At 67.4% G+C, this 55,286-nt stretch carries 58 protein-coding genes (2 of these 58 cut by a window edge); 37 read left to right on the top strand and 21 right to left on the bottom strand.

The window, feature by feature from the left end; genetic code table 11:
- Window positions 1-1,698 carry the 3' portion of a single-stranded-DNA-specific exonuclease RecJ gene (recJ, locus tag AO398_RS22525; RefSeq protein ID WP_058194408.1) on the top strand. 135 nt of this gene lie to the left of the window's left edge, so the window shows 1,698 of its 1,833 coding nt (coding positions 136-1,833); the start codon falls outside the window, past its left edge; it ends in the stop codon at window positions 1,696-1,698.
- A gap of 6 nt (window positions 1,699-1,704) precedes the next feature.
- Here recJ and AO398_RS22530 read toward each other — a convergent pair whose 3' ends face one another.
- The 4 genes from AO398_RS22530 to AO398_RS22540 form a co-directional block, all read right to left on the bottom strand.
- Window positions 1,705-2,199: a CAP domain-containing protein gene (locus AO398_RS22530; protein ID WP_058194514.1), complete on the bottom strand. Its 495-nt coding sequence runs from the start codon at window positions 2,197-2,199 to the stop codon at window positions 1,705-1,707.
- 117 nt (window positions 2,200-2,316) lie between these two features.
- Window positions 2,317-3,231, bottom strand: coding sequence for an HD-GYP domain-containing protein (locus tag AO398_RS22535; RefSeq protein ID WP_244498861.1), 915 nt, complete (start codon window positions 3,229-3,231; stop codon window positions 2,317-2,319).
- A gap of 273 nt (window positions 3,232-3,504) precedes the next feature.
- A complete protein-coding gene (locus tag AO398_RS29130; protein ID WP_201025811.1) occupies window positions 3,505-3,657 on the bottom strand; it encodes a hypothetical protein in 153 nt (50 codons plus the stop codon).
- A gap of 361 nt (window positions 3,658-4,018) precedes the next feature.
- Window positions 4,019-4,711, bottom strand: coding sequence for a GntR family transcriptional regulator (locus AO398_RS22540; RefSeq protein ID WP_058194410.1), 693 nt, complete (start codon window positions 4,709-4,711; stop codon window positions 4,019-4,021).
- A gap of 486 nt (window positions 4,712-5,197) precedes the next feature.
- On the opposite strand from AO398_RS22540, the gene oxlT reads away from it, so the two are divergent.
- Together oxlT and AO398_RS22550 are read left to right on the top strand one after the other, a co-directional pair.
- The gene (gene oxlT / locus AO398_RS22545) at window positions 5,198-6,475 is read left to right on the top strand and encodes an oxalate/formate MFS antiporter (RefSeq protein ID WP_058194411.1); all 1,278 of its coding nucleotides are present in this window, start codon (window positions 5,198-5,200) and stop codon (window positions 6,473-6,475) included.
- A 92-nt stretch (window positions 6,476-6,567) separates the two neighbouring features.
- On the top strand, window positions 6,568-7,224 hold the full coding sequence (locus AO398_RS22550) for a class II aldolase/adducin family protein (RefSeq protein WP_058194412.1): 657 nt from the start codon (window positions 6,568-6,570) through the stop codon (window positions 7,222-7,224).
- A gap of 140 nt (window positions 7,225-7,364) precedes the next feature.
- On the opposite strand, the gene AO398_RS22555 is transcribed toward AO398_RS22550, so the two are convergent.
- Complete coding sequence (locus AO398_RS22555) at window positions 7,365-8,297, bottom strand: methionyl-tRNA formyltransferase (protein WP_058194413.1); 933 nt, start codon at window positions 8,295-8,297, stop codon at window positions 7,365-7,367.
- A 118-nt stretch (window positions 8,298-8,415) separates the two neighbouring features.
- Window positions 8,416-9,693: a formyl-CoA transferase gene (gene frc, locus AO398_RS22560; RefSeq protein ID WP_058194414.1), complete on the bottom strand. Its 1,278-nt coding sequence runs from the start codon at window positions 9,691-9,693 to the stop codon at window positions 8,416-8,418.
- A 449-nt stretch (window positions 9,694-10,142) separates the two neighbouring features.
- On the opposite strand from frc, the gene AO398_RS22565 reads away from it, so the two are divergent.
- Window positions 10,143-10,427 (top strand): hypothetical protein, encoded by a 285-nt coding sequence (locus tag AO398_RS22565; RefSeq protein ID WP_058194415.1) that lies wholly within the window; start codon window positions 10,143-10,145, stop codon window positions 10,425-10,427.
- Window positions 10,428-10,481: 54 nt separating this feature from the next.
- Here the strand turns inward: AO398_RS22565 and AO398_RS22570 are convergent, their stop codons facing one another.
- Together AO398_RS22570 and AO398_RS22575 are read right to left on the bottom strand one after the other, a co-directional pair.
- The gene (locus AO398_RS22570) at window positions 10,482-11,183 is read right to left on the bottom strand and encodes a hypothetical protein (protein ID WP_058194416.1); all 702 of its coding nucleotides are present in this window, start codon (window positions 11,181-11,183) and stop codon (window positions 10,482-10,484) included.
- A gap of 361 nt (window positions 11,184-11,544) precedes the next feature.
- On the bottom strand, window positions 11,545-12,108 hold the full coding sequence (locus tag AO398_RS22575; protein ID WP_058194417.1) for a TetR/AcrR family transcriptional regulator: 564 nt from the start codon (window positions 12,106-12,108) through the stop codon (window positions 11,545-11,547).
- Window positions 12,109-12,213: 105 nt separating this feature from the next.
- Here AO398_RS22575 and AO398_RS22580 point away from each other — a divergent pair, with 105 nt between their 5' ends.
- The 4 genes from AO398_RS22580 to AO398_RS22595 all read left to right on the top strand — a co-directional run bounded on the left by AO398_RS22580 (window position 12,214) and on the right by AO398_RS22595 (window position 17,887).
- Complete coding sequence (locus AO398_RS22580; RefSeq protein ID WP_152997622.1) at window positions 12,214-13,305, top strand: efflux RND transporter periplasmic adaptor subunit; 1,092 nt, start codon at window positions 12,214-12,216, stop codon at window positions 13,303-13,305.
- The gene (locus tag AO398_RS22585; protein WP_058194419.1) at window positions 13,302-14,399 is read left to right on the top strand and encodes an efflux RND transporter periplasmic adaptor subunit; all 1,098 of its coding nucleotides are present in this window, start codon (window positions 13,302-13,304) and stop codon (window positions 14,397-14,399) included. Before AO398_RS22580 ends, AO398_RS22585 begins: the two co-directional genes overlap by 4 nt.
- Before the next feature lie 22 nt (window positions 14,400-14,421).
- Window positions 14,422-17,487, top strand: coding sequence for an efflux RND transporter permease subunit (locus AO398_RS22590; RefSeq protein ID WP_058194420.1), 3,066 nt, complete (start codon window positions 14,422-14,424; stop codon window positions 17,485-17,487).
- Window positions 17,488-17,665: 178 nt separating this feature from the next.
- Window positions 17,666-17,887 (top strand): hypothetical protein, encoded by a 222-nt coding sequence (locus tag AO398_RS22595; protein WP_058194421.1) that lies wholly within the window; start codon window positions 17,666-17,668, stop codon window positions 17,885-17,887.
- Window positions 17,888-17,907: 20 nt separating this feature from the next.
- Here the strand turns inward: AO398_RS22595 and AO398_RS22600 are convergent, their stop codons facing one another.
- Entirely contained in the window at window positions 17,908-18,285 is a 378-nt protein-coding gene (locus tag AO398_RS22600; protein WP_058194422.1) for a 4a-hydroxytetrahydrobiopterin dehydratase, read from the bottom strand.
- A gap of 197 nt (window positions 18,286-18,482) precedes the next feature.
- On the opposite strand from AO398_RS22600, the gene AO398_RS22605 reads away from it, so the two are divergent.
- Genes AO398_RS22605 through AO398_RS22615 form a run of 3 tightly spaced genes read left to right on the top strand, consistent with a single transcriptional unit; the run spans window position 18,483 to window position 20,970 of the window.
- A complete protein-coding gene (locus AO398_RS22605; protein ID WP_058194423.1) occupies window positions 18,483-19,466 on the top strand; it encodes an ABC transporter substrate-binding protein in 984 nt (327 codons plus the stop codon).
- 51 nt (window positions 19,467-19,517) lie between these two features.
- Window positions 19,518-20,255: an ABC transporter permease subunit gene (locus tag AO398_RS22610; protein ID WP_058194424.1), complete on the top strand. Its 738-nt coding sequence runs from the start codon at window positions 19,518-19,520 to the stop codon at window positions 20,253-20,255.
- Window positions 20,236-20,970 (top strand): ATP-binding cassette domain-containing protein, encoded by a 735-nt coding sequence (locus tag AO398_RS22615; protein ID WP_058194425.1) that lies wholly within the window; start codon window positions 20,236-20,238, stop codon window positions 20,968-20,970. Before AO398_RS22610 ends, AO398_RS22615 begins: the two co-directional genes overlap by 20 nt.
- 42 nt (window positions 20,971-21,012) lie before the next feature.
- On the opposite strand, the gene AO398_RS22620 is transcribed toward AO398_RS22615, so the two are convergent.
- Complete coding sequence (locus AO398_RS22620) at window positions 21,013-22,935, bottom strand: hypothetical protein (protein WP_058194515.1); 1,923 nt, start codon at window positions 22,933-22,935, stop codon at window positions 21,013-21,015.
- Between the two features lie 150 nt (window positions 22,936-23,085).
- Window positions 23,086-23,412 (bottom strand): iron-sulfur cluster assembly accessory protein, encoded by a 327-nt coding sequence (locus tag AO398_RS22625; RefSeq protein ID WP_058194426.1) that lies wholly within the window; start codon window positions 23,410-23,412, stop codon window positions 23,086-23,088.
- A 154-nt stretch (window positions 23,413-23,566) separates the two neighbouring features.
- Here AO398_RS22625 and AO398_RS22630 point away from each other — a divergent pair, with 154 nt between their 5' ends.
- Entirely contained in the window at window positions 23,567-24,814 is a 1,248-nt protein-coding gene (locus AO398_RS22630) for a deoxyguanosinetriphosphate triphosphohydrolase (RefSeq protein WP_058194427.1), read from the top strand.
- Between the two features lie 23 nt (window positions 24,815-24,837).
- Here AO398_RS22630 and AO398_RS22635 read toward each other — a convergent pair whose 3' ends face one another.
- Entirely contained in the window at window positions 24,838-25,248 is a 411-nt protein-coding gene (locus AO398_RS22635) for a hypothetical protein (RefSeq protein WP_058194516.1), read from the bottom strand.
- Window positions 25,249-25,540: 292 nt separating this feature from the next.
- Between AO398_RS22635 and argS the strand changes: the two genes are divergently transcribed.
- From argS to tatC, 6 genes are all read left to right on the top strand, one after another.
- Window positions 25,541-27,292: an arginine--tRNA ligase gene (gene argS, locus AO398_RS22640; RefSeq protein ID WP_058194428.1), complete on the top strand. Its 1,752-nt coding sequence runs from the start codon at window positions 25,541-25,543 to the stop codon at window positions 27,290-27,292.
- A gap of 49 nt (window positions 27,293-27,341) precedes the next feature.
- Complete coding sequence (locus AO398_RS22645; RefSeq protein WP_058194429.1) at window positions 27,342-28,688, top strand: SPOR domain-containing protein; 1,347 nt, start codon at window positions 27,342-27,344, stop codon at window positions 28,686-28,688.
- A gap of 228 nt (window positions 28,689-28,916) precedes the next feature.
- A complete protein-coding gene (gene nagZ / locus AO398_RS22650; RefSeq protein ID WP_058194430.1) occupies window positions 28,917-29,924 on the top strand; it encodes a beta-N-acetylhexosaminidase in 1,008 nt (335 codons plus the stop codon).
- A gap of 192 nt (window positions 29,925-30,116) precedes the next feature.
- Complete coding sequence (locus tag AO398_RS22655; protein ID WP_058194431.1) at window positions 30,117-30,389, top strand: twin-arginine translocase TatA/TatE family subunit; 273 nt, start codon at window positions 30,117-30,119, stop codon at window positions 30,387-30,389.
- 88 nt (window positions 30,390-30,477) lie between these two features.
- Window positions 30,478-31,071 (top strand): Sec-independent protein translocase protein TatB, encoded by a 594-nt coding sequence (gene tatB, locus AO398_RS22660; RefSeq protein WP_058194432.1) that lies wholly within the window; start codon window positions 30,478-30,480, stop codon window positions 31,069-31,071.
- Window positions 31,068-31,868, top strand: a complete 801-nt coding sequence (tatC, locus tag AO398_RS22665) for a twin-arginine translocase subunit TatC (RefSeq protein WP_058194433.1) — start codon at window positions 31,068-31,070, stop codon at window positions 31,866-31,868. The genes tatB and tatC overlap by 4 nt, the downstream gene beginning before the upstream one ends.
- Before the next feature lie 150 nt (window positions 31,869-32,018).
- On the opposite strand, the gene tyrS is transcribed toward tatC, so the two are convergent.
- A complete protein-coding gene (tyrS, locus tag AO398_RS22670) occupies window positions 32,019-33,290 on the bottom strand; it encodes a tyrosine--tRNA ligase (RefSeq protein ID WP_058194434.1) in 1,272 nt (423 codons plus the stop codon).
- Window positions 33,291-33,414: 124 nt separating this feature from the next.
- Here tyrS and AO398_RS22675 point away from each other — a divergent pair, with 124 nt between their 5' ends.
- From AO398_RS22675 to ribB, 5 genes are all read left to right on the top strand, one after another.
- A complete protein-coding gene (locus AO398_RS22675; protein WP_082643407.1) occupies window positions 33,415-34,554 on the top strand; it encodes an anhydro-N-acetylmuramic acid kinase in 1,140 nt (379 codons plus the stop codon).
- Between the two features lie 70 nt (window positions 34,555-34,624).
- Complete coding sequence (locus tag AO398_RS22680) at window positions 34,625-35,716, top strand: catalase family protein (RefSeq protein WP_058194435.1); 1,092 nt, start codon at window positions 34,625-34,627, stop codon at window positions 35,714-35,716.
- 2 nt (window positions 35,717-35,718) lie between these two features.
- Window positions 35,719-36,312 carry a DUF3578 domain-containing protein gene (locus AO398_RS22685; protein ID WP_058194436.1) on the top strand — a complete coding sequence of 198 codons (594 nt, stop codon included), beginning with the start codon at window positions 35,719-35,721 and terminating at the stop codon, window positions 36,310-36,312.
- Window positions 36,313-36,417: 105 nt separating this feature from the next.
- Complete coding sequence (gene aroC / locus AO398_RS22690) at window positions 36,418-37,515, top strand: chorismate synthase (protein WP_058194437.1); 1,098 nt, start codon at window positions 36,418-36,420, stop codon at window positions 37,513-37,515.
- A gap of 160 nt (window positions 37,516-37,675) precedes the next feature.
- Window positions 37,676-38,752 carry a 3,4-dihydroxy-2-butanone-4-phosphate synthase gene (gene ribB, locus AO398_RS22695; RefSeq protein ID WP_058194438.1) on the top strand — a complete coding sequence of 359 codons (1,077 nt, stop codon included), beginning with the start codon at window positions 37,676-37,678 and terminating at the stop codon, window positions 38,750-38,752.
- An 18-nt stretch (window positions 38,753-38,770) separates the two neighbouring features.
- Here the strand turns inward: ribB and AO398_RS22700 are convergent, their stop codons facing one another.
- Both AO398_RS22700 and AO398_RS22705 read right to left on the bottom strand, forming a co-directional pair.
- Window positions 38,771-39,388 (bottom strand): LysE family translocator, encoded by a 618-nt coding sequence (locus tag AO398_RS22700; RefSeq protein WP_058194518.1) that lies wholly within the window; start codon window positions 39,386-39,388, stop codon window positions 38,771-38,773.
- 161 nt (window positions 39,389-39,549) lie between these two features.
- On the bottom strand, window positions 39,550-40,479 hold the full coding sequence (locus AO398_RS22705) for a histone deacetylase family protein (protein ID WP_058194439.1): 930 nt from the start codon (window positions 40,477-40,479) through the stop codon (window positions 39,550-39,552).
- Window positions 40,480-40,661: 182 nt separating this feature from the next.
- Here AO398_RS22705 and AO398_RS22710 point away from each other — a divergent pair, with 182 nt between their 5' ends.
- The 10 genes from AO398_RS22710 (at window position 40,662) to AO398_RS22750 (ending at window position 47,271) form a co-directional block, all read left to right on the top strand.
- Window positions 40,662-41,240, top strand: a complete 579-nt coding sequence (locus AO398_RS22710; protein ID WP_058194440.1) for a L,D-transpeptidase — start codon at window positions 40,662-40,664, stop codon at window positions 41,238-41,240.
- Between the two features lie 162 nt (window positions 41,241-41,402).
- Window positions 41,403-41,840, top strand: coding sequence for a hypothetical protein (locus AO398_RS22715; protein WP_058194441.1), 438 nt, complete (start codon window positions 41,403-41,405; stop codon window positions 41,838-41,840).
- A gap of 100 nt (window positions 41,841-41,940) precedes the next feature.
- The gene (locus tag AO398_RS22720; RefSeq protein WP_058194519.1) at window positions 41,941-43,944 is read left to right on the top strand and encodes an acetyl/propionyl/methylcrotonyl-CoA carboxylase subunit alpha; all 2,004 of its coding nucleotides are present in this window, start codon (window positions 41,941-41,943) and stop codon (window positions 43,942-43,944) included.
- A 57-nt stretch (window positions 43,945-44,001) separates the two neighbouring features.
- Window positions 44,002-44,199: a hypothetical protein gene (locus tag AO398_RS22725; protein WP_244498862.1), complete on the top strand. Its 198-nt coding sequence runs from the start codon at window positions 44,002-44,004 to the stop codon at window positions 44,197-44,199.
- Complete coding sequence (locus AO398_RS29745; RefSeq protein ID WP_279596718.1) at window positions 44,196-44,318, top strand: hypothetical protein; 123 nt, start codon at window positions 44,196-44,198, stop codon at window positions 44,316-44,318. The genes AO398_RS22725 and AO398_RS29745 overlap by 4 nt, the downstream gene beginning before the upstream one ends.
- Before the next feature lie 30 nt (window positions 44,319-44,348).
- A complete protein-coding gene (locus AO398_RS22730) occupies window positions 44,349-44,780 on the top strand; it encodes a gamma-glutamylcyclotransferase family protein (RefSeq protein WP_058194443.1) in 432 nt (143 codons plus the stop codon).
- Window positions 44,781-44,924: 144 nt separating this feature from the next.
- Complete coding sequence (locus tag AO398_RS22735) at window positions 44,925-45,773, top strand: formate/nitrite transporter family protein (RefSeq protein WP_058194444.1); 849 nt, start codon at window positions 44,925-44,927, stop codon at window positions 45,771-45,773.
- 52 nt (window positions 45,774-45,825) lie between these two features.
- Window positions 45,826-46,110 carry an acylphosphatase gene (locus tag AO398_RS22740; RefSeq protein WP_058194445.1) on the top strand — a complete coding sequence of 95 codons (285 nt, stop codon included), beginning with the start codon at window positions 45,826-45,828 and terminating at the stop codon, window positions 46,108-46,110.
- Window positions 46,111-46,204: 94 nt separating this feature from the next.
- A complete protein-coding gene (locus AO398_RS22745; protein WP_058194446.1) occupies window positions 46,205-46,966 on the top strand; it encodes a DUF599 family protein in 762 nt (253 codons plus the stop codon).
- Complete coding sequence (locus tag AO398_RS22750) at window positions 46,963-47,271, top strand: DUF3253 domain-containing protein (protein ID WP_058194447.1); 309 nt, start codon at window positions 46,963-46,965, stop codon at window positions 47,269-47,271. Before AO398_RS22745 ends, AO398_RS22750 begins: the two co-directional genes overlap by 4 nt.
- Here AO398_RS22750 and AO398_RS22755 read toward each other — a convergent pair.
- From AO398_RS22755 to epmA, 5 genes are all read right to left on the bottom strand, one after another.
- Window positions 47,208-48,035 carry a YdcF family protein gene (locus tag AO398_RS22755; RefSeq protein WP_058194448.1) on the bottom strand — a complete coding sequence of 276 codons (828 nt, stop codon included), beginning with the start codon at window positions 48,033-48,035 and terminating at the stop codon, window positions 47,208-47,210. The genes AO398_RS22750 and AO398_RS22755 overlap by 64 nt on opposite strands.
- Before the next feature lie 9 nt (window positions 48,036-48,044).
- Window positions 48,045-48,674, bottom strand: a complete 630-nt coding sequence (locus AO398_RS22760) for a dimethylmenaquinone methyltransferase (protein WP_244498863.1) — start codon at window positions 48,672-48,674, stop codon at window positions 48,045-48,047.
- Between the two features lie 153 nt (window positions 48,675-48,827).
- Window positions 48,828-49,439 (bottom strand): glutathione S-transferase family protein, encoded by a 612-nt coding sequence (locus AO398_RS22765; protein ID WP_058194450.1) that lies wholly within the window; start codon window positions 49,437-49,439, stop codon window positions 48,828-48,830.
- Window positions 49,440-49,457: 18 nt separating this feature from the next.
- Window positions 49,458-50,501, bottom strand: a complete 1,044-nt coding sequence (locus AO398_RS22770; RefSeq protein ID WP_058194451.1) for a lysine-2,3-aminomutase-like protein — start codon at window positions 50,499-50,501, stop codon at window positions 49,458-49,460.
- Window positions 50,498-51,553 (bottom strand): EF-P lysine aminoacylase EpmA, encoded by a 1,056-nt coding sequence (gene epmA / locus AO398_RS22775; protein ID WP_058194452.1) that lies wholly within the window; start codon window positions 51,551-51,553, stop codon window positions 50,498-50,500. Before epmA ends, AO398_RS22770 begins: the two co-directional genes overlap by 4 nt.
- A gap of 231 nt (window positions 51,554-51,784) precedes the next feature.
- On the opposite strand from epmA, the gene efp reads away from it, so the two are divergent.
- A complete protein-coding gene (gene efp / locus AO398_RS22780) occupies window positions 51,785-52,351 on the top strand; it encodes an elongation factor P (protein ID WP_058194453.1) in 567 nt (188 codons plus the stop codon).
- 230 nt (window positions 52,352-52,581) lie between these two features.
- Here the strand turns inward: efp and AO398_RS22785 are convergent, their stop codons facing one another.
- Entirely contained in the window at window positions 52,582-53,592 is a 1,011-nt protein-coding gene (locus AO398_RS22785) for a heparan-alpha-glucosaminide N-acetyltransferase (protein WP_058194454.1), read from the bottom strand.
- Between the two features lie 351 nt (window positions 53,593-53,943).
- Here AO398_RS22785 and AO398_RS22790 point away from each other — a divergent pair, with 351 nt between their 5' ends.
- The 3 genes from AO398_RS22790 to AO398_RS22800 form a co-directional block, all read left to right on the top strand.
- Window positions 53,944-54,543, top strand: coding sequence for a cold-shock protein (locus tag AO398_RS22790; RefSeq protein ID WP_058194455.1), 600 nt, complete (start codon window positions 53,944-53,946; stop codon window positions 54,541-54,543).
- A 64-nt stretch (window positions 54,544-54,607) separates the two neighbouring features.
- Entirely contained in the window at window positions 54,608-55,102 is a 495-nt protein-coding gene (locus tag AO398_RS29135) for a DUF192 domain-containing protein (protein ID WP_058194456.1), read from the top strand.
- Between the two features lie 119 nt (window positions 55,103-55,221).
- Window positions 55,222-55,286, top strand: the beginning of a protein-coding gene (locus AO398_RS22800; RefSeq protein WP_058194457.1) for a hypothetical protein. The gene runs 340 nt beyond the window's last position; only the first 65 of its 405 coding nucleotides appear in the window; its start codon is at window positions 55,222-55,224; its stop codon lies beyond the right edge, outside the window.

A 55,286-nucleotide genomic window follows, 5' to 3' on the forward strand; every position in this document is an offset into this window, starting at 1 on the left:
ATGGTCCAGGCCCATGGCCTGCCCGAGTTGCTGGCTCGTGTCCTGGCGGGTCGCCAAGTGTCGCCGGACGACGCCGCCCGTCATCTGGCGCCACGCTTGCGCGATCTGATGCCGGACCCGGACATCCTCCTCGACATGGATTTGGCCGTGCGCCGGCTCATGCAGGCGATCCGCGCTGGCGAGACCGTCGCCATCTTCGGTGATTACGACGTCGACGGCGCTGCAAGCGCCGCGATGCTTGCCGGCTACCTGCGCCAGTTCGGCGTGCGGGCGCCGATCCACATCCCGGACAGGATCACCGAGGGTTACGGCCCCAACGTCGCAGCAATCACGGCGCTGGCGGCCGAGGGCGCGACCCTGTTGGTCTGCGTGGATTGCGGCACCAGTGGCCACGGACCGCTCGAGGAGGCGGAGAAGCTTGGCCTTGATGTGATCGTGCTTGATCACCATGCCGCCGCCGAGCTGCTCCCCCCCGCCAGGGCTGTCGTGAATCCAAACCGTCTCGACGATCTGTCCGGGCTCAGTCATCTCTGTGCTGCCGGTGTCGTGTTCCTGACGCTGGCAGCGTTGAGTCGCGCCCTGCGCCGCGATGGGTTTTTCGGCCCGGATCGCCCGGAGCCAATCCTTACCGACGCCCTGGATCTCGTCGCCTTGGCGACAGTCGCCGATGTGGTACCGCTGATCGGCCTGAACCGTGCCTTCGTCACCCAGGGTCTGACGGTGATGCGCCATCGCGGCCGCACCGGTCTTGCGGCATTGCTCGATGCTGCTTCGCTCAACGAACCTCCGGAATCGTGGCATCTCGGTTTCGTGCTGGGTCCGCGGATCAACGCAGGCGGTCGCATCGGCGATTCGGCCCTTGGCGCACGCCTGCTCACGACAGCCGATCCCGCCGAGGCCGCCCGGATCGCCGCCGATCTCGATCGCCTCAACCGCGAGCGTCAGGCAATCGAGGCGCATGCAGTGTCCGAGGCAGAGGCCGAGATGGACCGTGCCTTGACCCTTGACCCGACCCGCGCCGTGCTGGTGACCGGCAACGCCGAGTGGCATCCCGGCATCGTCGGGCTGATCGCGGCACGCCTCAAGGAGCGGTTCAATCGACCCGCCTTCGCCTTTGCGATCCGGGCGGATGGCAGCGCCACCGGCTCCGGTCGCTCGATCCCCGGGGCCGATCTCGGCCGCGCGCTGGGCGCCTGCGTCGAGGCCGGGCTCGCCAGTAAGGGAGGCGGCCACGCCATGGCCGCGGGCGTCACCCTGCGGGCGGACGACATTCCCCGATTCGAGACGCACCTGGCTGCATTGCTCGGCGCCAGCGTCGCGGTCTCACGCGCGGCAGACGCGTTGATGATCGACGGCAGCCTGAGCGCCGGGGGGGCCACCGCCGAGACCGTCCGCCTTCTGCAGAGGGCCGGCCCGTTCGGGCAGGGTGCGCCAGAGCCGATCTTCGCACTCGGCCGTCATCGACTGGTCGATGCCGCGGTGGTCGGTTCGAGCCATGTCCGCGCACGGCTGCGCAGCCGTGACGGTCAGGCCGTGGGCGCAATCTGCTTCCGAGCGGCGGAACGTCCGCTTGGTCAGGCCCTGCTGCGGGGCATCGGCCAGGAGATGCATGTGGCCGGGACGCTGTCCTGCGACCGCTGGCGTGGGGCCGAGCGGGCCCAGTTGCGGATCATTGATCTGGCTCCCGCCGAGACCTGATCGCGCTCAGCCGCCGGCCATCACCAGCGCCCAGAACCGCTTGTAGCGGGTGTTCGGTGCATCGACCCGGGCGATACCGATCCGGCGGATCTGCGGGAGCAGCATATTTTTGTTGTGCTCGGGGCTGGCCTTCCAGCGGGCGAGCACCTGCTCGAAGGTCTCCGACCCCGCACTGAGATTCTCCGCTGCCCAGGCCTTCGCCAGACCGGCTGAAGCCATGCGGGACGTGAAGCTGCCGCCGACATCATGGCTCAGCTGACCGTGACGCGCATTGTTTCCGGCCTGGAACGCGGCGGCCTTCACCAGGCCGTTGTCAACGATGACCGGGCTCAGCCCGTGCTGGACCCGGTAGGTCGAGATCGCGGCCGCAGCGGCGACCTCATCCAGGATCGCGGTATGCGTCGCGTTTTCCACGCTGGGTTCGGGTGAGAAAGACAGGCCGCCGCAACCGACAAGCGACAGTGATAGACCGGCAGCGACGGCGAGGGAAAATTTCGACACGGGGGCCAGCGATTCTCGGAGGGGTACGCTTCCCTCAAGCGCGGTTGCGGCGAAAGCGCGGCGCACGACGAAGGTCCGGATCGTCCGCGCCAAACCGTGGCGCGAAGGCCACGGCGATCATGCGGCGAGCGCGTCGCCCCCGAGCATGACGGGTGCGAACACGCGCAGAAGATCGGGGTCGAGATGGCCGGACCCGTCGACCATGATCGCCAGGGCCTCAGCCGGGCTGGCGGGCTTCCGATAGGCTCGGCGCTCGGTCAGCGCGGAGAACACATCGCAGATCGCCACGATCCGGACCAGATCGGAGATCGCCGTGCCTCGGAGCCTGTTCGGATAGCCAGTACCGTCGAGGCGCTCGTGGTGGTGTAAGACGACTTCGATCACCTCGTCCTCGAACGTCCCCTGGGCTCGCAGAAGATCGGCGCCGATCACCGGATGGCGCTGCATCAGCCGCAATTCCTCCGGGTCAAGATGGCCGGGCTTGTTCAGAATCTCGCTCGGGATGCGCGACTTACCGATATCGTGGAGGAGGGCGGCGCGTACCAATCGCGCGAGATCGATGCGGCTCAGCCCAATCTGCGCACCGAAGCTCGCGGCATGACCGGCCACACCCAGCGTGTGCTGATAGACGCCGATATCGTGGCGCCAGACTTCAGCGAGCCAATCCATGATGCCGCTTTCCGAAACGGCTGTGAGCACCAGCTCGGTCCCGCGCTCGACATCGGCGCGCTGCAGCCCCGCTCCGAGCGCCGCGCTATCGAACAGTTCGGACACGATCGCAGTCGCATCTGAGACCCGTCCGACGAGTTTCCGCCGACGCGTCTCGACCGAGCGCGTCACTGCCTCGATCATGGCGAAGACATTCGCCAGAATAACCTGCCGCGGCGCGGCCGCAGGCAGCTGGCGCATATGAGGCAAGGGCTTGGCGGGCTCACCGCGGACCAGGACCAGGCGTGGTACCGGGCGCCCCCGAAAGGTCAAAGCCGGCTCCAGCGCTTCCACCTGAGATGGCGGCAGATCCAGAATGATCAAAAGTGGGCGTCCGGGCGGGACCGAGCTTCCGGCAGCGACCGCCCGGCAATCCATCACCAATGCGATGGCACGCTCGAGGGCGGTCCGTTCCGACGGGCGATCCGAGATCAGCAGGACGAACGGACCATCCGCCGTCCGCGAAGAGGTGCCGAGGGCCAACGCGGTTGCTCCCTCGCCCGCATGGTCAACGATCCGTTGACTCTAGCGGAAACCTTTGAGGAAATCGTTAACCCTACGCACTCTGCCAGCGTATAGACGCCGGATACTCAGTGTTCAGGCAAGGCTGACGGCACCGTGCTGACGGACCGTCTGGGTGGCGGTCTTGCCAGCATCGGATGCCTGGCTCAGGACGTCGGCCAGCTTGACAGCCAGCAGGGCCTGGCATGCGGCGAGGGCGACGAACACGACGACGAAGCTGGCGATCATCGGGGAACTCCGGAATGGCGCGGCAACACGCTTTATGGTGCGACGCAATAGATGCCATGCCGCATCGCAAACTGGCATGCCAAATACCGAATGCCATCCATGCTGGAAACGCATGCTTAAAAAGGGGATTAAAAACCTAGCTCTGATCCTGCCGCAGCATGCACCGGTCCGACAGCCTGATAAGGTGAACGGGACAAAGCGCGGCAATCATATTGCGCTGCAGTCAGATCGCCTTCAGCTGTTTGCTTGGAGGCAGGTAAACGACTGCCTAAACAGCCGCCGCATGCCACGCAGTGTGTGAAGGCCACCGACGTATCGACCGATGTCGATTGAATATCTCACATCGTTCTATGGACAGAACTCAGTCCAGATAATCGCCATAGGTGTCCACGTGCTGTGCCAAGCCGAGGCCATGTTCCCGTACGAGTCGCTCCGCCATGTCCGCGTCCCGGGCTTCGAGCGCGGCGATAATCGCGACGTGCTCGCGGATCGACCTCTCCGCCCGATCGCCCTGTCGAAGCGCAGTGCTGCGAATCCCGCGCACATGCATCAGCAGGTTACTGGTCAGCTCAGCGATCGGCTCGCAATGACCCAGCGCGATAATCCGCTGGTGGAAGCGAATATTGGCATCCGAGTATTCGTCGATATGCTCTGCCGGCTGTCCCTCGTAGAACTCCGGGAATGATTCGCGGAGGGACCGAAGCTGCGCATCGGTGGCGCTGGCGCAGGCCAAGCGGGCCGCCATACTCTCGAGCGCGGTCCACGCATGGATCATCCCGACAATTTCGCGCTTGTTCTTCTTAATGACGAAGACACCACGACGCGCCTCGGAGCGGACGAACCCTTCCTGCTCCAGAACGGTAAGTGCCTCGCGGACGGGCGTACGGCTGACGCCTAGATCCTGCGACAGCTTCCGCTCGTCGAGCCGCACCTCATCGGCCCGCCCGTAGATGTCCATGTTGGTGATAGCAGTCTTGAGCGCTTCATAAGCCAAGGTCCGTAGACTGGAGCTGGCGACGATCGGTTTAACGCTCAACGGTTCAGAGTTCGACATGCCTCGTCCAGTCGGCCCATGCTCGTCATTTTCTCGCACGTGTTCTGCGTCGTGCGCCCTTTCACCGAACTAGCGCAAACCTTTGACAGATCCTAGCTGATTGCAAGCCGACTCCACAGAGCGCTCACTCGCCGTGACACGCCGCAACCCCGACATCGCGGCCGAAACTGGAACGGTAATGCCATATTCGATGGCTACGTTTCATCCACGTCGGTAATCCTGCGGCAAAATCATGTATTTTTATGCCGGATCGATTGACAGATCCGCCCGACCTCCGCACCATTCTTCTGGCATATCGTAGACCAGAGATATGCCGAGGAGACCTTTCGGCAGTGGAAGCCGGCGCCGTCGAGACTTCATTTGTCCGTCAGACAAGAATTTTTCAAAGCACGCCCCTCGCTTTGTACTGCCACGGGCGGCTCCGTCGGGTCATAAACACAGCCGGCGATCGCGAGAAAATAATAAATCCAATCTGGAGGGAAGCGTATGTCCGAGATCAGCAAACCGGTCGGGCGGAGCCGATGGTTGCAGCTCGCGTTCGGCGTCGTCTGCATGTGCATGATCGCCAACATGCAGTACGGCTGGACGTTCTTCGTGAACCCGATGCAGGAGCGGCATGGTTGGGATCGCGCGGCGATCCAGATCGCCTTCACGCTGTTCGTCGTCACCGAAACCTGGCTCGTGCCGATCGAAGGCTGGTTCGTTGATAAGTACGGTCCCCGGATTGTCACCCTGTTCGGCGGCCTGCTCTGCGGCATCGCCTGGGTGATGAACTCCTACGCGGAGACGCTCACGATGCTGTACGTGGCCGCGGCCATCGGCGGCACGGGTGCTGGCGCGGTCTACGGGACTTGCGTCGGCAATTCCCTCAAGTGGTTCCCCGACCGCCGCGGCCTCGCCGCCGGCATCACCGCGATGGGTTTCGGCGCCGGCTCGGCCCTCACGGTCGTGCCGATCCAGGCGATGATCAAGTCCCAGGGCTACGAGGCCGCGTTCTTCTACTTCGGCATCGGCCAGGGCCTGATCGTGATGCTGATCGCCCTGTTCCTACGCTCGCCTGCCAAGGGCCAGGTCCCAGATGTGGCCCGGGTCAGCCAGTCCAAGCGCGACTTCAAGCCGGGCGAAATGGTGCGCACCCCGATCTTCTGGGTGATGTACGCGATGTTCGTCATGATGGCCGCCGGCGGCCTGATGGCGACCGCGCAGCTCGGGCCCATCGCCAAGGACTTCAAGATCGCCGACGTGCCGGTGTCGCTGCTCGGGATCACGCTGCCGGCGCTCACCTTCGCGGCGACGCTGGACCGGGTGCTCAACGGTGTCACACGGCCGTTCTTCGGCTGGGTCTCGGACCATATCGGCCGCGAGAACACGATGTTCATCTCCTTCGCGATCGAAGGCCTGGGCATCTACGCGCTGAGCCAGTTCGGCGAGAACCCGATCGCCTTCGTGCTGCTCACCGGTCTCGTGTTCTTCGCCTGGGGAGAAATCTACTCGCTGTTCCCGGCGACCTGCGGCGACACGTTCGGCTCCAAATACGCCGCGACCAATGCCGGCCTGCTCTACACGGCCAAGGGCACGGCGGCGCTGATCGTGCCCTATACCAGCGTGCTCACGACCATGACCGGCAGCTGGCACACGGTGTTCCTGGTTGCGGCCGGGCTCAACATCCTGGCGGCGTTCCTGGCCCTGTTCGTGCTCAAGCCGATGCGCGCGGCCTACACCAAGGCGCCGCAGGCGAACCTCGCACCGGTGCTCGCCCAGTAAGACAGCGGACCAAACGACAGGAGGCCCGGCGCCGGCTTTACGGCGCCGGGCCTTCGCGCGTACCCGGTACCGGGGTCATCCGAGGATCGGGCATGGATAGGGACGAGCGGATTGCACGCGAGAGCGTGGTGGTGGCGGCGCGGGACCTCGACGCGCAAGGGCTGAACCGCGGCACCTCAGGCAACGTCTCGGTACGCTTCCGCGACGGCATCCTGATCACGCCCTCGGGGCTGCCAACGGCGCGGATGAGCCCGGACGACATCGTGTCGTTGGCCTTCGACGGGACGCACCCGGACGGGCTCAAGCCGTCCTCGGAATGGCGGTTCCATCGGGACATCCTCGCGGCGCGGCCCGAGATCGCCGCCGTCGTGCACGCCCACCCGATCCATTGCACAGCCTTCGCCCTGTGCGGGCGGGAGATCCCGGCGGTGCATTACATGATCGCGGCTTTCGGCGGACCGAACGTGCGCTGCGCGCCCTACGCGTCCTACGGCACGGCCGAGCTCTCGGAGCTGGCCCTGGCGGCGCTTAAGGACCGGAACGTCTGCCTGCTCGCCAACCACGGCATGATCGCCGCCGGCGCGACGATCGAGAAGGCCTTGTGGCTGGCGGTCGAGTTGGAGACGCTATGCTGGCAATACGCCGTGGCGCTCCAGGTCGGCGCCCCGAACATCCTATCCGACCACGAGATCACCAGCACGGTCGAGCGCTTCCGCGGCTACGGGCTGAACGCCGCCGACAAAGGCTGAAGCACGGCCCAGGCCGACTTACGCCGTTCACACATCGTCTTTGGTCAGGCGTGACGCGCTCTCCTCCCCCTTGTTGGGAGGGGAAAACCCGCGGTGTTTTCAGCACTGACTACCGATAGGCGTGTGTGAATCCACTCGGCTCAGCGGCCGAGGACTTGCCCGAGCGCGATGCCGCCGGAAGCCGCGAACTCGGAAGCCGCGATCTTCTTGCCGTCCTCGGGCTTCACCTTGCGGATCTCGATCCGCCCGCCCTGCGCGCAGACGCTGAACCCGTCCTCGTCCACGGCGATCACCTCGCCAGGCTTGCCCTTCACCTCGCCAAGGCGGCGGACCGGATGGAGGCGCGCGTCGAAGATCTGAAGCTTCTTGCCGTCAAGGGTCGTCCAGGCGCCGGGGGCCGGGTTGGCGGCGCGGATCAGGTTGTAGATCTGATCGGCATGGCCGGACCAGCGGATCTCGGCTTCTGCGGTGCGGAACCAGCCCTCGTAGCTCGCCGCGTCCTCGTCCTGATCGACCTCGATATGCTCGCCGGCGACCACAAGGTCGGCCGCCTCCAGCATCGCATCGACGCCCATCGGGAACAGGTTGTTGAAGTAGATGTCGCCGAGCGTCGCGTCGCCGCCGATCTCGCAGGTCTTCTGCAGGATCACCGGCCCCTCATCAAGGCCGTCGGTGGGGCGGAAGATCGTGAGCCCGGTCTGCAGGTCGCCCTTGGCGATCGGCCAGTTGATCGAGGATGGGCCGCGATAGCGCGGCAACAGGCTCGGGTGGTACTGGATCGTGCCGTGCTTCGGGATGGTGACGAAGCTCTGCGGCGCGAATTGCAGCACGTAGGCCATGATGCCGATATCGGCGTCGAGGCCGCGCATCGCCGCCTCGGCCTCCGGGCTCTTCAGGCTCGGGAACTGGAAGACAGGCAGGTCCTTTTCCAGCGCCGCGGTCTTGAGCACGTCGGGCTTGGCCCCGGGCTTCTCAGGCGCGCAGAAGACGCCCGCGACGGTGTCCCCACGTTTCAAGAAAGCTTCCAGGACGGCCTTGCCGAAATCCTGCTGACCGATGACGGCGATGCGCATGGGAAATCCCTGGCGTCGTCCGGCCCCGACACGGGGCGGGAGTTTTTTCGAATGTGACGATGGTGGCGTGCCGCTGGGCGGCGAGCCCGGGCGAATGGCCCGGGATCGCCGGCCGTTCTCATTCCGCGGCGATCTTCTGCACGCCGCCGATGGCGCCGGACCCGGCGATCTCCTCGACCTCTTCGGGCGAGTATTTCAGCACGTCGCGGAGAATCTCGTCGTTGTGCTCGCCGAGTAGGGGCGAGCGCACCACCTCGGTCGGGCTGGCCGACAGCTTGATCGGGTTGCCCACCGACAGGTAGCGGCCGCGGGTCGGATGATCGACTTCGACAATGGTGCCGGTCGCGCGCAGAGCCTCGTCGGCGGCGATCTCCTTCATGGACAGGATCGGGCCGCACGGGATGTCGTGGCCGTTGAGGATGTCCATGGCCTCGAACTTGGACATCTTCATCGTCCAGGCTTCGATGCGCGTGAAGATCTCGTTGAGATGCGGCAGGCGCGCCTTCGGGGAGGCGTAGTTCGGGTCGGTCTTCCAGCCCGGCTCGCCGATGATGTCGCAGATCGGGTCCCAGACCGCAGCCTGCGTGATCACGTAGATGTAGGCGTTCGGGTCCTGCTCCCAGCCCTTGCAGCGCAGGATCCGGCCCGGCTGGCCGCCGCCGGAATCGTTGCCAGCCCGCGGGGTTGCGTCGCCGAACGGGATGCCCTCGCCGAACTGGCTGTATTCCTTGAGCGGACCGTGCTCCAGGCGCTGCTGATCGCGCAGCTTCACCCGGCACAGGTTGAGCACGCCGTCCTGCATGGCGCAGTCGACCTTCTGGCCGAGGCCAGTCTGGGTCCGGTGGTAGAGCGCCGTGACGATGCCGAGCGCGAGGTGCAGGCCGGTGCCGGAATCACCGATCTGGGCGCCGGTCACCATCGGGATGCCGTCCCGGAACCCGGTTGTGGAGGCCGAGCCGCCGGCGCATTGCGCGACGTTCTCGTAGACCTTGCACTCCTCGTAGCGGCCCGGCCCGAAGCCTTTCACCGAGGCGAGGATCATGCGCGGGTTCTTGGCGTGGATCTTCTCCCAGGTCAGACCCATCCGGGCCAGCGCCCCGGGCGCGAAGTTCTCGACGAGGACGTCGCATTCCTCGATCAGACGCCAGAGCACTTCCTTGCCCTTCGGGTTTTTCGAATCGAGCGTGAGCGAGCGCTTGTTGTGGTTCAGCATCGTGAAATACAGGCTGTCCACATCCGGGAGATCCTGCAGCTGCTGGCGGGTGGCGTCGCCGACCCCCGGCCGCTCGACCTTGATCACGTCGGCCCCGAACCAGGCGAGGAGCTGGGTACAGGTCGGGCCGGATTGAACGTGGGTGAAGTCCAGGATGCGGACGCCTTCGAGGGCCTTGCTCATGATCGGTCTCGGATCTCGGGTCGGGTTTCGGGATGCGGCGGCGGGACGGGGTTCAGACCCGTCTCACGACCGCCGTGTCGTCGCGGAGGCTGCGCGGCGATTCTGGAAACACGCGCCTGGTGTCTTCGGACGGACCATGCCGACACTCCCTCCCGATGCGCGGTCCCGTCGAATCGCGGTTCCGTCACGCTAGCCCGGTCTGGCGGGCCTTCCTGCTTGTATACCACATGCCATCTGCGCGAGGCGAGTAGAAAGAAGCACACGCGAAAGTAGGGTAGAACGTCTGTGCTTAGACCCAAGAGTTTCAAGTCTCAACGCGATCGCGCAAGTGCAACGTGGGAACCGGACGTCGCCCCCTTGGCATACGTCTCAAGGCGGTTCATCATTCCGCCAAAATCGATCGGCCGCGCCGTGGTCGATTGCGTAACAACGCTGAACGAGGAACGCCCATGCTCGCCAGCACCAGCCTGATCAAGTCGTCCTGGATTGCCGTCGATGTCGATCGCGACCGGGCGGAGCGTGTGCTCGTGGTCGAGACGTACATCGCCGTTAGCCCGCTCGAGCCGAATTTCGACGCCGCGCAGTACGATCGCGTCCTGTGTTGCGTGCAGAAGGTACTGAAGGCACATCCGGAAATCGATCGGGCTTCGATCCTGAGCATGCACCGCGGCTCCGGCTGTACGGCCCTGTTCCGCGAGCCGCCGGCCGAGGTGGCGCGGCCGGCCGCGGCCTGACGGTTGGTTCGACTCAATTTTCGTGCGGCTGAGATAGGCCGCACAGCGACGAGCTTAAGGGTTCTCCGGCTCGGGTCCGATCTGCGGGTCGTGTGATTCCAGCGCGACCCGGGCGGCGTGAAACCACCAGAGCGGGATGTCGCGATTGGCCTTGGTCAGTTCCGACGCCCAACCCTCCTTGGGCATCACCTCGGCCCTGTCGGCGAAGAGGCGCAAGGCGCTCTCGGCCCGTTCCCGCCGGCAGCGCTCGCGGATCGCGGTGCGTTCGGCTTCCGCCCGGGCATCGGTCTGCTCGATCAGGCGGCGGGTCGCCAATTCATCGGCATCAAACGCGAAACGCTGCCAGAACGCCTCCGCCTCCCGGGAGACGTCTCGCTCCCGCTGCGCCACGGACAGGGCAGCCTCGGCAGCCTCCTGGGCCGCTTCCGCGGCATGAACCCGCGCGAGCACGCGGTTGTTCGCCTCTAAGAGCTCGCGCTCACGCTCGGGCGCCATGCGCTGCCGACGCAGCACGCGCAACTCCTCGTCGCGCGCATTCCGGTCGTTCAGATCCATGATCAGGCCGGCGAGGGGACCGGCGGCAAGGGCGTCAGCGCGTTGCAGATAGCGCTCGCGCAAGCCCGGATGGTGCGTATCCAGCGCATCCCCATCCCAGGCCGGATGATCGGCGTTCTCGGTTCCATCGTATTCGTAGAGCGTGCGGGCGAGGGCGCTGCGTAGGTCGTCGGCAGACGGGATCGCGGCGTGTTCATTCATGACGCTACGCTGGCGGTGAGTAACGGGACGGCCATCAACGCGTTCGTGCAACCCAACGACTCATGGACACCTGACGATCCGGTGTTGTCGTTCCGAGATTCGTCTTCGGTATGCAACGGCCTAACCGCTCAGCGACGCAACAGGGTGAGGACGCTCGTCTCGCATGGTCGTTCCGGCGGACCGATAAAGACAGCATCGCGGTTTTTACCGGGCGGCGGAATCTTCAGGTTCGCCTACATCGTCGCGAGCGAACCCGCCATTGCGGAGGATTGCGGTTCGAGCTTGGCACCGCACGCGAATTTTTGTGTGTCCGTCGGCAAAGACCGCCAGCTCCACGCATTCCGTGGCCCGTCCAGCGGGGTCAAGCTTCGGATTTCCGGGCCATGCGCTCCAGTGCCTCGAACATCGGCTCCAGCGCGTCCACGTCGAGCTGGTGGAAGCCCAGGGTCCGGCCCATGATAACCCCCAGGATCGCGAAGAACAGGACGGAGCCCTCACCGGGGTATGCGCTGTTCATCGCCGCGAGCCGGTCAAGCTGGTCGGCGACGAAGGCCCGGTAATCGTTCAGGGCCTCGGGCGACTCGACCGAGGCCAGGAGCAGCGCTCGGGAGGATTCTTCGTCGTCGCAATAATGCGACCGGACATGCGCCACCATGGCCATCGGCAGCTGCGCCGGTCCGGGCGGGATCTCGGCCTCGCAGGCGGCGATCTCCATGCGCAGCTCCGAGAGCTTTCGCGCCACGAGGGCCAGGATCAGCGCGTCCTTGGAGGCGTAGTGATGCAGCACGCCACCCTTGCTCAAGCCTGCCTCGGTCGCAACGGCGTCGATGGTCAGCGCCCGTGCCCCCCCCTTGCGCAGCACCGCGTCGGCCGCCTCCAGAATGATCTCCGGCCGTTCCGCCAGCCGCTGCCGTTTCACGCGCATGGGTCACCGTTCTAGAAACCGACTGGACGGTATGTAAGCGATCAAGTAGGAACGCGTCACGTGGCCGGATCCCGCTCCGCCGCGATGGTCGCCCGCAAGATCCGTATGACCTGTCATCGATACACAGCCGTGGTGGTGGCGACGATCGCCCTCACATCGGCGGCCCGGGGCGCCGAACCCGCGGTGGCGCCGGACACGGCTCTGGCACGCGTCCGCGTGGTCGAGGCCCGGCGCACGCCGGCCGGCGCCGAGGTCGTGCTCACCGGCGACATCCAGGCTCAGGCGCAGGTCAACGTCTCGTTCCGCACGAACGGCAAGGTCGCCGAGCGCCGGGTCGAGGTCGGCGATCACATCGCGGCCGATCAGGTCCTGGCCGTATTGGAGCCGCTGACCCAGCGGGCCAATCTCGACACCGCCAAGGCCGCCCTGGCCTCCGCTGAAGCGCTGCTGACCCAGGCAAAGATGGCCTTCGAGCGCCAGAAGCAGCTGCTGGCAGGTGGCTACACGACGCGGCCAAGCTACGACAATGCCGAGCAGGAGCTGCGCACCACCCAGGCCGCGGTCGATTCGGCCAAGGCGGCAATCGGAACAGCTCAGGAGCAGTTCTCCTATACGGAGTTGCGGGCCGGCGTGTCCGGGATCGTCACGAGCCGCAGCGTCGAGGTCGGCCAAGTGGTCCAAGCTGGTCAGACCGTTCTGGTGCTCGCCCAGGACGGGCCGCGGGACGCGGTTTTCAACGTCTACGAATCGCTGACCGCGCGACCACCGGGCGACAAGACCATCACCGTCTCGCTGCAAGCGAATCCGGCGATCACGGCGCGCGGAACCGTGCGCGAGGTCTCGCCGACGGTGGATGCGTCGAGCGGCACGGTCCGGGTCAAGATTGGCCTGGAGCAGACGCCCCCGGCCATGGGGCTCGGCGCCGTCGTCATCGGCCACGGGCGCTTCGCGCCGCACGAAGCGGTGATCCTGCCCTGGTCGGCACTGTATCGCTACGACGGTCACCCGGCGGTCTGGGTTTATGATGCCGGACGCCGGACCGTATCGGTCCGCACCGTCGAAATCGACCGGTACGGGCCAGACGTCATCGCCTTGAAGAGCGGCGTCGAGCCGGGCGAGCGCGTCGTCATTGCGGGAATCCAATTTTTGCGTCCGGGGCAGGAGGTTGCCGCCGCCCTCGTTGGAGGCAACCCATGAGGGCGCGCGCGGTTCTGGCGAGCACGACACTCGCGCTCGCACTCGGCGGCTGCGACGGCCATGGCGATGCGCCCAAGGAAGCGACAGCCCCCGTGCGACCGGTCCTGACGCAGGTGGCCGTGCCCAGCGACAGCATCGCGTTCGGCCCCTTCGCAGGCACGATCGAGCCCCGCTACCAGTCGCAACTCGGCTTTCAGATTCCTGGCCGGATGGTGGCGCGCGACGTGACCGTCGGCGACATCGTCAAGAAGGGTCAGCGCCTGGCCGCCCTGGACACCGTGGTGACGCGCTTCGACCTGACCCGGGCCGAAGCCGATCTCGCCGATGCGCGAGCACAGACCGAGAATGCAGAGGCCGCCGAGGTGCGCGCCCGGCGTCTCATGGCGGGGAACAACGTCTCGCAATCCACTCTCGATCAGGCGGTGGCCAAGCGTGACACCGCCCGGGCGCGGCTCGATCAGGCCGCAGCGAGCCTTCAGAAGGCCCGGGATCAGATGGGCTATACCGAGCTGAAGGCCGAGTTCGACGGTGTCGTCACCCAGCGCCTCGCCGAGATCGGACAGGTGCTGAGCGCCGGCCAGGGGGTCGTCACCGTCGCACGGCCGGAGATCCGCGAAGCGGTGGTCGATATCCCGGAGCAGTATGTCGGCGCCCTGCCGGCGGACGGAGTGTTCACGGTGGCGCTCCAGAGCGCGCCCGAACTGACGGCCAGGGGCCGCGTCCGTGAGATCGCGCCGCTTGCCGAGGCCGGGACGCGCTCCCGGCGCATTCGCATCACCCTGGAGGATCCCGGACCCGCCTTCCGGCTCGGAGCGACCATCGATGTGTCGCTGATGCGCAAGGTCCCGCGCCGCTTCCTCCTGCCGGACTCCGCGCTGCTCCAAGACGGCGAGCGCCGCTCGATCTGGATCGTCGCCGCGGACGGCAAGTCGGTGGTGCGCCGCGACGTGACGCCGGCCTCCGCCCCGGAGGGAGACGAGGGCGGGCGCATCGCCATCAGCGCGGGTCTCGCGCCGGGCGAGCGGATCGTCGTGGCAGGCGTCCACACCCTGCGCGAAGGCCAGGCCGTGCGCCTGACCGACGACGCCCGTTGAGCCGGTCGGAGGAGGGCTTCCCGTGAAGGATTTCAATCTCTCCGATTGGGCGCTCGGGCATCGCTCGTTCGTCTGGTTCCTGATGGCGGTCTCGCTGGTGGCGGGCGTGATGGCCTATAGCCGCCTCGGCCGCGAGGAAGACCCACCGTTCACGATCAAGACCGTGGTCGTCCAGACGACATGGCCGGGTGCCACGATCAGGGACACGATCGATCAGGTCACGGACCGCGTCGAGAAGGAGCTGCAGCAGCTCAACGGCCTGGACTATGTTCGCAGTTACACGACGCCGGGCTCATCGACGGTGTTCGTGCAGTTCCGCGATACGCTGAAGAAATCCGACGTGCAGCCGGCTTTCTACCAGGTCCGCAAGCGCCTCGGCGACATCAAGGGCCAGTTCCCGGACGGCGTGCAGGGCCCGTTCTTCAATGACGAGTTCGGCGACGTCTACGGCAACATCTACGCCTTCACCGCCGACGGCCTGACATACCGGCAGCTGCGCGACTACGTCGAGGGCGTGCGCACCGAGGTCCTGCGGGTGCCCGACATCGGCAAGACCCAGTTGATCGGCACTCAGGCCGAGACGATCTATCTCGACTTCTCGACCCGCAAGCTCGCGGGCTACGGGATCGACTTCCAGGCGTTGATCAAGGCGCTTCAGGCGCAGAACGCCGTCTCCGCCTCCGGGGTGGTGCAGGCCGGGCCGGAGCGCGTCTCCCTGCGGGTAAGCGGCTCCTTTACCTCGGAAGCCTCACTTCAGGACGTGAACCTGCGGGTCAACGACCGCTTCTTCCGGCTGGCCGACATCGCCGAGATCAGCCGCGGCTACGAGGATCCGCCCGCCCCGATGTTCCGGGTCAACGGCGAGCCCGCCATCGGCCTCGCCATCGCCATGCGGCCGGGCGCCAACCTGCTGCATGTCGGCGAGGCCCTGAAGGATCAGATGCGGCGGATCGAGGCGACGCTGCCGGTGGGCGTGGGCGTCCACCTGATCTCGGACCAGCCCAAGCAAGTCGAGCACGCGGTTGGCGGATTCACCGAGGCGCTGGTCGAGGCCGTCGTGATCGTACTCGCCGTCAGCTTCGTGAGCCTCGGCGTTCGAGCCGGGTTGGTGGTCTCGGTCTCGATCCCCCTCGTGCTGGCGATCGTCTTCGTCGTCATGCAGATGATGGACGTAACGCTGCAGCGCATCTCGCTCGGTGCTCTGATCATCGCGCTCGGCCTGCTGGTCGATGACGCCATGATCACGGTCGAGATGATGGTTGCGCGGCTGGAGCAGGGCGACACGCTCCGGAAGGCGGCGACCTTCGCCTACACCTCGACGGCCTTCCCCATGCTCACCGGCACCCTGGTGACGGTGGCGGGCTTCCTGCCGATCGGCTTCAACGGCTCGGGAGCCGGCGAGTACACCTACTCGCTGTTTGTGGTGCTGGCCGCCTCGCTGCTGGTCTCCTGGGTGGTGGCCGTGCTGTTCGCGCCCCTGATCGGCGTCACGCTTCTGCCGAAGACCGTGAAGCACCATGCCGAGAAGCGCGGGTTCCTCACCCGAATGTTCCTGGCGGTACTCAAAGTCGCCATGGCCTGGCGCTGGACAACGGTCGCGCTCTGCCTCGCCCTGATGGCGGCGGCGATCGTCGGCATGGGCCACGTCCAGCAACAGTTCTTCCCGTCGTCCGATCGCTCGGAGGTGCTGGTCGACCTGACGCTGCCGCAGAACGCCACCATCGCCGAGACCAAGGCGCAGATGGACCGGTTCGAGGCCAAGCTGAAGGACGACCCGGACGTGGCGAGTTGGTCGTCCTATGTCGGCCAGGGCGCGGTGCGCTTCTACCTCCCCCTCGACCAGCAGCTCTCCAACGCGTTCTACGGCCAGATCGTCGTCGTCACGAAGTCTCTCGAGGTTCGCGACCAGGTCATGGCCCACCTCCAGGCGATCGGAAAGCGCGACTTCGTCGGCACGGACGTGCTGGTCCAGCCTTTGAGTCTCGGGCCGCCGGTGGGCCGACCGGTCCAGTACCGGCTGAGCGGCGCGAACATGGAAACGGTCCGCCGCCTCGCCCTCGACCTCGCCAATGTGGTTGCCACGGACCGCCGGCTCGACGTGCCAACCTTCGACTGGAACGAGCCCGGGAAGGTCCTGCGGGTCGAGATCCTTCAGGACAAGGCACGCCAGCTCGGCGTGACCAGCCAGGACATCGCCGGCATCCTCAACGGGATCGAGGGCGGCCAGGCGATCACGCAGGTGCGGGACTCGATCTACCTCGTGAACGTCGTCGGGCGGGCGCGGGCCGCCGAGCGCTCGTCGCTCGATACCCTGCAATCCTTGCAGGTCGGCCTGGCCAACGGTTCGGTGGTGCCGCTGCTCTCCTTTGCGCGGATCGGCTACGACCTCGAGCAGCCGATCGTCTGGCGGCGCAACCGGCTTGCGACGGTGACGGTGCGTGCCACGATCCGCGACACCACCCAGCCCGCCACCATCGTGACCGCCCTGCAGCCGGGGATCGACGCGTTCGCCAAGGCGCTACCCGAGGGCTACACCCTGGAGACCGGCGGCGCCGTCGAGGAATCGGCCAAGGGTCAAGGCCCGATCGCCGCGGTGGTGCCGGTGATGCTGCTCACGATGGCGCTTCTCCTCATGGTCCAGCTCCAGAGCGTCGGCCGGATGCTCCTCGTCTTCACGGTGGCGCCCCTCGGGCTGATCGGCGTCGTCCCGGCCCTGCTGCTGTTCGACAAGCCGATGGGCTTCGTTGCCATCCTCGGCATCCTGGCCCTGATCGGGATCATCATCCGCAACGCGGTGATCCTGGTGAGCCAGATCGAGGAGTTCCGGGCCGAGGGCATGGCGCCCTGGGATGCGGTCTACGAGGCGACCCATCACCGGATGCGGCCGATCCTGCTCACCGCCGCCGCGGCGAGCCTCGGCCTGATCCCGATCGCCCGCGAGGTATTTTGGGGACCCATGGCCTTCGCCATGATCGGCGGCATCCTGGCGGCAACGTTCCTGACGCTGCTGTTCCTGCCTGCGCTCTACGTCGGCTGCTACCGGATCCGTCCGGAGAGCCGTGACCCGGTTCCGGCGCAGCCCGCCTGAGCGACCGGCGACACCGATCGCAGCGTGGTTCCACGCTGCGATGAGCGGTCGGCCCGCCCCTCCGCCCCCTCAGGGCGGGCCGACCGTGATTCCTCTCGTCGGGCACGTCGTGCCGCAGGCCGAAACTCCCGGCTGTCCTCGCGCGTAAGCGAGACCAGAACCGAGGAACTCCGCCCGCATGAACGCCTTCATCGCCGTCGTCCTGGTCTGCGCCAACGGTCTCGCCCAGGAGGCCTGCACCGATGCCGAGGCGCTGGAGGTGCGCAAGGTCCGCGTGGCCAACGAGCTCGGCTGTGCCACCGGCTGGCAGGAGATCATCGCCCGCACCGAACGGCGCGAGGAGATCGGCAAGTCTGCCTACCTCAAGACCGAATGCCGCCGGGTGAAGGAGCCGCAGTGACCGCGCGGAGCAGGGCGCCGCTACGTGTCGTACTTGATATAGGCGAAGCGCGGATCGGACGGCGTGCCGTCCAGACCCTGGCCCTCCAGGGCCGGCTGCCAGGCCACGACCTCCTCGATCTTCTTGGCGAGGGCGAAATCCTTCTCGGTGATGCCCTTGGCCGCGTGGTTCATCAGCCTGACCTCGACCCAGGCATAGGAAGCGGTGATGTCGGGATGGTGCCAGGCGGCCTCGGCGAGGTGGCCGACCGTGTTGATCACCATGAGCGTGCCTTTCCAGCCCGCCGTCTTGTAGGTGCGGCGGATCCAGCCCTCCTCCAGCCGCCATTGCGGCAGCTCGGCCTTCAGCCGCGCCTCCACCGCCGCCTCGTCCAGAACGCCCTCGCGCCGCTCGCTCATTCGCCTCGTCCCCTGCGTCTTGGTATCGGAAGGCGAGGGTGCCCGCGCAGCCGGCGGCACGCAAGCGCGCAGCGGCATCCGGCACGGTGGACGGCGTGTCGCGCGAGCCCTATGACCTTTTTCCAATGGCGTTAGGACAAGTCCACGCCCAAGTCTGCTGTCTTCGAAGACCGCGCAATACGATGGGAGAAGGCGTGATGCTGTCACGGCGCGCAATGCTCGCCGGCGGCCTGCTCGGCGGCCTCGGCCTGCGGGCAGCGCGGGCGGACGTGCCGGTGATCCGCCTCGGGAGCCTGCCGTTCGGCACCTCGACCTGGGAAGCGGCGGTGATCAAGGCCCGCGGCCTCGATACCGCCAACGGCTTCCAGCTCGACGCAGTCAAGCTCGCCGGCAACGACGCGGCGCGGATCAGCTTCATCGGCGGCCAGGTCGACACGATCATCGGCGACCTGCTCTGGGCGGCGCGGCTGGGCAACGACGGCCAGGCGGTGCGCTTCATCCCGTACTCGACCTCGGAGGGCGCCGTGATGGTGCCGGCCGACAGCCCGATCAAGAGCCTGAAAGACCTCGACGGCAAGCGCTTCGGCGTCGCGGGCGGCCCGCTCGACAAAAACTGGCTGCTCCTGCGGGCGCAGGCCAAGGACGCCGCCGGGATCGACCTGGAGCACGCAGCCGAGATCGCCTACGGCGCGCCGCCGTTGATCACTCTGAAGCTGGAGCAGGGCGCCCTAGACGCGGCGCTGACCTACTGGACCTATTGCGCCCGGCTTGAGGCCAAGGGCTTCCGCCGTCTGGTCGGCGCCGAGGACATCATGCACGCGCTGGGCGTCGCCGGCGACGTCTCCCTGATCGGCTACCTGTTCCAGGACGTTACCGTGAAGGAGAAGCCCGAGGCGGTGGCCGGGTTCGCGCGGGCGTCCCGCGCCGCCAAGGAGATGCTGGCGGTCGATCCCAGCGCCTGGGAGATCGTGCGCCCGCTGATGGCGGCCGAGAACGACGCGACCTTCGAGGCGCTGAAGCGCGACTTCCTGGCCGGCATCCCGCGACGCCCGGTGGCGGCGGAGCGCGTCGATGCCGAGAAGCTCTACGCCGTGATGTCCCGCCTCGGCGGTCCCCGCTTGGTCGGCAAGGGCTCCGGCTTGCCGCCGGACCTCTACTACGACAACGGCCGCAATGGTTGAGCGGCCGGTCAGGCTGCCCCCAATGTCGTGGCTTCGGATCGCCGGGACCGCATGGGCGCGCTGACCCGCATCGCGTCCCTCGTCGTGCTCGTCGCCGCCTGGCAAGTCGCCGCGCTGGAAGCCGGGTCGCGCCTGCTGCCGGCGCCGATGGCGGTGCTGCACTTCATCATCCAGGAGGCCGAGCGGGGCGACCTCGCGCACAATGTCGGGGTGACGCTGCTGCGGGTTGCGATCTCCTTCGCGGTGGCGATGGTCCTTGGGATCCTGCTCGGCGTCGCCCTCGGCCGCTCGAAGGCCGCCGATGCGACCCTCGACACCCCCCTCCTCGTCCTCCTCAACACGCCGGCCCTGGTGATCACCGTGCTGGCCTATGTCTGGGTCGGGCTGACCGAGACCGCCGCGATCCTGGCGGTGGTGCTCAACAAGCTGCCGAACGTCGCGGTGATCGTGCGCGAGGGCGCACGCAATCTCGATCCCGGCCTCGACGAGATGGCCCGCGCCTACCGGTTCGACCAGCGCACTTGGGTGCTGGACGTGCTGGTGCCGCAGCTCCAGCCCTACGTGGTCACGGCGGCGCGCTCCGGCCTGTCGCTCGCCTGGAAGATCGTCCTGGTGGTCGAGTTGCTCGGACGGCCCGACGGCGTCGGCTTCGCAATCAACTACTACTTCGTCCAGAGCACCGACGTGGCGGCGATCATCGGCTACAGCCTCGTGTTCATGACCGTGATGATCGGCATCGACGTCCTCCTCCTGCAGCGGCTCGAAGCCCATGTCCGCCGCTGGCGCTGAACCGGTTCTCCAGATCGCGATCGCCGCCAAGCGGTATCGGTCCAAGGGCGCCGAGCCGGTGGAGGCGGTCCGCGATCTCAGCTTCGGCGTCGGCGCCGGCGAGATCGTCTGCCTGATCGGGCCGTCCGGTGCCGGCAAGACTACGACCCTGCGGATCCTGCTCGGCCTCGACACGGATTTCGAGGGCCGGGTATCCGGCGCCGATCACGCCGGCATGGTGTTCCAGGAGCCGCGGCTGCTGCCCTGGCGCAGCGTCGAGCACAATGTCCGGCTGGGGCTGCCGCGGGCGCGGCGCGGACGCGATCTCGACGGCCTGTTCGCCCAGCTCGGCCTGACGCCTTGGCGCGGCAGCTACCCGAAGGCGCTGTCGCTCGGGATGCAGCGGCGGGTGGCGCTCGCCCGCGCGCTTGCCGACGCACCCCGGGTGCTGGTGCTCGACGAGCCCTTCGTCTCCCTGGACGATACCGCCGCGGCCGAGCTGCGCGGGCTGGTGGTTGACACGGTCGACGCCGCCGGGATGAGCGTCCTGATGGTGACCCACAACGTCACTGAGGCGATCGGCATCGCCGACCGGCTGCTGCTGGTCTCGAAGCGACCCGCGACCCTCATGGCAGACGTGACCCTCGACCGCCCGCGCGGGCAGCGCGACCGCGCCTGGGCGGAGGCGACCCGGGCCGCGCTGGCAGCGCAGCATCCCGGGATCATCGCAGAATAGCCTGCACCTCCTGACCGGCAGCAGGCGGCTCTTTTCGAGGGCTCAATTCGCCTTGGCTTCGACGTCGATCCGATCGAGCAGGGCTGCCGGCGAGCGGGCCGCGCCGATATCGATGAAGCCGATGCCGGCGGGCTCCTTGGACTTGGCGTGCAGTACGAGCTTGCCAGGCTTCATTACGAACTGGCCCATCGCTGCACCGATACCCTTGGCGGCTGCGGTGTTGCCGAGGATCACGGGGACGCCGAGCAGGCTGGCGGTCACGTATTCCTTGCGCAATTCATCGGGCTTGAGGCTCAGGTCCTTCGACTGGGCTGCGAGGAAGCGTTCGAACAGACCCGCATTTTCGATCGTGAGATCGAGACTCTTCGCACTGCCGGTGAACATCACCATCGTCGTGGCCGGCAGGGTGCCACTGAACAGTTCCGGTCCGATGCCGCCCAGCGTGCCGGCAAGCCGTACCGTTCCGATGTCGCGGCCCGAGATCGTAACATCGCGCAGGGACAGGTCGCGTGCCTTCCCGTCCAGCGCCGCGTCGGCCACCACGTCGAGATCCAGGTCCCGGTAGCCGTAGGCCGGCAGCGCGCCGACGATTGGCACACCGGCCACGAGATCGGCGGGCAGGCTTAGGCCCGAGAGGGTAAGGCGGCTGGCGCTCGGCACGCCGTCCTGCGGCGGCCCGAACGACAGGGCGGCCTCGCGCAGGGCGACCCGGCGGGTGGATGTCGGCGTGATCGTGACCGCGAGTGGGTCGCCGGGCTTGGGGGCCGGCGCCTTGGCGTCCGCCGGCTTGGCCTGGGAGGGCTTGCCGGACGCAGCCGCACGGGGGGCTGGGCGCGGGTCCTGCGGCGGGGGCTTCGGAAGCTCGGCGTCGGATGGCAGGTCGATGCTGAGATCGGCCAGGGTCAGGCCGCCCAGGGCCGGCGTCAGGCGGCGCATCTCGGCATCACTGAAGCCGGGCCGAGGCTCGGGTTCGGCAGCGAAACTGCGCAAGGCCGCGATCGTCGGCGCCAGCGAGACGTTGGCGAGCGCGAGGCGCCCGAGATGCGCGCGCAGGCTGCCGCGCGACACGGTCATGTTCTCCAGGACCGTGCCGGAATCCGGGCCGGTAGCGTAGGTCGCCCGCCCGATCTCGAACAGGACAGGCCCTTGCGGATCGGCATTACTGACGCTCAGACTCTGCATGTTGAGGCTGCCGAGGGCGGTCGCCTCGATCAGGTCGGCGGCGGCCGCCGCGAAGGTCCGCCGGTCGTGGGGCGGCTGGAAGCTCGCGGCGACGATCTCGAAGGCGCCGTTCCAGCCGTCCGGAACCTGCCGGCCACCGAGATCGCGGCCGTCCAGGCGCGCGATCTTCACAGTGGTGCCGCGGGCGTCCGAATAAATCACATCCGCGACTTGGATCGTGCCGTAGACCCGCTGCACCGGCCCCTTGCCGTCACCCGGAACCGTGTAGAGGCGGCTCAGTGCCGCGAGATCGAGGTCGGTCGCCCGGACCTGGCCATACGTGCCGTTGCCACGGTTCGGGCCCGCCGCCGCGCTCACCGTCGCGCCCGCGGCGGTCAGTTCCCGGACGCGGCCGGACTTCACGTCACGGGCGACCACGTGCCGGTAGGTCACGGTCTGGCGGTCGTCGCCCGGGCCGGCATGTTCGGACGTCAAGACCGGAATGGTCAGGCTGCCGGCGTCGAGGCGTGCCAGCCGGGTCTCCCAGGGCTCGGTGGAATCCGACTTCAGGATCGCCGCGAGCTCATCCTTGGAGAGACGCGTGCCGCTCGCCGTCAGCTTCGGCGCCCGGAGCAGCGTGCCACCCAGCGGCAGCATGACGTCCGTGACCGTGACGTCCTGGACGGCGGCGGCACCTTCCTGGGCCGCCAGCGGGGCGGGTAACCCTATCCCGGTGAGGTAGGCGAGGGCGCAGGTCGCGGCCAAAGCCGACCGGAGGCGGGATCGGGCCTTCGGATGGATCATGGGATGGTCCGGATCACGGCGCAGGCGGGGTCGCCGCATGGGTGCCGCGTTTTGCCGGTCGAAGCAATTGAACATGCGACGCAGGGGCCCTGAGCCGGCTCCAGTGTCGTAGACGCGCAACGGCCCCGGAAGCGGGACCGCTGCGGCCGTTCAAAGCGAGAACGAGGTGCCGCAGCCGCAGGAGGCGGTCGCCAACGGGTTCTCGATCTTGAAGGACTGGCCGATCAGATCGTTGACGAAGTCGATGGTCGAGCCGGACATGTATTCCAGCGAGACTGGATCGACGATCACGGTGGCGCCGTCGCGCTCGATCGCAAAGTCCTGGGCTTCCCGGGACCGGGCGATGTCGAACGCGTAGGAGAATCCAGAGCAGCCGCCGCCGTTGACGCTGATGCGCAGCGACGAGCCCGGGGGCTCCGCGCCCATGATCTCGTTGATGCGCTTGGCGGCGCGGGGGGTCAGGGTGATCTCAGCCATTTGTGCTTTGGCCACGCAAGTGTTCGGTGGACGGCATCGCTCGGCCGTTGCCGAGCCCGCCTCAGCCCACAAGATATGGGTTCGAGGCCCGCGCCGCAACGCGCCGGGCGAGGAGGGGTCATGATCGGGCTGCGTGAGATCGAGAGCAGGCGCCGTGCGTCCGAACGGTGAGCGCTGGCGGGCGCCCAGCGCCACGGATCCGTCGCAGACGCGCGGACGGCTGATTGTCGAAGATTCGTCGCCGACCCGCAGCGATTTCCAGCGCGACCGCGATCGGATCATCCATTCGACGGCGTTCCGCCGCCTGAAGCACAAGACACAGGTCTTCGTGCATCACGAAGGCGACCATTACCGCACGCGCCTGACCCACACCCTAGAGGTGAGCCAGATCGCCCGGGCGCTCGCCCGCGCGCTGGGCCTCGACGAGGATCTGGCCGAAGCCTTGGCGTTGAGCCACGACCTCGGGCACACCTGCTTCGGGCATACCGGCGAGGACGCCCTCGACGCCTGCATGGCGGCCCATGGCGGGTTCGACCATAATGCCCAGGCCCTGCGGATCGTCACCCGGCTCGAGCGGCGCTACGCCGGATTCGACGGCCTCAACCTCGCCTGGGAAACCCTGGAGGGGCTGGTGAAGCACAACGGGCCGCTGCTCGCCCGGGACGGGCAGCCGACCGCGCGCTACATCGAGCGCGGCATCCCGGCGGCGATCCTCGAATACGACGCCCAGAACCCGCTCGACCTGTGGAGCCAGGCCGGCCCGGAGGCGCAGGCTGCGTCGCTGGCCGACGACATCGCTTATGCGGCCCACGATCTCGACGACGGCCTGCGGGCCGGCCTGTTCGATATCCCTGAGCTGCGCGCAGTTCCGTTCCTGGCCGACCTTTTGGATGAAATCGACCGTCTCCATCCGGGCCTCGAACCGTCCCGGGTGATCCACGAACTCGCCCGGCGGGTGATCACCCGCTTCGTGGAGGACGTGATCCGTGAGGGCGGCCGCCGCATCGCCGGGCTCGATCCGAAGAATGTCGAGGACATCCGCCACGCCGCCGAGCCGGTCATCGTGTTCTCGCCGGCGATCGTGGAGGCCGATGCCGAGATCATGCGCTTCCTCTGGGCGCGGATGTACCGGCACCCGGGGGTGGTGGCCGTGCGCAGGAAGGCTGACACCATCGTCAACGACCTGTTTTCGGCCTTCTCGGCCGCGCCGTCGCGGATGCCGGAGGAATGGAGTGCCGGTTTGGCCGACGCCCCGGAGGGCCGTATCGCCCGGCGAGTCGCCGACTACATCGCCGGCATGACCGACACCTACGCGGTGCTGGCCCATCGCAAGCTCTACCCGACCACGCCCGATCTCTACTGGGAGCTGCCGAGCCGTGGCCTGCCCCTGACCGAACCTTGATGTCCGGCCAGGGATTTCGGCGATCAGCAGCCGCAGCCGCAGGTAAAGCTGCCGTAGCAGCCCGAGCCGTAACCGCCGTACCCGCCGCCATAGGCGGCCGGGTAGGCGTAATCGTAGCCGCCATAGGCAGCGGGGTAGCCATACCCATAACCGCCTCCATAGCCGCCATAGAGGCTTCCCGCTGCGAGGCCGAGGCCCAGCCCGGCGCCGGCGCCGGCCAGCCCGTAGCCGAGTCCGCGGCCGTAGCCGCCGCGGTATCCGTAGCCGCGACCATACCCGTAGCCGCGGCCGTAGACGCCACGCCCGGCGAAGCCGCCGTGATATCCGCCGTAGCCGCCGTGGAAGCCGCCGCCCCGGAAGCCGCGCGCTTCAGCGCTTGGCGCCGCCATAGCCACCGCGCAGAGCGCAGCGCCCGCCATCATCAATGTCTTCATGAAGATCTCCCCGATCGAGAATTTTGCGATCGGGGAGATCACATAGACTCACGTCGGCCAAGACAAGATGCGCTGCTGGGCGTCGGTAGTCATCGCGTGGGGATAAACTGCCCTCATTCGATCGAATGCGGATTCGTTTTTCGGCGCGGTTAACGCCGGCTTTGGGCGCTCCGCGGCCCGCTAACGCTGCCGCGCCGTGACACCCTCCCGCCCCCTTGCTAGACGGCTCCGAGCGGGCGCAGGCCGAGACGGCCGGGCGGCAGCATCCCCCGCACGAGCGAGACCGAGACCGATGAACATCTTCGCCCTGTTCGAGGTGCGTGTGCGCGAGGCCGTGGAGGCCCTGACCCGCGCCGGCCAGCTGCCGGAGGGCCTCGACCTCGGCGGCGGCGGCGTCGAGCCGCCGCGCGATCCTTCCCACGGGGACCTCGCCACCAATGCAGCTTTGGTCCTGGCGAAGGAAGCGCGAACCAACCCGAAGGCGCTCGGCGAGGCGCTGGCCGCCGAGCTGCGCACCGATCCGCGGATCCTGGAGGCGAGCGTTGCAGGCCCGGGCTTCATCAACCTGCGCTTGGCCCCCGGAATCTTCCACGACGTGATCCGCGGCGCACTCGCAGATCCCGAGAACTTTGGCCGCGCGCAGCTGCAGGGCGGGCCGATCAACGTCGAGTATGTCTCGGCCAATCCCACCGGCCCGATGCATGTCGGCCATGGCCGCGGCGCGGTGTTCGGCGATGCCCTGTGCAATCTCCTGGTCGCGGCCGGGCGGCAGGTGACGCGGGAATATTACATCAACGATGCGGGCGCCCAGGTCGATGTGCTGGCCCGCTCGGCCTACCAGCGCTACCGGGAGGCTCTGGGCGAGCCCTTCGCCATCGCCGAGGGGCTCTATCCGGGCGACTATCTCAAGCCCGTCGGCGCCAAGCTCGCGGAGACCCATGGCCGCGCGCTCCTCGACCAGCCGGAGGCCGCGTGGCTGCCGGTGGTCCGCGAGATCGCGCTCGGCATGATGATGGACATGATCCGGTCCGATCTGGCGGCGATCGGCATCCGGCACGACGTGTTCTTCTCAGAACGGACGCTTCTTCAGAGCGGCGCCGTGAAGGCGCTCCTTCAGGAGTTGCGCGAGAGAGGCCTCGTCTACGAGGGCCGTCTGCCGCCGCCCAAGGGACAGCTGCCCGAGGATTGGGAGGACCGCGAGCAGACGCTGTTCCGCACCCAGGAATTCGGCGACGACACCGACAGGCCGCTGCTCAAGTCGGACGGATCCTACACCTACTTCGCCTCGGACATCGCCTATCACCGGGCGAAGTATCTCGCGGGCGCCACCGAGTTGATCGACGTGCTCGGCGCCGACCATGGCGGCTACGTCAAGCGCATGCAGGCGGCGGTGAAGGCGGTGAGCGACGGCAAGGCGACGCTGGACGTGAAGCTCTGCCAGCTGGTGCGGCTGTTGCGCGCGGGCGAGCCCGTGAAGATGTCCAAGCGGGCGGGCGAGTTCGTGACCCTGCGCGACGTGATCGACGAGGTCGGTCGCGACGCGATCCGGTTCATGATGCTCTACCGGAAGAACGACGCGACGCTCGATTTCGATCTCGCCAAGGTGGTCGAGCAGTCGAAGGACAACCCGGTCTTCTATGTCCAGTACGCCCATGCCCGGGTCCGCTCGGTGCAACGGCAGGCGCGCGAGGCTTTCTCTGGCGCCGACCTTTCGCCGGCAGCGTTGCTGCGCGAGGCCGATTTCGACCTCCTGACCGATCCCGGCGAGGTCGAGGTGATGCGGCTGGTCGCCCAGTATCCCCGCGTCCTGGAGTCGGCGGCCGTGGCGCACGAGCCGCACAGGATCGCGTTCCACCTCTATGAAATGGCTGCCGCCCTTCATACTTTATGGAACAAGGGCAAAGACTTGCCGCAATTACGGTTTGTTAATGCAACCGACCGAAAGTCGACCTGGGCGCGGCTGGCGCTCGTCGAGGCTCTCCGGAGTACGCTCGCTGCCGGCCTCGCGGTTCTCGGTGTGAACGCGCCGGACGAGATGCGATAGGCTCGATGTGCATCGGGCCGGTGATCGGCGCTGATGTGAGGATGCTGCCATGACGAACGCTTCGCGCGCTCAGGTCGATTTGGACGCCCTCGCGCGCGATCTGCGTCAGGAGCAAGCTCGTGGCGCCGCGGGTGGCGCCAAGCCCGACCCGTTGGCCGAGCTGGCGCGGATCGTCGGCCAGGACGACCCGTTCCGCGCATTGCTCGCAGCGCGCGACGAGATGCGCGGCGTCGCAGCGGCGCATCCCGAGGCCGGCTGGAACGCTCGAGTCGAGCCGAGCTTTGCCCCGGAGCCGGTCAAAGCGAATCCTGCTGATGCCTTCGACCAGTACCTCGCCTCGGTCGAGCGCGACACGCACGAGGAGCCCGTAGCCTATGGCGTGGAGGCTCAGGATTCCGCCGCAGCGGAGTACGAGGACGGCCGTTCGCTCCGGCGGGTGAACCCCCGCCGCCGTCTCGCCTCTGTAGGCGCCGGCATCGCGATCGTCGCCGTGGCCGTCACCGGTGCACTGACTTACAAGGGTCTACACGGCTCGAGCAGCGGTGGCGGCGTACCGGTCGTCCAGGCTGACTCAACGCCTCTCAAGGTCGCCCCGAAGGTTGCCGACGGTGTCGAGATCCCGGACCAGAACCGGCAGATCTACGACACAAAGGGCAAGACGAAGGAAGGCCAGATCAAGATCGTCAACCGCGAGGAGCAGCCGATCGACGTGGCCGAAGCGGCCCGCGCGGCACAGGGGACTGGTCCGGCCGGCGGTGCGCAGAGCGGCACCACGCCGGGCAACGGCCCGTTCGAGGCCTTCGGCGAGCCGCGCCGGGTCCGCACGGTGGCGGTGAAGCCGGAGGCGCCCCCCGCGCCGGTCCAGCGTGAGGCTCAGGCCGACGCCGCTCCGGCCCCGATCCCCACCATGGTTCTGCCCACCGACGAGCAGGCCCAGGCAAAGGCTAAGCCCACCCGTCAAGCGGCTGCGTCTATGCCGGTCACCAGCCCGGAACAGGTTCAGGCATCACCGCAATCGACCCCGGCTGAAGCCGCCCAACCGAAGCCCGTCGCGGTGAAGGCGCCGCCGAAGGCTGCGCAGCGGGTCGCTTCAGTGGCCACACCGGCCATTGATGCACCGGAAGCCGCCGACGACACCGTCAAGACCGGCTCGGTCGGCGGCTTCTCGGTTCAGCTCGGCGTGCGCGGCAGCGCCGCCGAGGCAAAGGCCGCGCTTAAGCAGATGCAGGCCAAGTACAGCGAGCTCGCTGGCAAACCTGAGTTGATCCGGCAGGCCGAAGTCAACGGCAAGACGATCTTCCGGGTCCGCGTCGGGCCGCTGGCCAAGACCGAGGCCGCGAGCCTGTGCACGGCACTACAAGGCGAAGGTGGCCAGTGCTTCGTGGCGAAGAACTGAGCCATCGATAACGGTGGTCTATAGCTTCCTCCTCCGCGCGAAGCGGGAGGGGTCCGCGGGGAGGGACACGAGTCCGTCCCGCAACACTCAGCCTTTGACGATGTCCCAGTTTGGCAGGGGGTGCGGTTTCGCCTTGCCGGCTCCCTGTTCCCGCCCGACTCTACCGGCACCGATTCGCCGGACCCGTCGTTTTCCTAGCCGCACTCGCGTGGCCACCGAGAAACCCGAATGACCGCCCGTGCCCTGATCCTCGGCTGCGCCGGCAAGACGCTCTCCGCCGAGGAAGCTGCTTTCTTCCGCGATGTGCGGCCCTGGGGCTTCATCCTGTTCAAGCGCAATATCGGCACGCCGGACGAAGTACGCGCCCTGACCGCTTCGCTGCGCGACTGCCTCAATTTGGACGCCGCGCCGATTCTGATCGACCAGGAGGGCGGCCGGGTCCAGCGCATGGGGCCGCCGCATTGGCCGGCCTACCCGGCGGGTGGGCGCTACGGCCGCCTGAACGGCAGCGCCACCGCGATCGCGCGACTCGGCGCCCGGTTGATGGCGCATGATCTGGCCGAGGTCGGCATCAACGTCGATTGTGCCCCCGTCCTCGACGTGCCGGCCCCGGGCTCGCACGACATCATCGGCGACCGGGCCTATGCCTCGAACCCGGATTCAGTGGCCGAGATCGGCCGCGCCGTCGCCGAGGGCCTGATGGCCGGCGGGGTCCTGCCCGTGATGAAACACGTGCCCGGTCACGGCCGCGCCGCCTGCGACAGCCATCACGGCCTGCCCGTGGTGGAGGCAACCCGCGAGGCTCTGGCCGCGCAGGATTTCCGGCCGTTTCAAGCGCTCGCCGACCTGCCGATGGCGATGAGCGCCCACGTGGTCTTCACCGCGATCGACCCGGAGAATCCGGCCACCCAGTCGGCAGCGGTGATCCGCGATGTGATCCGCGCCGCAATCGGCTTCGACGGTCTCCTGATGACCGACGACCTGTCCATGCATGCGCTGACCGGCACGTTCCGCGACCGGACCGAGGCGGCCTTCGCGGCGGGCATCGATATCGGACTGCATTGCAACGGCACGATGGACGAGATGCGCGCCGTCGCCGAAGCCGCTCCCGTCCTCGCGGGCGAAGCCGCCCGCAGGGCCGCCTCCGCTTTGGCGCGTCTCGACCGGGCCGATGATGGGATCAATGTGTCCGAGGCCCGAGCTCGGTTCGCGGCCGCGCTTGCCACCGCGGCCTAGCGCGTCGGCGGTAACGGAAGGTCGGCTTCCGATAGACCGGGCTTCAACCCGCGGCCTTCCACCGCCCCTACACCCGCCTCTGCTTGTGTTCGTGCGGTCCGATCCCTAGGTTCGCCCGGAAATCTTCAACCGGTCGTGGCGTCACGCACCCACAGGTGGGCGCAGGCAGGTCGACGCACGCAGGAGGTTGCCATGGGCAGCATGAGTATCTGGCACTGGGTCATCGTTGCCGTCATCGTCATGCTGCTGTTCGGACGCGGCAAGGTCTCCGACCTGATGGGCGACGTGGCCAAGGGCATCAAGGCGTTCAAGAAGGGCATGGCCGAGGACGAGACGCCTTCGGCGAGCCAGCCGGTCGCGCCGCCGAGCGAGCCGGTCCGCACCATCCCTCACACCGCCGAGACGAGCCCCGGGACCGCGGTACCGGCGAGCCATCTGCCGGGCGGCGAGCGTAAGCCGGTCTGAGAGACTGTCAGGACGCGCGCTGTGGTGTAGAGCCTGATGGGGGCTCGGACTCAGGTCCGGCTCCCCAGGCAGCAGGACCGTCGACGACATGCTGGACATGAGTTGGGGCGAGGTGATGCTGATCGGCGGCGTCGCCCTCATCGTCATCGGGCCGAAGGATCTCCCGAAGGCGTTGCGTACCGTCGGGCAGATCACCACGAAGCTGCGCCGCATGGCCGGCGAATTTCAGATGCAGTTCAACGAGGCGATCCGCGAGGCCGAACTCGACGAGGTTCGCAAAGAGGTCGACGGTATCCGCAACACCGTCCGCGCCGCGAGCTCCGGCTTCAATCCTGTTCAGACCATCCGCGACGAGCTGAAGGGTGCGGTCGAGGGCCGAGTCGCTACCCGGCAGGGCTCCGAAACCCTGGGACCGGAAAAGCCGGCCGCGGACACGCGCTCCCTGGCCGACGCCACCGCGCAGCTCAAGGCCGAGCAGGAGGCCGTCGCGCCGCCGAGCATCGAGAATGCGTCACCGGCCGCTGAGCCGGCCGCGCACGCCGATCCGGTTCCGCACACTGCTCCGACCGAAGCGCCGCTCCCGATTCCGGGCTCGGTGGATGATCCCTACGGGCCTCCACCCGAGCCGCCTTCCACGCACGACACCCCCATGGACCCGAAGAACGGCGCCACTGCCCGATGATGAGCGACGCCGACGAGGCCGAGATCGAAGCATCGCGGGCGCCGCTGCTCGAACACCTGATCGAATTGCGCTCGCGGCTGATCAAGTCGCTGATCGCTTTCGTAGTGATGTTTTTCTGCTGCTTCTTCTTCTCACGCGATATCTACAACATCCTTGTCTACCCCTACGTCTCGATCGTGGGCGTGCAGAATGCCGAGCTGATCGCGACGCATTTCCTCGAACAGGTGTTCACCAACATCAAGCTCAGCGTGTTCGGCGCGGCGTTCCTGGCCTTTCCGGTGATCGCCACGCAGATCTACGCCTTCGTGGCACCGGGGCTCTACCGCAACGAGCGCAAGGCGTTCCTGCCCTATCTCGTGGCCACGCCGATCTTCTTCGTGCTGGGGGCACTCGTCGTCTTTTTCCTGGCGATGCCGCTGCTGATCAAGTTTTCGGTGTCGCTCCAGCAGGTCGGCGTCGCAGGCGAGCCGACGATCAAGCTGCTGCCCAAAGTCGACGAGTATCTGTCGCTGATCATGACGCTGATCTTCGCCTTCGGCATCGCGTTCCAGCTGCCGGTGATCCTGACCCTGCTCGGCCAGATCGGCATCATCGACGCAGCCTTCCTGCGGGAGAAACGCCGGTACGCGATCGTGCTGGTCTTCGTCGTCGCCGCGGTGCTGACGCCGCCGGATGTCATCTCGCAGCTCTCGCTCGCCCTGCCGATGCTGATTCTCTACGAGGCCTCGGTGTTCTCCGTGGCGCGTGTCGAGAAGCTGCGTGCAACGCGGAGGGCCGCGGAGGGACTCGATCCGTAAGGATCGGATGAACCCATCCGGGCTTTGAAAGCACTCGGATCCTCTGCGGCTTCCGGGCAGAGCCCCGCTGCCCTCGGAGCTCTCCGCCTCGCATTGTGCCAAAGGGCCTCGGGCCCTTTAGAAACCTGTTCCGTCGCGTCGCCGCGAATCCTATTCCGTCCGCAGGAGAACGTGCCGCTTCTTGCCGAAGGACAGCTTGATCACCCCGTCCGTGGTCAGATCCGCCGGCGTCAGTGATGCCTTCTCGTCCGTCACCGCGACATCGTTGACTCGCAGGCCGCCGCCCTTGATCTGGCGTCGCGCCTCGCTGGACGATGGCACGAGCTTTGCGACGTCCGGTCCGAAGGCCGTCAGCACTCCCAGACCGGCCTTGAGGGTCGCCGCGGCCACGGTGACGCTTGGCAGGTCTGCGGCCAGAGTCCCCTCGACAAATGTTTTCCGCGCGGTCTCGGCGGCGGCATCGGCCGCCTCGCGCCCGTGCATCAGCGCCGTGGCCTCGGTGGCGAGCACCATCTTGGCCGCGTTGATCTCGGAGCCGGCAAGCGCCGCGAGCCGCGCGACCTCGTCCATCGGCAGCAGCGTGAACAGCTTGAGGAATCGCGCCACGTCCGCGTCCTCGGTGTTTCGCCAGAACTGCCAGTAATCGTACGGCTTCAGCATGTCCGGGTTGAGCCAGACGGCGCCCGCGGCGGTCTTGCCCATCTTGGCACCGGAGGACGTGGTCAGCAGCGGGCAGGTCAGGGCGTAGAGCTGGGGCGTGCCCATGCGCCGGCCCAGATCGATGCCGTTGACGATGTTACCCCATTGGTCAGAGCCACCCATTTGCATGGTGCAGCCGTAGCCGCGGTTCAGTTCCACGAAGTCGTAGGACTGCAATATCATGTAGTTGAATTCCAGGAACGAGAGTTCCTGGTCTCGCTCCAGGCGCAGGCGGACGCTGTCCATCGACAGCATGCGGTTGACCGAGAAATGGCGGCCGATGTCGCGCAACATCTCGATGTAGTTGAGCTTGGTCAGCCACTCGGCATTGTCGACCATCACGGCGTCGTTCGCGCCCTCGCCGAAGCGCAGGAACCGGTCGAAGGTCTTGCGGATCTCGGCCTTGTTGCCGTCGATCTGCTCGACGGTCAGGATCTTGCGGGTCTCGTCGCGGCCGGACGGGTCGCCGACCCGGGTGGTGCCGCCGCCCATCAGGGCGATCGGCTTGCCGCCGGTGGCCTGCAGCCAGTGAAGCATCATGATCGACAGCAGGTGCCCGACATGAAGCGAGGGCGCCGTGCAATCGTAACCGACATAGGTCGTCAACCGCCCTTCGAGCGCAGCGGCGTCGATGCCGGCGAGGTCGGACGTCTGGTGAATGTAGCCGCGCTCGGTCAGGATCCGCAGGAAGTCGGATTTCGGCGCGAAGCTCTCGGCGGTCATGGCTGCGGTCTCGGATCGCGAGCCGGCGCGACAGGCCGAGGCTCTGCGTGCTAGCTCGCGCTGGGGTTCAGGATACGGCGCGCTCTTAGCAGGGCGTTCGCCGAAAGGCACGGGGTCGAGCACAATGGCGATGATGCGCGCGATCGGGCTGATGAGCGGCACCTCGCTGGACGGCGTCGACATCGCTCTGATCGAGACTGACGGCGAGCGGGTCCACGTCGTCAGAGGCCATAACAACTTTCTCGAGCCTCTGGGGCCGACCGGCTATCGCGGCTATTCCGACGACGAGAAAGCGCTCCTGCGGGTGGCGACGAAGGACGCAGAATCCGTGCTGCACCCGGGCGACCGACCCGGGCGCTTGCCCGAGGCCGAGGCGTTCGTCACCCAGGCCCATGCCGAGGCGGTCGAGCGCTTTCTGGTCGAGAACAACCTCAGCGCCGATACGATCGACGTCATCGGCTTCCACGGCCAGACCGTGATCCACCGTCCGGACCAGCGCATCTCGATCCAGATCGGCGACGGGCAGGCGCTGGCCACGCGGCTCGGCATCCCGGTGGTCTCGGACCTGCGCAGGGCCGATATCGAGGCCGGCGGCCAGGGTGCGCCGCTCGTGCCGGTGTTTCACAAGGCGCTGGCCGAGGCCTCGGGCTTCGACGGCCCATTCGGCATCCTCAATATCGGCGGCGTCGCCAACGCGACGCTGATCGATTCCAAGGGCGGCGTGATCGCCTTCGATACCGGTCCCGGCAATGCCCTCATCGACGAATGGATGCAGGAGCGCGAGGGCAAGAACCTCGACGATGGTGGCCGCACCGCCGCCCGGGGGCGCGCCGACGAGCCGTTGCTCGCCTGGCTGCTGATGCACCCGTTCTTCTTCCGCCGGCCGCCGAAATCCCTCGATCGGAACTGGTTCTCGCACAAGCTTGCCGGCCAGCTCACCACCGAGGACGGCGCCGCGACGCTGACGGCCTTTACGGCGCGGGCTGTAGCCCGGGCGCTCGACCACGCCCCCGAGATCCCGACCCGCTGGATCGTGGCGGGGGGCGGTGCCCGCAACGGCGAGTTGGTGCGGCTCCTGAACTATCACCTGCGCGCCGAGATCACGACCGCGGACGCCATCGGCTGGTCCTCGGCCTACCTGGAGGCGCAGGCCTTCGCGTATTTGGCGGTGCGCTCGCTCCGGGGCCTCCCGATCACCTTCCCGCCGACCACCGGGGTGCGTGAGCCGATGACCGGCGGGAGGCTGGCGCGACCGAATGCCTGATCTCTGCATCAGAAACCGATGCATGGCCCGGCGGTTGGCTCCCGATAGAACGCGATCGGGATTAAAGACCTTGGCCGAGACTTACCTGCGCTACCACGACGGCATCGAGACGCCGGCTCCGGACGAAAACGACACCATCGACGCGATCATTGCGTCGATGACCCGCGAGAGCGAGACCACGGCCAGCCGCTACGGCCACGCGGTGCGCGCCTCGCACGCCAAAGTCAGCGGTGTAGTCATCGGCGAGCTTCAGGTGTCGGACGACCTGCCGGCCGAGCTAAAGCAGGGCCTGTTCGCCACGGGCGGCACCTATCCGGTGATCGTGCGCTTCGCCCAGGGGCCGGGCGAACTCCTGAAGGACAGCGTCTCGACCCACCGGGGCATGGCGATCAAGGTTTTGGGCGTCGAGGGCGAGAAGCTGCCCGGTCACGGCGCGACGACCCAGGATTTCGTGCTCGCGACCGGCCCCGTCTTTCCGAACCCGGACGCCAAAGGTTTCCTGGGCAGCATGAAGCAGTTGGAGGCCGGCACGAAAGCGCCGGAAGTCCTGAAGGTCGCCATCTCAGGGGCGGCCCGGGCAATCGATACCGTCGTGAAAGCAGTGACCGGCGAGAGTTCGCCACTGCTCGACTTTTTCGGCCACGAGCCCCTGCATCCGCTGGCGGAGCCGTATTATTCGCAGGCAGCGCTCCGCTACGGCAATCACGTCGCCAAGATCGCCGCCTTTCCGGTCGGCGCGAAGCAGCAAGCCATAGCTGGAGAGCATTTGCATCCGGGCGAGGATCAGGACGCCTTTCGACACGCTGTGACAGCCTATTTTGCCGGCGACACGGCCGTATTCGAGATCCGCGTGCAGCTTTGTACGAACTTGAACGACATGCCGGTAGAGGATGCTTCGAAGCGCTGGGACGAGGCCGCGAGCCCCTATCGCACCGTCGCGCGCCTAGTTCTCCCAGCCCAGGATTCCCAATCCGAGGCTCGGACCCGCTACGCCGACGACGTTCTGTCCTTCCGACCGGCCCACAGTCTCGCGGCGCATCGCCCGCTCGGTTCCCTGATGCGGGCACGGCTCAAGACCTATCAGGCGCTCTCCAGCTTCCGCCACGGCCGCAATCAGATGCTGGAGACTGAGCCAAACACCATCGAGCAGATTCCGGACTAAGCGTGAGCCTCGGCCACGCCCTGCGCCGGATCATCGAGGAATACCCACTCGCCCGGCTTGACCCGCCGGCCGGGCATCCCCTGGCAGCCGTGATCCGGCGCGGCGCGCCGCGGGCGCTGCGCGGCGCCCTCGACACCATTGATGGCGCGTTCCTGGTGAAGGGCAGCCCCGGACGCGGCAGCCACTGGGCGGCCGTGCCGTGGCTCGCCATGTTCGACCCAACTGTGACCACCAGCGCCACGCGCGGCTACTATCTGGTCTACCTGTTTCCGGCCCACCGCGAGGTCGTCCACCTGTCGCTGGCGCAGGGGACGGTGGCGGCGATACGCGAGCATGGGGCACAGGCGGAAGCCTTTCTCCGCACCAGCGGCGATGCCCTGAGGATGCGCCTGTCTGACTTCGTCGACAGGCTGCCGAACACATCAATCACCCTCGGCAGCGTTGGCGAACTACCGGACGGGTACGAGGCGGCACACATCCTCGGTCTCACCTACGAGCTCAAGGATCTGGGGGATGAGCGGCGCCTGCGGGCAGATCTCTCAGTCGGTATCTCGGCTTATCGGGCGCTCAAAGCGCGGGGTGGAATCACGGTTTGAGCGGCACGTGGTTCGCAGCGAGGCAATGCGCGATGCCCGGGAACGTTCAGGGACGGATCCGCACCGTTTGTGCCCCCGGCGCTCCCGCGCTAGACGGACCTCGTCATGTCTCACAACTCGTTCGGCCACCTGTTCCGCGTCACGACCTTCGGCGAGAGCCACGGGGTCGCGCTCGGCTGCGTGGTGGATGGCTGTCCGCCCGGGCTGGCGCTGGAGGCCGAGGAGATCCAGGCCGAGCTCGACCGTCGCAAGCCCGGCCAATCGCGCTTCACCACCCAACGCCGCGAACCCGACCAGGTGAAGATCCTATCGGGGGTGTTCTCCGACGACCGCACGGGCGGGCGTCAATTTACGACCGGCACGCCGATCGCCCTGATGATCGAGAACACCGATCAGCGCTCGAAGGATTATTCCGAGATCCGCGACAGTTACCGTCCGGGCCACGCCGACTACACCTACGACGCTAAATACGGCATCCGCGACTATCGCGGTGGCGGCCGCTCCTCCGCCCGGGAGACCGCGGCGCGGGTCGCCGCCGGTGCCGTGGCGCGCAAGGTGATCCTGGGCATCACCATTCGGGCAGCCCTGGTCCAGATGGGGCCGCACGCCATCGACCGGTCGCGCTGGGACTGGGCTGAAGTCAACAACAACCCGTTCTTCTGCCCGGATGCCGAGGCGGCCGCCCATTACGAGAGCTATCTCGACGCGATCCGTAAGGATGGCTCGTCCGTCGGCGCGGTGATCGAGGTGGTGGCCGAAGGCGTGCCGCCCGGCCTCGGCGCTCCTGTCTACGGCAAGCTCGACGCGGATCTCGCCGCCGCCATGATGTCGATTAACGCCGTGAAGGGCGTCGAGATCGGTGACGGATTCGCGGCCGCCGCTCTACGCGGCGAGGACAATGCTGACGAGATGCGGGCCGGCAATGGCGGGCGCCCACGCTTTCTCGCCAACCACGCGGGCGGCATCCTCGGCGGCATCTCCAACGGCGAGCCAGTGGTGGTACGCTTCGCCGTGAAGCCGACCTCCTCGATCCTGACACCGCGCCGCTCCGTGACCCGCGACGGCGCTGAGGTCGATCTCATCACCAAGGGCCGCCACGACCCCTGCGTCGGCATCCGCGCGGTACCGGTCGCGGAGGCCATGATGGCCTGCGTGCTGGCCGATCACTATCTACGCCATCGCGGGCAGGTGGGAGCGGCCTGACCCGCCGGGGCCGGGCCCGATCGCGTTGCGATCGATCACGGCTCCGGGTCCAGACTTTTCACAGGCTCGCGTGCGCCGGACCGGGATTCTTGTCGGCAGCACGCGAACCAGGCCCTTCCGTCCCTCGGGGTTGGAGGGATGCGAGACGAGAGAGCGATCCGTGCCCCATTGCACCGTCACAGAGGCCATCGCGGCCTTCGCCCGCGGCGAGATCGTGGTCGTTACCGATGATGATGATCGCGAGAATGAGGGCGACCTTGTCGTCGCGGCCTCGCTCTGCACGCCGGAGAAGATGGCGTTCATCATCCGCAACACATGCGGCATCGTTTGTGCGCCGATTACCCAGGACGAGGCTCGGCGGCTTCACCTCGATCCGATGGTCGCGTCGAACGATGCGCCGCTCGGCACCGCCTTCACGGTCACGGTGGATGTGAAGCACGGGCTGACCACGGGCATCTCCGCGGAACAGCGCTGCAATACGGTGCGGGCGCTGGCCAACGGCAACATGGGCGCCGGCGATTTCGTGCGGCCCGGTCACGTCTTCCCGCTGATCGCTCGCAACGGCGGCGTGCTGATGCGCTCGGGCCATACCGAGGCCGCGGTCGATCTGTGCAAGCTCGCCGAATTGCCGCCGGTGGGCGTGATCTGCGAACTTGCCAACGACGACGGCACCGTGATGAAGGGGCCGCAGATCGAGGCCTTCTCAGAGAAGCACGGCCTGAAGCGCGTCTCAGTCGCCGAACTGATAGCCTATCGGCAAGCGCGCGACAGGCTGGTGGAGCGGGTGGGGCACTTCACGGTCCATTCCAACCACGGCGACGTGACAGCCTATGCTTTCTCCACCCCGTTCGAGACGATCCAACAATTCGCCTTCGTGATGGGCGAGATCGGTGATGGCCAGGACGTGCTGGTTCGGCTGCACCGGTCGAACGTCGCAGCCGACGTAATCGGTGGCGGCAAGCAGATCGACGCGGTGCTCAAGCGCTTCGCATCCGCCGGCCGCGGGGTGCTGGTCTACCTGCGCGACGGCACCGCGGGCGTCCCGCTGAAGAGCACCAAGGAGGAGGGGACGGAGGCCGTGCGCGCCCGCCAGTGGCGCGAGGTCGGTCTCGGCGCCCAGATCCTGCGCGATCTCGGCGTCGTCTCGATCCGCAACCTTGCAACCTCGACCCGCTCGTATGTCGGCCTGTCGGGCTTCGGCATCGAGCTTCTGGGCGACGAGCCCCTAGATGGGTGACTTGATCCCGGACGCGTCTCAGGGGCGCCTCGCGACGGTCCAGATCGCGGCGCCGGCCATGATGGCGGCCGCGCTCCGGTTCAAACGGACGCGGAGGACGGGTTTCCGCAGCGAATCCCGTGCCCGGGCTGCCAGGGCGGCATAGGGGGTCATGACGGCCACGAGCACCAGCGTGGTCAGACCGACAAGGGTGGCATAATCGCCGCCCGTGACGATCCGCAGATCAACGATCGTGGGCAGTACGGCGAGGTAGAAGACGATCGTTTTGGGGTTGGCGAGGGTGACGGTGATCCCGGCAATAAAACTCGCCAGCGGCCGGGCAGCTGGGCCGCCCTCGATCCGATCGGTTTTCCCGGCCGAGCGCCAGAGCCGTACTGCTAGGTAGGCGAGATAGAGACCGGCGCAGAACCGGACGACCAGAAAAACCTCGCCCAGCGTTTCCGCGATCAGGGCCAAGCCAAACACCGCCGCGGACAGGAAGATCAGATCACCCAGGATCAGCCCGACGGAAAACGCCATCGCAGCCCGGAAGCCCGAACTGAGCGCGCGGGCGACCAGGGCAACGACGCCAGGGCCGGGTACGGCGGCGGCAACGCTGAGCGCCAGCGCGTAGGCGATAAAGCCGGTGCCCGTCATCGACTGCTCCACAGGCAGATCGGCGGCGCGATCCTGTTGCGGGCAAGCTTCTGCGATGGCCGCGCGACAAGCTTCGATGTCAGCATGATTCTGATCGTTCACAGATCGGCTGATCATGCCGCCGTTTGCGGCGTCTGCAACCCGAATCGGAGCGCGCGCCGTCACCGCCCCATCAGTGCGTCCACATGGGCGGACACGGATTTGGACAGTCCCTCCAGACTGTAGCCGCCCTCCAGCACCGAGACGATCCGACCGCCGGCACAGCGCTCGGCCAGCTCCATCAGCTTGCGGGTCGCCCAGCCAAAATCCTCCGCCTCGAGCCGGAGGTTCGCCAGTGGATCGAGGCGGTGGCCGGCGAACCCCGCCGAGATCACGATCACGTCGGGCCGGAAGGTCTCCAGTCGCGACAGGATGCCGGCATCGAACGCCTCGCGAAACGCTGCGCCGTCGTCGTTGGGCCGGAGCGGCACGTTGACGATCGTGTCCTTCTCACCCCGCTCGGAGGCGGCGCCGCTGCCCGGGAACAGCGGCATCTGGTGCGTCGAGGCATAGAGCACGCTGGCGTCGTCCCAAAAGATGTCCTGGCTGCCATTGCCGTGGTGGACGTCCCAATCGACCAGGGCCACCCGCTCGGCGCCGTGCTTCTCCCGGGCGTAGCGGGCCGCGATGGCGGCGTGGTTGAACAGGCAGAAGCCCATCGACCGGGTTCGCTCGGCGTGGTGGCCGGGCGGCCGCATCGCCACGAAGGCGTTCCGGCACTCGCCGGCCATCACCGCGTCGAGGGCGTGATTTGCCCCGCCGATAGCCCGCAGCGTCGCCTCCAGGCTGCCAGCCGAGAGGATCGTGTCGGCATCGATCCCGACCATGCCGTGTTCCGGGACGGCAGCGACCAGGGCGTCTACGTAGTCGCGCGGATGCGCCAGGGTGGCGACTTCAATTTCCGCCCGTGGCGCGGCCACTCGCACGAGGCCTGCGAAGCGCTCGTCTTCCAGGGCTCGCTCGATCGCCCGCATCCGCGCCGGACGCTCCGGATGCCCCTCGGGCACCTCGTGGTCGAAACTCGCGGGATGGCTGACGTACAAGGTGGTCACGACGGTCGCTCCCGGGTGCGGTCCTGTCGCGCGCCTGCAACAAGAGCCGGCAATGTGCCATGGGCGCAACGCGCCGACTACGGTGGGGTGCCCGTTCTGGTTATAGTTGCTCAAATCTTCCATGGGACGGGTCTCGACCAGGCCGTAAGTCCAAGGTCCGGAAGCTGTCCGAAGAAAGCCGCATGCGCATCATTCCGGTCATCGCCTGCGCCATGCTGCTCGCGAGTTGCACCTTCAAAGCCGTACCGGATCCAAAAGTCTCGGCCCGTGACGCCGAGTTCATGGCGCTCGTCCCCGAGGCCGAGTTCGACCCCCACTTCGCCCGCTATCAAGTGGAAGACCCGACCGGGCAGCCTCCGGGCACAATTGTCGTCGAAACCAAGGAGCGGCAGCTCTACCTCGTGTTGCCGGACGGCAAGGCGATCCGCTACGGCGTGTCGGTGGGGGACGAGGCGTATGGCTGGGCGGGCACCGCCACAGTCGACCGGAAGGCTGAGTGGCCGGCCTGGAACCCGCCGGCCGAAATGATCAAGCGCTGGCCCCACGTCCATGCCATGCAGGGCGGCCCGATGAATCCGCTGGGTGCCCGCGCCCTCTACCTGGCCGATCACGGCCGGGATACGCTCTACCGGATCCACGGCACCAACGAGCCGGAGAAGATCGGCCAGGCGGTCTCCTCCGGGTGCATCCGCATGCGCAACATCGACGTGGTGGACCTGTTCGACCGCGTGCCCGTCGGGGCCACGGTCATCGTCCGGTAACGCAACTGATCAACGTCCCAATAAGCCTGCTTGCTCGGTCCGTGTTTACCTGAACTTCCGTTCAGATCTTGCCGTTAACTTCCGGCAGGGGTGCCGTCCCGTAAGTTCAAATCACACCGGGACAAACACCGACCACAGCAAAGGTCGGAGGAGCAGGCAGCCATGACCATGATCTCCGTTCAACAGTTCTGCAACCATGCTGTTTCGACTGGCACGATCAGCGACGAGGACCTCCTGGTCCTCAAGCGCGAGGTCCTGCCGGAGGGGATCATGAGCCGCGACGAGGCGGACATGCTGATCGCCCTGGAGCGCGCGGTGATCGGCTCGGACGCCTTCGCCGACTTCCTCGTGGCCTCGGTGGTCGATTTCGCCGTGTGGGGCTTGCGCCCGACCGGCTATATCGACCGCGAGGTCGCCGCCTGGCTCGCCGGCTCGCTCACTGGCCGCGACGGGCCGAGCCCGGTCGGCGCCCGGATCGCCATGGAGATCGTCCGCGAGGCGCAGGGCAGCGCCGAGGCCCTGATGGCCTTCGCCCTGGATGCGAACCGCTGGACCCGCGAGGCCCAGGCTCCGCGCGTCACCTTTGCGTTGGCGGCTTGAGCCTTCGACCAAGGCGTAGCTTCCGTCTTCGGCGCAACTGATCTATCGGGACAGTCAAGCCGGTGTGCAATCCGGCGATCTCGAGAGCGATGCGCCAGCGATGTTCGATAAGATCCTGATCGCCAACCGGGGCGAAATCGCCTGCCGGGTCATCAAGACCGCCCGGAAGATGGGCATCAGGACGGTCGCAGTCTACTCGGACGCCGACCGCGATGCGGTCCACGTCGCCATGGCGGACGAGGCGGTCCATATCGGCCCCGCCGCCGCCGCCCAGTCTTATCTTGTCATCGAGAAGATCGTCGAAGCCTGCCGGCAGACCGGCGCCCAGGCGGTCCATCCCGGCTACGGCTTCCTGTCAGAGCGCGAAGCTTTCCCGAAGGCGCTGGAAGCCGCCGGCATCGTGTTCATCGGTCCCAATCCTGGCGCCATCGCCGCCATGGGCGACAAGATCGAGTCCAAGAAGGCGGCGGCTGCCGCCAATGTCTCCACCGTCCCGGGCTATCTGGGCGTGATCGAGAGCCCCGAGCACGCCGTCGAGATCGCTGACGGCATCGGCTATCCGGTGATGATCAAGGCGTCGGCCGGCGGCGGCGGCAAGGGCATGCGCATCGCCCATTCGTCCGGCGAGGTCGCGGAGGGCTTCGCCCGCGCCAAGTCCGAGGCGTCTTCGTCCTTCGGCGACGACCGGGTGTTCGTGGAGAAGTTCATCACCGATCCGCGGCATATCGAGATCCAGGTGATCGGCGATAAGCACGGTAACGTGATCTATCTCGGCGAGCGCGAATGCTCGATCCAGCGCCGCAATCAAAAGGTGATCGAGGAGGCGCCGTCGCCGCTGCTCGATCCCGAGACCCGCCGGAAGATGGGCGAGCAGGCCGTCGCCCTCGCCAAGGCGGTGAATTACGACTCCGCCGGCACGGTCGAGTTCGTGGCAGGCCAGGACAAGTCCTTCTACTTCCTGGAGATGAATACCCGACTCCAGGTCGAGCATCCGGTCACCGAGATGATCACCGGTCTCGACCTCGTCGAGCTGATGATCCGGGTCGCGGCCGGCGAGAAGCTTCCGCTGACGCAAGAGCAGGTGAAGCTCGACGGCTGGGCGGTCGAGAGCCGCGTCTACGCCGAGGATCCGACCCGCAACTTCCTGCCCTCGATCGGCCGGCTTACCACCTACCGGCCGCCGGAGGAGGGCCGCCAGGGCGGCGCGATCGTGCGCAACGATACCGGCGTGGAGGAGGGCGGCGAGATCGCGATCCACTACGATCCGATGATCGCCAAGCTGGTGACCTGGGCGCCGACCCGCACCGAAGCGATCGCCGCGCAGGGCGATGCGCTGGACGCCTTCGCGATCGACGGCATCCGCCACAACATCCCGTTCCTCTCAGCGCTGATGGCTCATCCGCGCTGGCAAGAGGGCAATCTCTCAACCGGCTTTATCGCCGAGGAATTCCCGAACGGCTTCGTCGCCCCCGAGCCCGCGGGCGCGGTGGCGATCCGCATGATGGCCGCCGCAGCCGCGATCGACCACAAGCTCAACCAGCGCAAGCGCGGGATCTCCGGGCAGATGCGCGCGCCCGGCCTGTTCGCCTTCGAGCGCGACCGCGTCGTGATCCTGGCCGGCCAATCCTATCCGGTCACCGTCGAGCCCGAGGGCGAGGACCTGATCGTCACCCGGGACGGCGGCACCTCGCTGTCCGTCGCGAGCGCGTGGCGGCCGGGCGAGCCGGTCTGGATCGGCACGATCGGCTCCGAGCGCGTCGCCATCCAGGTCCGCGGCCTGCTGAACGGCGTGTTCCTGCAGCACGCCGGCGCGGCGGTAGAGGCACGGGTCTATACCCGCCGCGAGGCCGAGCTCGCCGCGCTGATGCCCGTGAAGGAGCAGGCCGGCTCGGGTAAGCAGGTGCTCTGCCCGATGCCGGGTCTCGTGAAGCAGATCCTGGTCACCGAGGGCCAGGAAGTGAAGAACGGCGAGCCGATCGCGGTGGTCGAGGCGATGAAGATGGAGAACATGCTCCGCGCCGAGCGCGACGCCACGGTCGCGAAGATCCACGCCAAGGAAGGTGACAGCCTTGCGGTGGATGCGGTGATCCTAGAGTTTGCCTGAAGGTTCTTTCACCCTCACGTCGTCATGACTGCCGCATCCAACGAGCAGACGAAGCTGTTGGCGTCCGCCATCAACAACGTGGCGGTCTCCTTCGTCGTGATCGGCTTTGTGACGCCGGTGGTCGCAGTGAGCTTCGGTGGGCCCGCGGGCGTTATCCAGCGCGTTGAGAACGTGGTCTTTGCCTTCGCCTGGCTTTGCACCGGGTTCGTACTACATTGGACAGAGAGGCAGATTCTGCGGGGGATCAAGCCATGAGCGCCGACTGGCTTTTCGTCACATTCGTGATCCCGGCGGTGGCCATCGCCGTCGCCTACGTGGCGATGCGCGCAAACGAATGGTCCATTCAGCGCGACGAGCGGAAATCCGGGAAGTAATTCAGCGACGCGACGCTCAACGGTCGCTGCATGCCCTTATACTTCGCCTACGGCGCGAACATGGATGCCACCGCGATGGCCCTGCGTTGCCCGGTCTCGCGGCTGATCGGCTGCGGGCGGCTGCCGGGATACCGCTTCATCATCATGCGCGAGGGCTACGCCTCGGTGGTGCGAGACTCTGCCCGCGTGGTCCATGGCGTCCTGTGGGAACTGGCCCTCGACGACATCCCGGCTCTCGACCGCTACGAAGGCGTTGCTGGTGGCCTTTACGCGAAGGCGACGCTGCCTGTGACCACAGCCAGTGGGGTCAAGCGTGCCCTGATCTATCTTGGCCGGTCGACCGCATCTGGCCGGCCGCGGCCGGGCTACCTCGAAGCCGTCATGGCGGCTGCCCAGGCCGCACAACTGCCGCCAGCCTATATCCGCGAACTCGGTCGCTGGACGCGTGGCGCGCCCGCCTGATCATTCGGCAATTGGTACGCAACCTGCTTGCTCGCGATCGACCGGGGCGGCGACACCATCATGCGCCTCAGTCAGCTGTGATGATTGCGCAGCGTGCCCCTCGGTCAACGGCGATCGGCGGCCGCGTGCGAGGGAGAGGTTCGCATGTCCTATCTGGCGCCCGCCGATTTCGTGAAGAAGGCCGTCGATGCCGGTGAATCGAAGGTCTTCATGGCCACCAAAGACACCTTTATCCGGGCCTACATGGCAGGCGCGATCCTGGCGCTCGCGGCAGCTTTTGCGGTGACCATCAATCAGACCACGGGCCAACCGCTCGTCGGGGCGCTGCTGTTCCCGGTCGGCTTCTCCATGCTGTACCTGCTCGGCTACGACCTGTTCACGGGCGTCTGCGTCCTCACGCCACTCGCCCTCATCGACAAGCGCCCGGGTGTCACCGTGGCCGGCATCGCCCGCAATTGGACTCTCGTGTTCTTCGGGAATTTCGCCGGCGCCCTTACCACGGCGTTGATGATGGCGATCGTCTTCACGTTCGGCTTCGCAACTGAGCCGAATGCCGTCGGCAAAGCGATTGCCGGCATCGGCGAGGCGCGTACCCTCGGCTACGAGAAGTACGGCGCGGCCGGCATGCTGACGCTCTTCGTGCGCGCCATGATGTGCAACTGGATGGTCTCCACCGGTGTCATCGGCGCAATGCTGTCGACCTCGGTCCCCGGCAAGGTGATCGCCATGTGGATGCCGATCACGGTGTTCTTCTTTATGACCTTCGAGCACTCGGTCGTGAACATGTTCCTGTTCCCGTCGGCGATCCTGATGGGCGGCCACCTGACCGTCATGGATTACCTTTTGTGGAACGAGATCCCGACGCTGCTCGGTAACATCGTCGGCGGCCTCGCCTTCACCGGCCTGATGCTCTACTCGACCCACGTCCGGACGGGCGAGAAGCGTTCGGCCCCGGTTGGTGTCGACGCGCGTCGCCCGATGGCGGCCGAGTGAGGTTTGGCGGCCCGCGCCCCGGCGCGGGCCTTTCGTAGGCGGTGTGATCTCGATGAGTGCGACCCGCACCGTCTCTGTCATCATCACGGGACGCGTTCAGGGCGTCTCCTACCGAGCCTGGACACAGGCCGAAGCGCGTGTGCGGGGCTTGTCCGGCTTCGTCCGCAATCAGGACGATGGTTCCGTCGAGGCCCTATTCAGCGGGCCGGCGGAGGTCGTCGATCAGATGGTCGCGCTGTGCCGGTCCGGCCCCCCAAGCGCGCGGGTTTCCGACATCAGCGTGCGCGAGGGCGGCGACCCGCCGGATACGAGCCAGTTCGAGGTCCTGCGACGTTGAGGGGGCGCAAGTCGGCGCGACGGGTTCTGCGGCACGGGCGGGACTGGTATGGCCTCGGGCCGCTTCCGGTTCCGAATGCTGGCGCCACGAATCCATGACCGACCTGACTGCAGGCAGCGCAGCTTTCTCGCCCCTGGATCTTGGAGCGCTGGCGTATTTTATCGTTGCCTGGGTCGCGTATGGCCTATCGGTCGGCCGCCTGCGCGGCCGCATGATCTCGCTGAGCCAGATCATGAATGTTCACCGGTCGAACTGGGCTCGGCAAATCATCGGCCGCGAGAACCGGGTGGTCGACACGCAGATCAACGCCTCACTCCAGAACGGCACCGCCTTCTTCGCATCCACTTCGCTGATCGCGCTGGGCTCGGTGCTGACTCTGTCGCGTTCCGGCGACGACGTCCTCAACCTGTTCGCGACGCTGCCGTTCGGTACGGTGGCGAACCGCACCACCTGGGAATTGAAGGTTGCCGGCCTCGCTGTGGTGTTCGTCTACGCCTTTTTCAAATTCGCCTGGGCGTATCGGCTGTTCAATTACGCGGCGATCTTGCTCGGTGCAGTGCCTCCGAAAGGCTCGGATGTCAGCGACATCGAGATGATGCGGGCGGTCCGCCGACTTGCGGCGATGAATGTCAGCGCCGGCCGGCATTTCGCCCGGGGACAGCGCGCCTTCTTTTTCGCGCTCGCTTATCTAGGCTGGTTTGTGAGCCCGTATGTGCTCATCGCCTCGACAAGTGCCGTCGTCGTCATCATGTGGCGTCGACAGTTTGCCTCGGAAATCCGCAAGGCGCTGCTGGAGGCCGGTGAGGGCCCGCATGAGGGACCGCTGCTGGCTCCCGCCGAGGAAGCACGGACATGATTACGACCAGGGCGGACGAAGCGGCGATCGAGGAGACCCTGCTTGGCCTCGTGGCCGAGCGCGGGGCTGGCAAGACGATCTGCCCCTCCGAAGTCGCCCGCGCGCTGGGCGGCCCGCATCCAGACGGGTGGGGGCCGCTGATGCAGCCGGTGCGGCGGGTCGCGGTGCGGCTGGCGCATGCCGGCCAGGTTGCGATCCTGCGAAAAGGCAAGCCTGTCGATCCGAACGATTTTCGCGGTATCTATCGGCTGGCGTTGCCGGGCGCCGCCACTGGCTCGGGCCCCGGCAGCCAATCCGACGTGTAGCCGGCGAGCCGGTAGGCCGCGAGGCCAATCCACTCCTTCACCGCGAGATCGAGTTGAAGGAGACCGTCGGAGGCAAAACCGTGGAAGCGTGCGATGTCGCCCCAGCCGCGGGTTCGGTAATCGACCGGGAACGCGTCGACGGTGAAGCCGGCCTCCCGGAAACAGCCGATCGCCCGGGGCATGTGCCAGGCCGAGGTGATCAGCAGCCAGCGCTCGCCCGGCTTCGGTAGGACCAACGCAGCCGTAAAGGCGGCGTTCTCTCGCGTATTGCGTGATCGGTTCTCGAGGATCATCCGGGTCCGAGGCAGGCCGAGAACATCAGCGTGGCGACTGACGATATCGGCTTCTGCGATGCCACCGCCGACGAAGCCGCTCCCGCCTGAGAAGACCAGCCGGGCCGCCGGGAAGCGCCGCGCCAAATCGGCGAGGTAGATCGGCCGTTCGCCGGCATCGTTGACGATGACCTGATCGCGCGTTTCGGACAATCCGGCCTCGATGCCGCCGCCGAGCACGATGATGCCCGCCGGAGCCGGCCCGTCATCCGGGTAGGCCGGGAAGCGCTGCTCCAGCGGCAGCAGGGCAATCTCCGACAGGGGCGCCAAACCGCCAAGGACAAGTCCAAGCACGCCGAAACCGGCGAGACCGAGGCCGGTCCGGCGCAAGCGCGTCAACGCCAGCAGAAAGAGCCCAGCGAAAATCGAGAATATGAAGGCGTTCGATGGGGTGATCAGGAAATAGACCACCTTCGAGAGCGGGAAAAACACGACCGTGTCTCAGGTCGGTTTCGTCTCGGCTTCAAACCGGGACAGGGCAGCGGCGTCCGGGGGCAGCAGGGTAGCAAGGCTCCCGCCCTTCTCCACTTCACGCTGGATCCAAAGGTCTAGGCGCTGCTGCTCGACGGCTTCCAGGGCAACCCGCTCGGCGATATCTGCCGGCAGCGCAACGATGCCGCTGGAACCGCAGACCATGATATCACCCGGATAAATCGCGGCACCGCCGCAGGAGACCGGCTCCTGTGAGCCGACGAGCGATAGGGTGTCACTTCCGCCCACCGGAGCGGACCAGACCGGCAGGCCGACGGTATCCGGCACCGCGGCGTCGGTGACGAGACCGGCCACGCCGCGCTGGGCGAGCCGCGCCGCGACGATCGCCCCGAAGGGCAGGGCGAGGCTGGAACCGGCCGCATCGATCACCAGGACCGCGCCCTCCGGAACCGCATCGATCGCGGCGGCCAGATCGCCGGCGGCGTCGTTGCGGGCCGGAATCATCCGCACCGTATAAGCAGGTCCGATAGCACTGCCGCCGCGGCCGGATAGACCATGCGGGCTGTACGCTTTCACGCCGGCCCGCGTCAGCGCCCGGGCCAGACTCGCCGGGGTCACGGCAGAGAGCGCGTCGCGCAAGGTCGGGTCGATCGCCATCAGAGGCTCCGTGGAAGGCCGGCGCCGGACGGATCGGCGAATTTGCAGAAGGTGGATCGCATGGGCGCGCCGACAAGGCCGCGCTTGCGGCTTCGCCCCGAAAGGCTGCCACTTGGCACGACGACGCGCATGAACTCAGGAAATCGGCTCGCCGAGGGCCCGAGCCGCCCCGGGCCGGACGGCGATCCTTTCGTACCAGCGGCGCAAGGCCGGGCGCTCGATGCGGTCGGCCGGCAGGTTGAGCCAGCGATGCGCCGCGCAGCCGAGGGCGATGTCGGCGATGCTGAAGCCAGCGCCGACCGCATAATCGCGATCGGCCAGATGCGCGTCCAGAATGGCGGCGAAGGCTTCTGTGCGCTTTACCGAGGCCGCGATCACGGCTCGGTCCGGATCCGGTGACCGGTAGAGCTGCCAGAACGCGTCGCGCATGGCGGGCGTGAAGGTGGTGGCCTGCCAGTCCAGCCATTGCTGGACAAGGGCGCATGTCCGCGGGTCGGCGGGCAGCGCGAGGGCCGGTGAAATCGCCGCGACGTAGCGCAGGATGGCATTGGATTCCCAGAGGATGAACCCGTCTTCCTCGAGCGTCGGGACGAGCCCGTTCGGGTTCATGGCGCGGTAGGCGGGATCATCGACGACGCCGTGGGCACCGCCGGCATCGACCCGCTCATAGGCGAGCCCAGCCTCATCCAGCGCCCATGCCGCCTTCTGCACGTTGACCGAGGTGAGCCGGCCCCAGAGCTTGCGCATCGTCACGACATCTCTCCGCTACGCGTTCGGCGGGTAGGCGTGCTCGCACCCGGACGGGTCGGTCACCCGCGTCTCGCCATCCGAGTCGGCCAGGTAACCGGGTCCGACCGGCACTTTGCCGTGGCCGCCCGGGATGTCGAGCACATAGGTCGGCTGAGCCAGGCCGGAGAGACGGCCGCGCAGGGCGCGCATCAGGTCCTGTCCCTCGGTCAGGCTGGTCCGCAGGTGACCGGTGCCCGGGGCGAGGTCACCGTGATGCAGGTAATAGGGTTTGATCCGGTTCTCCACGAAGGCCCGCATCAGCGCTTCCAGAGTTTTGGCGTCGTCGTTGACCCCACGCAGGAGCACCGACTGGCTGACCATCGGGATCCCGGCATCGACCAACCGGGCGCAGGCGGCGCCGGCCTTTGGCGTTAGCTCGCGCGGGTGGTTGGCATGGAGGGCAACGAAGACCGCCCGGCCGAACTGCTTGAGCGCGCTGACCAAATCGGCGTCGACGAGATCCGGTTTCACCACCGGCACGCGGGTGTGGATCCGCATCACCCGCACGTGCTCGATCGAAGACAGCCGCTCGGCGATCACGCCGAGGCGCCGGGCCGAGAGCGCGAACGGGTCGCCGCCGGTGAGCACCACCTCCCAGATCCGCGGATCCTGCGCGATGTAGGCCAGGGCGCCGTCGAGCTCGGTTTCGGTGAGCGAGCCCAGGCCGTCCGGCCCGACCATCTCCCGGCGGAAGCAGAACCGGCAATAGACCGGGCAGATATGCAGTGGCTTCAGCAGCACCCGGTCGGGGTAGCGATGGACGATGCCCACCACCGGAGCGTGTGCCTCGTCGCCGATCGGGTCTGCCCGCTCCTCCGGGGCAACCACATTTTCCGCAACCTGCGGTATGAACTGACGGGCAATCGGATCGCCCGGATCGTGGATGTCGATCAGCGCGGCCATGTCCGGCGTGACCGAGACGGCGTAGCGTTCCAGCACAGCGCGCAGCCCATCCGCCTCAGGTCCGGACAGCAGGCCGGCGTCGGTGAGGTTGGCGGCGCTGCGCAGGGTGCGGTTCACGACAGCGTCTCCGCCACGGGGGTCCAGATCACGTCGTCGATCCGGTTCGCGCCGCAGGCCAGCATGGCCAGGCGGTCGAAGCCGAGGGCGATCCCCGAAGCGTCGGGCATCACCGCCAGAGCGGCGAAGAAATCCTCGTCGATCGGGTAGGTCTCTTCGTAGATCTGCAGCTTTTCCGCCATCTCCCCTTCGAAGCGCCTGCGAAGGGAAACCGGATCGGTCAATTCGCCGAAGGCATTGGCGAGTTCGACCCCGCACGCATAAAGTTCGAACCGTTCCGCCACCCGCGGATCCTCCGGGGCCGGCCGGGCGAGCGCCGCTTCGCTGATCGGGTACGCGCACAGGATCGTCGGGCGTCCGATGCCGAGATGGGGCTCGATCCGGGCCACCAGCACCCGGGAAAACAGATCGGCCCAGGTGTCATCGGACGCGACCCGCAGGCCCGCTTCGGACACCGCACCGGCGAGGCCATCGCGATCGGTCTCACCGCTTGAGGACACCGTTGCCAAAAGATCGATGCCGGCAAAGCGCGTGAAGGCCTCGGCGAGGGTGAGGCGCTCCGGCTCGGCGAACGGGTCGGTCTCCCGGCCTCGGTAGGCGAAGCGGCGGCCGGCGGCGGCCTCGGCGGCGAGCGCGAGCAGGTCGGCGCAATCGGCCATCAGGTCGGTGTAGGGTACCCCGGCGCGGTACCACTCCAGCATGGTGAATTCGGGATGGTGCAGCGGTCCGCGCTCGCGATTGCGGAACACCCGGGCGACGCTGAGCAGCCGGGTCTCGCCGGCCGCCAGGAGCTTCTTGCAGGCAAATTCCGGCGAGGTGTGCAGGTAGAGCGGCGTCCGCGCCCCGCTGGCGCCGATCGCCTCGGTGGCGAAGGCCGAGAGATGCGCCTCGTTGCCGGGCGAGACCTGCAGGCAGGCGGTCTCGGCCTCCACGAAATCGCGCGCGGCGAACCAGGCCCGGAAGGCGGCCAGGATCCGGTTGCGCATCAGGAGCCGCGGGCGCCGGTCGGCGTGGCGATCGGGCGACCACCAGGGGGAGGGGGCGCCACTCACAGCCCGGCCCCCGCCGGAATCCCGCGTCCGCGGACGCGGGGGCAAGCCGCGTGATCGGCGAGCGAATGGGCAGACATCATACTCGGTCGCCTGCGGGCAGAGCGCCCACGCGCCGCGGTTGCGCCCCGCCGGCTGGCAACGGCGTCGCAGATGCGATAGTGGCGGGGCCTGAGATCCAGTGCACGCGCTTGGCGTGTGCCGACCCGCCTTGTCAATGCAGGACGTAATTCCGTGAAGGTGATCGCCTCAACGCTCCGTAAGGGCAACGTCGTCGAAAAGGACGGCAAGCTCTACGTGATCCTGTTCGCCGAGAACATCCACCCCGGCAAGGGCACCCCGGTAACCCAGCTCGACATGCGGCGCATCACGGATGGCGTGAAGGTGTCCGAGCGGTACCGCACCACCGAGCAGGTCGAGCGCGCCTTCGTCGAGGATCGCGAGCACACCTTCCTGTACAGCGACGCGGAAGGGTTCCACTTCATGAACCCGGAGAGCTACGAGCAGGTCGCCGTGCCGGCCGACGCCGTCGGCGACGCCGCCCCCTACCTTCAGGAGGGCATGGCGGTGATGCTGGCGAGCCACAACGACGTGCCGCTGACCATCGAGCTGCCCCAGCGGGTCACCCTGGAGGTCGCCGAGACCGAGCCGGTGCTCAAGGGACAGACCGCCTCCTCGTCCTACAAGCCGGCCACGCTCTCGAACGGCGTGCGCACCACCGTGCCGCCGCACATCGCGGCCGGCACCCGGGTCGTGGTGATGACGGCGGACGGCGCCTACGTCGAGCGCGCCAAGGACTGATCGGGTTTGGGGGTTCTCGCCCCGGGACGACAGTCGCGCGGGCGGGACCCCTCTAGCCGACCTCTACCCCTCATCCTGCGTTGGCGGCGCGCAGCGACGCCCACGAAGGAGGGCTCCGGGGATCGCGAGCAAACCAAAGGCCTCTTGCGAGGCTTGCTGTGCGCGCACCTCAGAATGGGGTGATCGGTTCTGGTGCCGCAGGTCCCGTCGCCGCTATCGAACCCGCTGCCTCACCGTGGCGCGCGAGATGCGGCCTCGATCGCCCCGTAGCACCCCTGAGACAAAGCCTGTGCCCGCAGCCGCTCCGGCGCGCTGAACGGCCGTCCATCCTCTCGGAACAGATCCTCCTTGAGCAGTGCCTCGGAGGTGCAGCGGGCGGCGATCCGGCAGAGCGGAAGCTCGCCGCCGGTGCGGGTGCAGATCCGCACGTAATCGGCCCGGAACGCCCGCAACCCGGCATGCGGGTTCGGCCCCGTCAGGGTGACCAGCCCGGTGAGCAGTCCCAACAGGACCGGCTGGTGGACGAGATACACGACGAGGCTGTGGCGCCCCGCGAAGGTCGCCGCGCGGCCGGCCGCCGAGCTCGGCGCCCAGGCGCCGAGGCTTGACCGTCTGAGCCGGGGCAGGCCGAGCCGCCCGAGGACGATCCCCGTGAGGACGAACCCGAACCACGGGAACAGCGGAACATAATCGTTGGTCCGCGGCGTCCCGGTACCGAGGCCGAGAAAAAACAGGATCGGTGCGTCGAGCACCGGCGCATGGAGCCACAGCGGCGCGGCGAAGATTGCGGCGGCGGCCAGCATCGTCACGGGCAGCGGCAGGAACAGGAACGGCAGGCCGAGCACGCTGGCGACGGCGATGCAGTGTAGGATCCCGAAGAACACGTAAGCGTCCGGGAAGGCCAGCCAGGTTCCGGCCGTGACCAGCAGCGCCGCCCCGCCGATCCGGGCGAGCCGCGTCAGGGTCGGCCGAACGCGAACGCCATGCCCATTCATCAGCACCAGCCCGACCCCGACGAGGGTCAGGAAGGTGCCGGCGATCGCCTCGGCTGCCCGGTGGCCGGCCGGCGTCAGGGCGTAATTCTCGGCCGTCAGACGCAGATATCCGAGGTCCCAGAGCGTATGGTAGCTCGCCATCGCCAGGAGCGCGGCCGCCCGCACGGCATCGATGATCGGCAGCCGGCGTTGCCCGGAAGCCGGGGCGGGGCGGGACTGCTCGGGGCGGTTCGCGTCGGTCGACATGCGACGGCGTCAAACCATGCCGGCGCCCCCGGCGCCACCGCAGCGAGGCTTCGCGACCGTCTTCGGGGTGCCGGGCCGATGACCCTCTCGAAAACGTGAAGCCCGCTGCTTGCCGCTCGCGAAAACCTGACTCGACGGCGTGCCGGAAGAGATCCAGACGACGCGATCGGCGTGAAAACGCCTTTCCCCGGTCCGGCCTGCGACCGATCGACTGTTGCGGGGCTGCCTCCCCCGGGCAAGATTGCAACTCGGCAAGGCTCCTATGCCGGTCATATGGGCTTTCCGGGAATCAGGACTTCGTTAATCTTGCTGTGTGAGCGCGCGGCGTGATTCGGTGTAGGTTGCTCGGCCATGTCTGACGAACGCGGATCCGGGCCGGAAACCCCCAATCGGATTGAGGAAGCCCGGGGTGCCGAGACGGCGCAGGACGAGCCGCTCGACCTTGTCGAGGTCTCCGGTCGGATCAAGTGGTTCGACGTGTCGAAGGGCTTCGGCTTCATCGTGCCCGATGACGGCGCCCCCGATATTCTGCTGCACGTCACCTGCCTGCGCCGCGACGGCTTCCAGGCGGCCAGCGAGGGCGCGCGCATCGTCGTGGAGGCGGTGGAGCGTCCGCGCGGGTGGCAGGCGTTCCGGGTGGTCTCCCTCGACCAGTCGGCGGCCTTGCATCCCTCCGAGATGCCGATGCCGCGGACCCATGTCTCGGTCACGCCGACCAGCGGGCTGGAGACGGCTGTGGTGAAGTGGTTCAACCGGCTGCGCGGCTTCGGCTTCCTCACCCGCGGTGACGGCACGCCCGACATCTTCGTGCACATGGAGACCCTGCGCCGCTACGGCATCGCCGAGCTGAAGCCCGGCGAGGCGGTGCTGGTGCGCTATGGCGACGGCTCCAAGGGCGTGATGGCGGCCGAGATCCGCCTGATCGACGGCACGCTCCCGACCTCGCACTGACGCCACGACCCGGACGCGTTATTGGACAGCGCCCTGTGCGCGTTTCCTGAAGAGGCATGAGCCCGTGAAATCTCTGTTCCGCGTCGCTCAGGCGGCGGCCATCGCCGGCCTGGTCCTGACCGCGCCCGCGGCCTTCCTGCCCGTCTCCGCCCAGAATCCGGCGCGCGAGCGTGCCGCCAAGACAGAGCCGCTCACCATCGTGAGCAAGACGGGCCCGAAGCGGTTCGCCGTCGAGGTGATGCGGGACGATGCCGGCCGATCCCGGGGCCTGATGTTCCGCCGGCACATGGCCGCCGATCACGGCATGCTGTTCGATTTCGAGCGCACCGAGCCGGTGACCATGTGGATGAAGAACACCTATCTGCCGCTCGACATGCTGTTCATCCGCCCGGACGGCGTCGTCAGCCGGATCGCGGCCGACACCGAGCCGCTCTCCACCGCGATCATCCCGTCGGGCAGCCCGGTCTCGGCGGTGCTGGAACTCAATGCCGGCACGGCGGCCAAGCTCGGGATCCAGGCGGGCGACACGATCGAGCACCCCTTGTTCAAGGCGCGCTGATCCGAATCGGATTTTTGCGAACGCAGCGGGAACAATCGCCTTGACCGCTGCGATGTTCCGCGCCAATGTTCCGGCATTGTTCCGGTGCGTCGGAATGCCGGCACAGCGCGGAGGACCCGATGAGCGATGTGGCCGATGCCGAACTGTTCGGCAACGACGATTGGTCGGTGAGCGCGGACGGGCT

It is taken from the genome of Methylobacterium sp. GXS13, from assembly GCF_001455965.1.
Taxonomy (GTDB): domain Bacteria; phylum Pseudomonadota; class Alphaproteobacteria; order Rhizobiales; family Beijerinckiaceae; genus Methylobacterium.

What these genes read in the sequence shown, in the direction of transcription:
- AO398_RS29130 (WP_201025811.1), bottom strand. Translation starts at nt 3,657, where the DNA reads ATGATCGCCAGCTTCGTCGTCGTGTTCGTCGCCCTCGCCGCATGCCAG.
- AO398_RS22540 (WP_058194410.1), bottom strand. Translation starts at nt 4,711, where the DNA reads ATGTCGAACTCTGAACCGTTGAGCGTTAAACCGATCGTCGCCAGCTCC.
- oxlT (WP_058194411.1), top strand. Translation starts at nt 5,198, where the DNA reads ATGTCCGAGATCAGCAAACCGGTCGGGCGGAGCCGATGGTTGCAGCTC.
- AO398_RS22550 (WP_058194412.1), top strand. Translation starts at nt 6,568, where the DNA reads ATGGATAGGGACGAGCGGATTGCACGCGAGAGCGTGGTGGTGGCGGCG.
- AO398_RS22555 (WP_058194413.1), bottom strand. Translation starts at nt 8,297, where the DNA reads ATGCGCATCGCCGTCATCGGTCAGCAGGATTTCGGCAAGGCCGTCCTG.
- frc (WP_058194414.1), bottom strand. Translation starts at nt 9,693, where the DNA reads ATGAGCAAGGCCCTCGAAGGCGTCCGCATCCTGGACTTCACCCACGTT.
- AO398_RS22565 (WP_058194415.1), top strand. Translation starts at nt 10,143, where the DNA reads ATGCTCGCCAGCACCAGCCTGATCAAGTCGTCCTGGATTGCCGTCGAT.
- AO398_RS22570 (WP_058194416.1), bottom strand. Translation starts at nt 11,183, where the DNA reads ATGAATGAACACGCCGCGATCCCGTCTGCCGACGACCTACGCAGCGCC.
- AO398_RS22575 (WP_058194417.1), bottom strand. Translation starts at nt 12,108, where the DNA reads ATGCGCGTGAAACGGCAGCGGCTGGCGGAACGGCCGGAGATCATTCTG.
- AO398_RS22580 (WP_152997622.1), top strand. Translation starts at nt 12,214, where the DNA reads ATGACCTGTCATCGATACACAGCCGTGGTGGTGGCGACGATCGCCCTC.
- AO398_RS22585 (WP_058194419.1), top strand. Translation starts at nt 13,302, where the DNA reads ATGAGGGCGCGCGCGGTTCTGGCGAGCACGACACTCGCGCTCGCACTC.
- AO398_RS22595 (WP_058194421.1), top strand. Translation starts at nt 17,666, where the DNA reads ATGAACGCCTTCATCGCCGTCGTCCTGGTCTGCGCCAACGGTCTCGCC.
- AO398_RS22600 (WP_058194422.1), bottom strand. Translation starts at nt 18,285, where the DNA reads ATGAGCGAGCGGCGCGAGGGCGTTCTGGACGAGGCGGCGGTGGAGGCG.
- AO398_RS22605 (WP_058194423.1), top strand. Translation starts at nt 18,483, where the DNA reads ATGCTGTCACGGCGCGCAATGCTCGCCGGCGGCCTGCTCGGCGGCCTC.
- AO398_RS22610 (WP_058194424.1), top strand. Translation starts at nt 19,518, where the DNA reads ATGGGCGCGCTGACCCGCATCGCGTCCCTCGTCGTGCTCGTCGCCGCC.
- AO398_RS22615 (WP_058194425.1), top strand. Translation starts at nt 20,236, where the DNA reads ATGTCCGCCGCTGGCGCTGAACCGGTTCTCCAGATCGCGATCGCCGCC.
- AO398_RS22620 (WP_058194515.1), bottom strand. Translation starts at nt 22,935, where the DNA reads ATGATCCATCCGAAGGCCCGATCCCGCCTCCGGTCGGCTTTGGCCGCG.
- AO398_RS22625 (WP_058194426.1), bottom strand. Translation starts at nt 23,412, where the DNA reads ATGGCTGAGATCACCCTGACCCCCCGCGCCGCCAAGCGCATCAACGAG.
- AO398_RS22635 (WP_058194516.1), bottom strand. Translation starts at nt 25,248, where the DNA reads ATGAAGACATTGATGATGGCGGGCGCTGCGCTCTGCGCGGTGGCTATG.
- argS (WP_058194428.1), top strand. Translation starts at nt 25,541, where the DNA reads ATGAACATCTTCGCCCTGTTCGAGGTGCGTGTGCGCGAGGCCGTGGAG.
- AO398_RS22645 (WP_058194429.1), top strand. Translation starts at nt 27,342, where the DNA reads ATGACGAACGCTTCGCGCGCTCAGGTCGATTTGGACGCCCTCGCGCGC.
- nagZ (WP_058194430.1), top strand. Translation starts at nt 28,917, where the DNA reads ATGACCGCCCGTGCCCTGATCCTCGGCTGCGCCGGCAAGACGCTCTCC.
- AO398_RS22655 (WP_058194431.1), top strand. Translation starts at nt 30,117, where the DNA reads ATGGGCAGCATGAGTATCTGGCACTGGGTCATCGTTGCCGTCATCGTC.
- tatB (WP_058194432.1), top strand. Translation starts at nt 30,478, where the DNA reads ATGCTGGACATGAGTTGGGGCGAGGTGATGCTGATCGGCGGCGTCGCC.
- tatC (WP_058194433.1), top strand. Translation starts at nt 31,068, where the DNA reads ATGATGAGCGACGCCGACGAGGCCGAGATCGAAGCATCGCGGGCGCCG.
- tyrS (WP_058194434.1), bottom strand. Translation starts at nt 33,290, where the DNA reads ATGACCGCCGAGAGCTTCGCGCCGAAATCCGACTTCCTGCGGATCCTG.
- AO398_RS22675 (WP_082643407.1), top strand. Translation starts at nt 33,415, where the DNA reads ATGGCGATGATGCGCGCGATCGGGCTGATGAGCGGCACCTCGCTGGAC.
- aroC (WP_058194437.1), top strand. Translation starts at nt 36,418, where the DNA reads ATGTCTCACAACTCGTTCGGCCACCTGTTCCGCGTCACGACCTTCGGC.
- AO398_RS22700 (WP_058194518.1), bottom strand. Translation starts at nt 39,388, where the DNA reads ATGACGGGCACCGGCTTTATCGCCTACGCGCTGGCGCTCAGCGTTGCC.
- AO398_RS22710 (WP_058194440.1), top strand. Translation starts at nt 40,662, where the DNA reads ATGCGCATCATTCCGGTCATCGCCTGCGCCATGCTGCTCGCGAGTTGC.
- AO398_RS22715 (WP_058194441.1), top strand. Translation starts at nt 41,403, where the DNA reads ATGACCATGATCTCCGTTCAACAGTTCTGCAACCATGCTGTTTCGACT.
- AO398_RS22720 (WP_058194519.1), top strand. Translation starts at nt 41,941, where the DNA reads ATGTTCGATAAGATCCTGATCGCCAACCGGGGCGAAATCGCCTGCCGG.
- AO398_RS29745 (WP_279596718.1), top strand. Translation starts at nt 44,196, where the DNA reads ATGAGCGCCGACTGGCTTTTCGTCACATTCGTGATCCCGGCGGTGGCC.
- AO398_RS22730 (WP_058194443.1), top strand. Translation starts at nt 44,349, where the DNA reads ATGCCCTTATACTTCGCCTACGGCGCGAACATGGATGCCACCGCGATG.
- AO398_RS22735 (WP_058194444.1), top strand. Translation starts at nt 44,925, where the DNA reads ATGTCCTATCTGGCGCCCGCCGATTTCGTGAAGAAGGCCGTCGATGCC.
- AO398_RS22740 (WP_058194445.1), top strand. Translation starts at nt 45,826, where the DNA reads ATGAGTGCGACCCGCACCGTCTCTGTCATCATCACGGGACGCGTTCAG.
- AO398_RS22745 (WP_058194446.1), top strand. Translation starts at nt 46,205, where the DNA reads ATGACCGACCTGACTGCAGGCAGCGCAGCTTTCTCGCCCCTGGATCTT.
- AO398_RS22750 (WP_058194447.1), top strand. Translation starts at nt 46,963, where the DNA reads ATGATTACGACCAGGGCGGACGAAGCGGCGATCGAGGAGACCCTGCTT.
- AO398_RS22765 (WP_058194450.1), bottom strand. Translation starts at nt 49,439, where the DNA reads ATGCGCAAGCTCTGGGGCCGGCTCACCTCGGTCAACGTGCAGAAGGCG.
- AO398_RS22785 (WP_058194454.1), bottom strand. Translation starts at nt 53,592, where the DNA reads ATGTCGACCGACGCGAACCGCCCCGAGCAGTCCCGCCCCGCCCCGGCT.
- AO398_RS22790 (WP_058194455.1), top strand. Translation starts at nt 53,944, where the DNA reads ATGTCTGACGAACGCGGATCCGGGCCGGAAACCCCCAATCGGATTGAG.